52 protein-coding genes (2 of these 52 cut by a window edge) are annotated in these 57,671 nt (G+C 54.0%); 41 read left to right on the top strand and 11 right to left on the bottom strand.

The genetic code is table 11. The annotated features are described in order from the left end of the window. From tkt to ACZ5BW_RS02265, 13 genes are all read left to right on the top strand, one after another. Positions 1-1,613, top strand: partial view of a transketolase gene (tkt, locus tag ACZ5BW_RS02325; RefSeq protein ID WP_464542146.1) — the 3' portion only. Its footprint begins 511 nt before the window's first position; 1,613 of the gene's 2,124 nt are visible here — the last part of the coding sequence; its start codon lies beyond the left edge, outside the window; its stop codon occupies positions 1,611-1,613. A gap of 87 nt (positions 1,614-1,700) precedes the next feature. Further along, the gene (pgm, locus tag ACZ5BW_RS02320) at positions 1,701-3,365 is read left to right on the top strand and encodes a phosphoglucomutase (alpha-D-glucose-1,6-bisphosphate-dependent) (protein ID WP_464542144.1); all 1,665 of its coding nucleotides are present in this window, start codon (positions 1,701-1,703) and stop codon (positions 3,363-3,365) included. Positions 3,366-3,560: 195 nt separating this feature from the next. Further along, the gene (gene zwf, locus ACZ5BW_RS02315) at positions 3,561-4,955 is read left to right on the top strand and encodes a glucose-6-phosphate dehydrogenase (protein WP_464542142.1); all 1,395 of its coding nucleotides are present in this window, start codon (positions 3,561-3,563) and stop codon (positions 4,953-4,955) included. A gap of 484 nt (positions 4,956-5,439) precedes the next feature. Then, positions 5,440-6,291, top strand: coding sequence for a carbonic anhydrase family protein (locus tag ACZ5BW_RS02310; protein ID WP_464542140.1), 852 nt, complete (start codon positions 5,440-5,442; stop codon positions 6,289-6,291). Between the two features lie 232 nt (positions 6,292-6,523). After that, complete coding sequence (locus tag ACZ5BW_RS02305; RefSeq protein WP_464542138.1) at positions 6,524-7,000, top strand: hypothetical protein; 477 nt, start codon at positions 6,524-6,526, stop codon at positions 6,998-7,000. Positions 7,001-7,060: 60 nt separating this feature from the next. Then, positions 7,061-7,462, top strand: a complete 402-nt coding sequence (locus ACZ5BW_RS02300; protein WP_464542136.1) for a hypothetical protein — start codon at positions 7,061-7,063, stop codon at positions 7,460-7,462. Positions 7,463-7,967: 505 nt separating this feature from the next. After that, on the top strand, positions 7,968-9,560 hold the full coding sequence (locus ACZ5BW_RS02295) for a hypothetical protein (protein ID WP_464542134.1): 1,593 nt from the start codon (positions 7,968-7,970) through the stop codon (positions 9,558-9,560). 434 nt (positions 9,561-9,994) lie between these two features. Further along, entirely contained in the window at positions 9,995-10,936 is a 942-nt protein-coding gene (locus tag ACZ5BW_RS02290) for a carbonic anhydrase family protein (protein WP_464542132.1), read from the top strand. A gap of 166 nt (positions 10,937-11,102) precedes the next feature. Then, entirely contained in the window at positions 11,103-12,371 is a 1,269-nt protein-coding gene (locus ACZ5BW_RS02285) for a cytochrome c oxidase subunit II (protein WP_464542130.1), read from the top strand. A gap of 3 nt (positions 12,372-12,374) precedes the next feature. Continuing rightward, the gene (gene ctaD / locus ACZ5BW_RS02280; protein WP_464542128.1) at positions 12,375-14,387 is read left to right on the top strand and encodes a cytochrome c oxidase subunit I; all 2,013 of its coding nucleotides are present in this window, start codon (positions 12,375-12,377) and stop codon (positions 14,385-14,387) included. Next, positions 14,384-14,992 carry a cytochrome c oxidase subunit 3 gene (locus ACZ5BW_RS02275; protein WP_464542126.1) on the top strand — a complete coding sequence of 203 codons (609 nt, stop codon included), beginning with the start codon at positions 14,384-14,386 and terminating at the stop codon, positions 14,990-14,992. The genes ctaD and ACZ5BW_RS02275 overlap by 4 nt, the downstream gene beginning before the upstream one ends. An 8-nt stretch (positions 14,993-15,000) precedes the next feature. Continuing rightward, positions 15,001-15,447 carry a hypothetical protein gene (locus ACZ5BW_RS02270; protein WP_464542124.1) on the top strand — a complete coding sequence of 149 codons (447 nt, stop codon included), beginning with the start codon at positions 15,001-15,003 and terminating at the stop codon, positions 15,445-15,447. Further along, positions 15,429-16,820, top strand: coding sequence for a c-type cytochrome (locus ACZ5BW_RS02265; RefSeq protein WP_464542122.1), 1,392 nt, complete (start codon positions 15,429-15,431; stop codon positions 16,818-16,820). Before ACZ5BW_RS02270 ends, ACZ5BW_RS02265 begins: the two co-directional genes overlap by 19 nt. A gap of 58 nt (positions 16,821-16,878) precedes the next feature. Here the strand turns inward: ACZ5BW_RS02265 and ACZ5BW_RS02260 are convergent, their stop codons facing one another. Together ACZ5BW_RS02260 and ACZ5BW_RS02255 are read right to left on the bottom strand one after the other, a co-directional pair. Further along, a complete protein-coding gene (locus ACZ5BW_RS02260; RefSeq protein ID WP_464542120.1) occupies positions 16,879-17,703 on the bottom strand; it encodes a cytochrome c oxidase assembly protein in 825 nt (274 codons plus the stop codon). A gap of 35 nt (positions 17,704-17,738) precedes the next feature. Next, on the bottom strand, positions 17,739-18,365 hold the full coding sequence (locus tag ACZ5BW_RS02255) for an SCO family protein (protein WP_464542118.1): 627 nt from the start codon (positions 18,363-18,365) through the stop codon (positions 17,739-17,741). Between the two features lie 372 nt (positions 18,366-18,737). On the opposite strand from ACZ5BW_RS02255, the gene ACZ5BW_RS02250 reads away from it, so the two are divergent. From ACZ5BW_RS02250 to ACZ5BW_RS02240, 3 genes are all read left to right on the top strand, one after another. Beyond that, complete coding sequence (locus ACZ5BW_RS02250; RefSeq protein WP_464542116.1) at positions 18,738-20,270, top strand: 2-isopropylmalate synthase; 1,533 nt, start codon at positions 18,738-18,740, stop codon at positions 20,268-20,270. A gap of 107 nt (positions 20,271-20,377) precedes the next feature. Then, positions 20,378-21,625, top strand: a complete 1,248-nt coding sequence (locus tag ACZ5BW_RS02245) for a YihY family inner membrane protein (RefSeq protein ID WP_464542114.1) — start codon at positions 20,378-20,380, stop codon at positions 21,623-21,625. 16 nt (positions 21,626-21,641) lie between these two features. After that, complete coding sequence (locus ACZ5BW_RS02240; RefSeq protein WP_464574181.1) at positions 21,642-22,169, top strand: TlpA family protein disulfide reductase; 528 nt, start codon at positions 21,642-21,644, stop codon at positions 22,167-22,169. Positions 22,170-22,280: 111 nt separating this feature from the next. On the opposite strand, the gene ACZ5BW_RS02235 is transcribed toward ACZ5BW_RS02240, so the two are convergent. Beyond that, on the bottom strand, positions 22,281-23,990 hold the full coding sequence (locus tag ACZ5BW_RS02235; protein WP_464542110.1) for a proline--tRNA ligase: 1,710 nt from the start codon (positions 23,988-23,990) through the stop codon (positions 22,281-22,283). 200 nt (positions 23,991-24,190) lie between these two features. Between ACZ5BW_RS02235 and ACZ5BW_RS02230 the strand changes: the two genes are divergently transcribed. The 10 genes from ACZ5BW_RS02230 to ACZ5BW_RS02185 all read left to right on the top strand — a co-directional run bounded on the left by ACZ5BW_RS02230 (position 24,191) and on the right by ACZ5BW_RS02185 (position 33,479). Next, entirely contained in the window at positions 24,191-24,754 is a 564-nt protein-coding gene (locus ACZ5BW_RS02230; protein WP_464542108.1) for an RNA pyrophosphohydrolase, read from the top strand. A gap of 259 nt (positions 24,755-25,013) precedes the next feature. Beyond that, positions 25,014-26,015 carry a cytochrome-c peroxidase gene (locus ACZ5BW_RS02225; RefSeq protein WP_464542106.1) on the top strand — a complete coding sequence of 334 codons (1,002 nt, stop codon included), beginning with the start codon at positions 25,014-25,016 and terminating at the stop codon, positions 26,013-26,015. Positions 26,016-26,273: 258 nt separating this feature from the next. Further along, a complete protein-coding gene (hfq, locus tag ACZ5BW_RS02220) occupies positions 26,274-26,519 on the top strand; it encodes an RNA chaperone Hfq (RefSeq protein WP_011379809.1) in 246 nt (81 codons plus the stop codon). Then, positions 26,512-27,696, top strand: coding sequence for a GTPase HflX (hflX, locus tag ACZ5BW_RS02215; protein WP_464542104.1), 1,185 nt, complete (start codon positions 26,512-26,514; stop codon positions 27,694-27,696). Before hfq ends, hflX begins: the two co-directional genes overlap by 8 nt. Positions 27,697-27,800: 104 nt before the next feature. After that, the gene (hflK, locus tag ACZ5BW_RS02210) at positions 27,801-29,000 is read left to right on the top strand and encodes an FtsH protease activity modulator HflK (RefSeq protein ID WP_464542102.1); all 1,200 of its coding nucleotides are present in this window, start codon (positions 27,801-27,803) and stop codon (positions 28,998-29,000) included. 18 nt (positions 29,001-29,018) lie between these two features. Further along, complete coding sequence (gene hflC / locus ACZ5BW_RS02205; protein WP_464543752.1) at positions 29,019-29,879, top strand: protease modulator HflC; 861 nt, start codon at positions 29,019-29,021, stop codon at positions 29,877-29,879. 253 nt (positions 29,880-30,132) lie between these two features. Next, positions 30,133-30,318 (top strand): DUF2065 domain-containing protein, encoded by a 186-nt coding sequence (locus ACZ5BW_RS02200; protein ID WP_464542100.1) that lies wholly within the window; start codon positions 30,133-30,135, stop codon positions 30,316-30,318. Between the two features lie 60 nt (positions 30,319-30,378). Then, on the top strand, positions 30,379-31,554 hold the full coding sequence (locus tag ACZ5BW_RS02195) for an ATP phosphoribosyltransferase regulatory subunit (RefSeq protein WP_464543751.1): 1,176 nt from the start codon (positions 30,379-30,381) through the stop codon (positions 31,552-31,554). An 89-nt stretch (positions 31,555-31,643) separates the two neighbouring features. Then, positions 31,644-32,951, top strand: a complete 1,308-nt coding sequence (locus tag ACZ5BW_RS02190; RefSeq protein WP_464542098.1) for an adenylosuccinate synthase — start codon at positions 31,644-31,646, stop codon at positions 32,949-32,951. Positions 32,952-33,044: 93 nt separating this feature from the next. Continuing rightward, the gene (locus tag ACZ5BW_RS02185) at positions 33,045-33,479 is read left to right on the top strand and encodes a GNAT family N-acetyltransferase (protein ID WP_464542096.1); all 435 of its coding nucleotides are present in this window, start codon (positions 33,045-33,047) and stop codon (positions 33,477-33,479) included. Between the two features lie 99 nt (positions 33,480-33,578). Here ACZ5BW_RS02185 and ACZ5BW_RS02180 read toward each other — a convergent pair whose 3' ends face one another. Beyond that, the gene (locus ACZ5BW_RS02180; RefSeq protein WP_464542094.1) at positions 33,579-34,934 is read right to left on the bottom strand and encodes a porin; all 1,356 of its coding nucleotides are present in this window, start codon (positions 34,932-34,934) and stop codon (positions 33,579-33,581) included. Between the two features lie 137 nt (positions 34,935-35,071). On the opposite strand from ACZ5BW_RS02180, the gene ACZ5BW_RS02175 reads away from it, so the two are divergent. Next, positions 35,072-35,230, top strand: coding sequence for a hypothetical protein (locus ACZ5BW_RS02175; protein ID WP_464542092.1), 159 nt, complete (start codon positions 35,072-35,074; stop codon positions 35,228-35,230). Positions 35,231-35,300: 70 nt separating this feature from the next. On the opposite strand, the gene ACZ5BW_RS02170 is transcribed toward ACZ5BW_RS02175, so the two are convergent. Together ACZ5BW_RS02170 and ilvA are read right to left on the bottom strand one after the other, a co-directional pair. After that, positions 35,301-36,629 carry a porin gene (locus ACZ5BW_RS02170; RefSeq protein ID WP_464542090.1) on the bottom strand — a complete coding sequence of 443 codons (1,329 nt, stop codon included), beginning with the start codon at positions 36,627-36,629 and terminating at the stop codon, positions 35,301-35,303. Positions 36,630-36,808: 179 nt separating this feature from the next. Beyond that, on the bottom strand, positions 36,809-38,320 hold the full coding sequence (gene ilvA, locus ACZ5BW_RS02165; protein WP_464542088.1) for a threonine ammonia-lyase, biosynthetic: 1,512 nt from the start codon (positions 38,318-38,320) through the stop codon (positions 36,809-36,811). A 136-nt stretch (positions 38,321-38,456) separates the two neighbouring features. Between ilvA and rpiA the strand changes: the two genes are divergently transcribed. The 4 genes from rpiA (at position 38,457) to corA (ending at position 42,559) form a co-directional block, all read left to right on the top strand. Further along, positions 38,457-39,116 (top strand): ribose-5-phosphate isomerase RpiA, encoded by a 660-nt coding sequence (gene rpiA, locus ACZ5BW_RS02160; RefSeq protein WP_464542086.1) that lies wholly within the window; start codon positions 38,457-38,459, stop codon positions 39,114-39,116. Positions 39,117-39,203: 87 nt separating this feature from the next. After that, positions 39,204-39,911, top strand: a complete 708-nt coding sequence (gene phoU, locus ACZ5BW_RS02155; protein ID WP_011379797.1) for a phosphate signaling complex protein PhoU — start codon at positions 39,204-39,206, stop codon at positions 39,909-39,911. A gap of 36 nt (positions 39,912-39,947) precedes the next feature. Continuing rightward, positions 39,948-41,471, top strand: coding sequence for an exopolyphosphatase (gene ppx, locus ACZ5BW_RS02150; RefSeq protein WP_464542084.1), 1,524 nt, complete (start codon positions 39,948-39,950; stop codon positions 41,469-41,471). 17 nt (positions 41,472-41,488) lie between these two features. Continuing rightward, a complete protein-coding gene (corA, locus tag ACZ5BW_RS02145; protein ID WP_464542082.1) occupies positions 41,489-42,559 on the top strand; it encodes a magnesium/cobalt transporter CorA in 1,071 nt (356 codons plus the stop codon). A gap of 32 nt (positions 42,560-42,591) precedes the next feature. Here corA and ACZ5BW_RS02140 read toward each other — a convergent pair whose 3' ends face one another. The 3 genes from ACZ5BW_RS02140 to ACZ5BW_RS02130 all read right to left on the bottom strand — a co-directional run bounded on the left by ACZ5BW_RS02140 (position 42,592) and on the right by ACZ5BW_RS02130 (position 45,396). Next, positions 42,592-43,638 carry a glycosyltransferase family 2 protein gene (locus ACZ5BW_RS02140; protein ID WP_464542080.1) on the bottom strand — a complete coding sequence of 349 codons (1,047 nt, stop codon included), beginning with the start codon at positions 43,636-43,638 and terminating at the stop codon, positions 42,592-42,594. Positions 43,639-43,684: 46 nt separating this feature from the next. After that, a complete protein-coding gene (locus ACZ5BW_RS02135) occupies positions 43,685-45,007 on the bottom strand; it encodes a hypothetical protein (RefSeq protein ID WP_464542078.1) in 1,323 nt (440 codons plus the stop codon). 167 nt (positions 45,008-45,174) lie between these two features. Further along, positions 45,175-45,396 carry a hypothetical protein gene (locus ACZ5BW_RS02130; protein ID WP_464542076.1) on the bottom strand — a complete coding sequence of 74 codons (222 nt, stop codon included), beginning with the start codon at positions 45,394-45,396 and terminating at the stop codon, positions 45,175-45,177. Between the two features lie 9 nt (positions 45,397-45,405). Here ACZ5BW_RS02130 and ACZ5BW_RS02125 point away from each other — a divergent pair, with 9 nt between their 5' ends. The 7 genes from ACZ5BW_RS02125 to ACZ5BW_RS02095 all read left to right on the top strand — a co-directional run bounded on the left by ACZ5BW_RS02125 (position 45,406) and on the right by ACZ5BW_RS02095 (position 51,872). After that, complete coding sequence (locus tag ACZ5BW_RS02125; RefSeq protein WP_464542074.1) at positions 45,406-46,173, top strand: 3-deoxy-manno-octulosonate cytidylyltransferase; 768 nt, start codon at positions 45,406-45,408, stop codon at positions 46,171-46,173. A 51-nt stretch (positions 46,174-46,224) separates the two neighbouring features. Beyond that, positions 46,225-46,986 carry an HpcH/HpaI aldolase family protein gene (locus ACZ5BW_RS02120; protein ID WP_464542072.1) on the top strand — a complete coding sequence of 254 codons (762 nt, stop codon included), beginning with the start codon at positions 46,225-46,227 and terminating at the stop codon, positions 46,984-46,986. Beyond that, a complete protein-coding gene (locus ACZ5BW_RS02115) occupies positions 46,983-47,930 on the top strand; it encodes a phosphoglycerate dehydrogenase (protein WP_464542070.1) in 948 nt (315 codons plus the stop codon). The genes ACZ5BW_RS02120 and ACZ5BW_RS02115 overlap by 4 nt, the downstream gene beginning before the upstream one ends. Before the next feature lie 8 nt (positions 47,931-47,938). After that, positions 47,939-48,868 (top strand): NAD-dependent epimerase/dehydratase family protein, encoded by a 930-nt coding sequence (locus ACZ5BW_RS02110; RefSeq protein ID WP_464542068.1) that lies wholly within the window; start codon positions 47,939-47,941, stop codon positions 48,866-48,868. After that, a complete protein-coding gene (locus tag ACZ5BW_RS02105) occupies positions 48,865-49,506 on the top strand; it encodes an HAD family hydrolase (protein WP_107760959.1) in 642 nt (213 codons plus the stop codon). The genes ACZ5BW_RS02110 and ACZ5BW_RS02105 overlap by 4 nt, the downstream gene beginning before the upstream one ends. A 131-nt stretch (positions 49,507-49,637) precedes the next feature. Continuing rightward, positions 49,638-50,423, top strand: coding sequence for a phosphocholine cytidylyltransferase family protein (locus tag ACZ5BW_RS02100; protein ID WP_464542066.1), 786 nt, complete (start codon positions 49,638-49,640; stop codon positions 50,421-50,423). A gap of 135 nt (positions 50,424-50,558) precedes the next feature. Continuing rightward, complete coding sequence (locus tag ACZ5BW_RS02095) at positions 50,559-51,872, top strand: IS5 family transposase (RefSeq protein WP_464540822.1); 1,314 nt, start codon at positions 50,559-50,561, stop codon at positions 51,870-51,872. Positions 51,873-51,936: 64 nt separating this feature from the next. On the opposite strand, the gene ACZ5BW_RS02090 is transcribed toward ACZ5BW_RS02095, so the two are convergent. After that, on the bottom strand, positions 51,937-52,182 hold the full coding sequence (locus ACZ5BW_RS02090) for a hypothetical protein (protein ID WP_464542064.1): 246 nt from the start codon (positions 52,180-52,182) through the stop codon (positions 51,937-51,939). A 690-nt stretch (positions 52,183-52,872) separates the two neighbouring features. Here ACZ5BW_RS02090 and ACZ5BW_RS02085 point away from each other — a divergent pair. From ACZ5BW_RS02085 to ACZ5BW_RS02075, 3 genes are all read left to right on the top strand, one after another. Then, complete coding sequence (locus ACZ5BW_RS02085) at positions 52,873-53,334, top strand: HIT family protein (RefSeq protein WP_464542062.1); 462 nt, start codon at positions 52,873-52,875, stop codon at positions 53,332-53,334. Between the two features lie 258 nt (positions 53,335-53,592). Then, positions 53,593-54,306: a 2,3-bisphosphoglycerate-dependent phosphoglycerate mutase gene (locus ACZ5BW_RS02080; RefSeq protein ID WP_464542060.1), complete on the top strand. Its 714-nt coding sequence runs from the start codon at positions 53,593-53,595 to the stop codon at positions 54,304-54,306. Positions 54,307-54,710: 404 nt separating this feature from the next. Continuing rightward, positions 54,711-56,732 carry a glycosyltransferase family 39 protein gene (locus ACZ5BW_RS02075; protein WP_464542058.1) on the top strand — a complete coding sequence of 674 codons (2,022 nt, stop codon included), beginning with the start codon at positions 54,711-54,713 and terminating at the stop codon, positions 56,730-56,732. A gap of 70 nt (positions 56,733-56,802) precedes the next feature. Here the strand turns inward: ACZ5BW_RS02075 and ACZ5BW_RS02070 are convergent, their stop codons facing one another. Beyond that, positions 56,803-57,671, bottom strand: the 3' portion of a protein-coding gene (locus ACZ5BW_RS02070) for an O-antigen ligase family protein (protein WP_464542056.1). 373 nt of this gene lie beyond the right edge of the window; only the last 869 of its 1,242 coding nucleotides appear in the window; its start codon lies beyond the right edge, outside the window; its stop codon occupies positions 56,803-56,805.

Genomic DNA, 57,671 nt, shown 5'->3' with positions numbered 1-57,671 from the left:
GCGATGGCGACATGATGGAAGGCATCAGCAGTGAGGCAGCATCCCTGGCGGGACATCTCAAGCTTGGAAACCTGTGCTGGATATATGATGACAACCACATCACGATCGAAGGATCGACCGATCTCACCTTCACGGAAGACGTAGCCGCGCGGTTTTCCGCATACGGGTGGAATGTCGCTCACGTGAATGATGCAAACGGGCTACCGCTCCTGGCGGAAGCTTACGAGACGTTCCTGCACACCGATGATCGTCCCACGCTGATCATCGTGCACAGCCATATCGGTTATGGGGCGCCGCACAAGCATGACACGCGGGAAGCGCATGGCGAACCGCTGGGGCCTGAAGAAGCTCGCCTCGCCAAGGAATTCTACGGGTGCGACCCCGACAAGCAATTTTATGTACCGGATGGAGTACGGGAATGCTTCCAGGCACAGTTCGGTGAGCGCGGCAGAACTGCGCACGCCGCCTGGCGTGCACTGTTCGATGCTTATCGGAAGCAATATCCGGATCTCGCGGAGCAGATCGACCGCATGCAGCAACGCGGCTTGCCGGCGGGCTGGGATAGCGAATTACCGACCTTCCCCGCGGACGAGAAAGGTATGGCCACCAGGGAATCATCCGGTAAGGCGCTGAACGCCATTGCCGGGAAAATTGCCTGGTTGCTGGGCGGAGCCGCCGATCTCGCGCCTTCCACAAAAACAGAACTGAAAGGGGATTTCTACGGAAACTTTCAGCCGCCCGGACAGTATGAAAACGCCAAGGGCAGCTACCGCGGACGCAATTTTCATTTCGGCTTGCGCGAGCATGCCATGTGCGCCATTGCCAACGGAATGAGTCTATCGAAATTGCGTCCCTATGCGGCAAGCTTCCTCGTATTCAGCGACTACGGGCGAGCCGCACTCCGGCTGAGCGCAATGATGGAGATTCCCATCATCTACATCTGGACCCATGATTCCATTAGCCTGGGAGAGGACGGTCCCACCCACCAGCCCATCGCGCATCTGGCCTCCCTTCGCGCCACCCCCGGTCTGGTTGTTCTGCGGCCAGCGGATGCGAATGAAGTGGTGGAAGCGTGGCGGCTGATCATGCAGCTCACTGACCGACCCGTTTGCCTGATACTGACGCGGCAGGCAGTGCCGACCCTTGATCGGACCCGTTATGCGTCCGCGAGTGGCCTTGCTCGGGGTGCCTACGTGTTGGCCGATGCTGAAGACGGCAAACCCGCGGTGCTGTTGCTAGCCACCGGAAGCGAGGTTGCGCTTTGTGTGGCTGCACACGAACAGCTCAAGAAAGAAGGAATATCATCACGCGTGATCAGCATGCCATCATGGGAAATTTTCGAGCATCAAGGCCAGGAATATCGGGACGAAATCTTGCCTCCGGAGATATTGGCACGCGTGGCGGTTGAGGAGGCGTCGGGCTTCGGATGGGAGCGCTACACGGGGATGAGCGGCTGCACCATCGCCATGCATTGCTTCGGCCTATCCGCGCCGGCAAAAGTTGTTGCGCGACGCTTCGGATTCGAACCCGGACACGTAGTCGCAGCGGCCAAGGAGCAGATTGCACGGCACAATACGAAGAGTACGAAAAGCGAGAGCAAAAAGGCCTGCTGAGCTTCGCATGCTCGCGCTCCCGTCAGAGCTAGTTGCCAGATGCCAGATGCCAGTGGGATAAGAAAAGTCTGCTGCTAAAAAAACAACATGAAAATAAATCCTAACGCCGGAAAACCTGCGCAGCCAGAGATGCTTGTGAATGTGCCACGGCTTGTCACTGCCTATTACACCCGTATCCCCGACCCGAACCAGCCTGCGGAGCGGGTTGTGTTCGGAACTTCCGGACATCGCGGCTCCGCACTGGACGGCAGTTTCAATGAATGGCACATTCTCGCCATTACGCAAGCGATCTGCCAATACCGCAAACAACACGATATCAACGGCCCCCTGTTCCTCGGGATCGATACTCATGCATTGTCGGAACCTGCCTGCGCAAGCGCTCTGGAAGTGCTGGCTGCCAACAACGTGGAAGTCATGCTTGCCAAGAACGACGAGTATACGCCCACTCCGGCAATTTCCCATGCCATACTGACTTACAACAAGGGCCGCGCGCATGGGCTGGCAGACGGCATTGTCATCACACCTTCCCACAATCCCCCTGATAGCGGGGGTTTCAAATACAATCCGCCCCATGGGGGACCGGCTGGAGTCGAGGTCACCTCCTGGATTGAATCCAGATCCAACACCTTCCTTGAAACGAATCTGGCAAATGTAAAGAGAATGTCTTTCGAGAAAGCGTTGCATGCGGACACCACCCACCGGCACGACTTCCTCAACAGTTACGTTGCCGATCTGCAAAACGTTGTAAATACGAAAGCCATATCCGATTCGAAGATCCACATGGGCGTTGACCCGCTCGGCGGCGCGGGTGTCCACTACTGGAATGCAATCGCGGAGCGCTACAAGCTGAACATGACCGTGGTCAACAACCAGATAGATCCGACTTTCCGCTTCATGACGCTGGATTGGGACGGCAAAATCCGCATGGACCCCTCTTCCCCGTATGCGATGTGCGGCATGCTGGATATGAAAGATCGTTTCGACATTGCCTTCGCATGCGATACCGATCATGACCGGCATGGAATCGTTACCCGGAGCAGCGGTTTACTTCCTGCGGATCATTATCTTTCTGTTGCTGTCCACTACCTCTTCCAGTCCCGTCATGGGTGGGCCTCGAATACCGCAGTCGGCAAAACGGTGGTAAGCAGTCAGATGATCGACCGTGTGACTGCCGCGCTCGATCGCAAGCTCTATGAAGTACCGGTCGGCTTCAAGTGGTTTGTGGATGGCCTGGGTAATGGGTCACTTGGTTTTTGCGGAGAAGAAAGTGCCGGGGCCTCGTTCCTGCGCATCGATGGCAAGACCTGGACAACCGACAAGGATGGCATCGTGGCAGCACTGCTCTCGGGTGAAATACTGGCGCGCATGGAGCGCGATCCAGGCGAGATATACAGCAGTTTTGAACGCGAATACGGCCGATCCGAGTTCCAGCGGATTGACGCACCGGCCACCCCCGAGCAGAAGAAAGCTTTGAGCAGGCTGTCGCCGGATCAGATAAGGCAAACTGAAATAGCGGGCGAGGCAATTCGCACTATTCTCACTCGCGCACCCGGCAACAATGCTTCCATCGGTGGTATCAAGGTCATCGCCGATAACGGATGGTTTGCGGCGCGCCCTTCCGGCACGGAAGATATCTACAAAATTTATGCCGAAAGCTTTCTGGGAAAAGACCACCTGCACCGCATCGTGACGGAAGCTCAAACAATCGTCAAGGAGGCATTCGCAGGGATCCGCAAAGGCGGCGCTGAATAAGTCTTGCTTGATGGCTCCGTCTCTTTTGGGCGGTAGAACGATCACCCCATCGAATTTCTGGCGATCAGGGTATCCATACCGACAGTCGTACAGTAAACCACAGTCTTTGTACCGGCCAGTCCCACTGTAGCCGGTCAATCGACAGGCTCCGGAACAGGACTTCGTCTTTTACTGCAGGAAGGGAGGAGTGACGAAATGAGAAAAACCAATGGCTACACCGAACCATCCGATGCATTGGTGCTGTTTGGGATAACGGGTGACCTCGCTTATAAAAAGATCTTCCCGGCACTGTACGCGATGATCAAAAAGGGCATGCTCGATGTGCCGCTGGTCGGTGTCGCCTCGACACCCTGGAGCCTCGATCAACTCAAGGAACGGGCAACCCAATCCATCAGCGACTCCGGAAAGATCGATGACAAACGGGCGCTGGATCACCTCCTTTCCCTGCTGCGATATGTGCACGGGGACTACAACAACCTCGATACGTTCAAGGTACTCAAACAGGCTCTGGGAGATGCACGGCATCCCGTGCATTATCTCGCTATCCCTCCTCTTCTCTTCGAAAATGTCATAAGAGGTCTTGGTGCGCTCGATCTGGCCGCGGGGGCGCGCGTCATTGTAGAAAAACCTTTTGGACGGGATCTTGAGTCAGCACGTGAGCTGAATCGTATTGCACGCTCCGTGTTCCCCGAGGAAGCGATATTTCGCATCGACCATTTTCTCGGGAAAGAGGCGATCATGAATATTCTTTATTTCAGATTCGCCAATTCATTTCTGGAACCGATATGGAATCGTAATTATGTAGCCAGCGTGCAGATTACATTGGCTGAGGAATTCGGAGTTGAAGAACGAGGCGCATTTTACGAATCGGCCGGCTGCCTGCGCGACGTGATCCAGAATCATCTTTTCCAGATTGTTGCGCTGCTGGCCATGGAACCTCCCGCTTATCGGGGTCTCGGAACGGTTCAAAGCGAAAAAATCAACATATTCCATGCCATGCGTCCACTTGTACCCGAGGATCTTGTGCGTGGACAGTATGCGGGTTACCGCCAGGAAGCGGGTGTGGCGGAGAACTCCGATGTCGAGACATTCTGCGCCCTGCGGCTTTTCATCGACTCCTGGCGCTGGGAAGGCGTCCCCTGGTATCTGCGTTCCGGCAAGTGCCTGGCCAAGACCGCTGCGGAGGTCCTTGTCCAGTTGAAGCCGCCGCCGCAAAAGCTTTTTGCTGATTCGGCAAGCGCCGCGTGTGACGCCAATTACCTCAGGTTTCGCCTTTCTCCGGTCTCAGCGGTTGCTATTGCAGCGAGAGTCAAGCATCCTGGAAAAGAGTTCAAAGGCGATCAGCAGGAATTGTGCCTGGTCGAGGAGCACTTCGGGCGTGAATCGCCTTATGAACGCCTCCTGCATGATGCAATGATTGGCGACGACACACTGTTTACCAAGAGGGAAGCGGTAGAGGCGTCCTGGACGGCACTCGATCCTGTACTCAAGACATATCCTCACGTCCTGCCCTACGAGCGCGGCAGTTGGGGTCCTCCCGCAGCCGACGCCCTGATTGAGCCGGATGGCTGCTGGCACAATCCGGGGTAGGAGTCTTCAGGGCCAGAAATACTATGAATCTCGCCATTCCGGGCCTGACCCGGAATCCAGTCAAACCGGAATCCAGCCCAAACCAATAATGGCGTGCTTTAAACGTCATACCGGCTTCCGCCGGTATGACGTTTGTGCTGTCTGCTCGCCGAATTAATAGTTCGGCTGAGACTTCTCCATCTCCCCGTTCACCCGAACCCCTGGTCTCCATTCGTCCTGCGCCTGTTGAAGGGCAGTAAGGAACTTCTGATGTTTTCCCGTCACCCATCCTCATGAGAATGCAGTATGTATATACTGCATTCTCAGGGCGGCTTCCTGCCCTTGTGATGCGAAGATCTCCTGACAAAATTTTGACAATTCAGGAACATTAAATTCACAACTGCTGTGCTAGTTTAACTGCTGTGCTAGTTTAAGGTGGCAACAACATCTTATCCATTTTTCATAACCCGGCGCGCCCAGTGCGCGCCATAATTCTGGAGACTTGATGAATATGTCATTGTTACGTTTATCGCGGCAAACCACGCTCTTTTCAGCCCTTTTGGTGTTTGGACTGTCAACGTATGCGGAGATCGCAACGGCGGCACTGCCTGCGCAAAGTCCCATCGATTTTCGTCCGAATAGCACTTATTTCGGCCATCTGCCGGCGCTCAACTTCAACTTGAGTTCCGACACACCGCTCAATGTCATCAACAATGGTTCCACGGAGTTCAGCACCGCCGCCAGGGCGAGCGTCAATCCCGGTGCAGGATCCCTGACGCTTTCCGGTCATGACTGGGAGCTTGCCCAGTTTCACTTTCATGCCCCTTCCGAGCATTTATTGGATAGCACGAGATTTCCGATGGAGATGCATCTGGTCTTCAGCGACAGCAATAACGACCTTCTCGTGGTCGGCCGGTGGGTTCAGGCTGGCGCATTCAACAGCGACCTCGATCCGATTTTCTCCCATATTCCGCAGAATACTTCCGAGACACTCCATATCGACCACTTCAACCTGAATACGCTCATTCCCGCCAACCTGGAATCCTTCCGCTATTCCGGTTCGCTGACCACGCCTGATTTTGATGAAGGCGTCAGTTGGGTGATGTTATCGCAGCCACTATTCATGTCCTCGGAGCAAATCAATGCGTTCAGCTCGCTGTTTCCGGATGGGGATGCACGCGGAGTCCAGGATCTTAACGGACGCATCGTCCTGACGGATGTGCCTGGATTCGTCACTGCCGTTCCCGAACCTGAAACTTACGCGATGATGCTGGCAGGGTTATGCCTCATGGCATTTGTCACCGGGCGTAAAAACAAGCCGTTAACTCAAGATGTACCAACTGGTTCTGTTGCATGAGTCAGGCTGCATCTGTTTGAATCCCCGTGGCTTTCATTTTTGAAAGTTGCAAAGCAAGCGTGGACGAGTACTCTAAGAGAGGCCTAGATACACGTCCACCTTCCAAACAGTCTTGTTTGCATCGTTCTCCCCGGAGTTTTGAGGATTTCGACAAGTCCGCAAAATCTGTCTTGACCGCGCACCCTCAAGCGCGCACCATTCGCTCTATCCCTCATTTGAACGAAGGTGGATCATGAAACATCCACGGATACTGAAAATCCGGGCAATGCAAGCTGCATTATTTGCCGGCGTCGTCATGTCTGGTGCTGCAGGAATGTCGCACGCGCAATCGGGTCTGTCAGACCGCGCAAACAGATGGGTACAGGATATATTTGTCGATACAGACCAGCGAAATCAATCGCTGGAAAAGGATACGCTGGGCTGGGAGCTTCCCCCAGGGACCAAGGAAGAAAAGGGAAACAGGACTGAAAAGGGAGAAAGCGATAAGGCTTCCGTTGCGCCCCAGCAAACAGATCAGGTGAATGCCGCCGAGGGATGGGAGGCGCCTGCGCAGGGTTCCGAGTCCGGATCGGGTTCGTGCAAATATGCATCGCCTGAGCAGGAGGATTTTCTCTGCAAAATGGTGCGCATCCTGTATGGACCTGATACGCCCCGCGGACCCAATCGTGACATGGACGAGAATATTTCCGCGGGTGGCGCGGGAGGATGATTCCGCTTTAAGCAGCAGATGAGCGACTGCTCCGTAGGCCCCAACCCAGGGTGATTGATCTTGAAAAGCACCTTCCGTTCCTTACTGTTCGGTTGTCTGCTGTTTTTCTCGGCAGCGGTCTTACCCCTTCCGGGCGCTGCCGATACGCCAGGGGATGAACACCTGTCTCCGTCCGCTTCCCCGACACTGATTGCATCCCATCAGAACGATGGGCAGGCCGATTGCCAGGAAGCGGCATCTGGAAATACTGTCTCTCCGAACGGGGAAGCGACCCTCAGGCACGAGAATGCGTCAGAGAAGGGACAGACTGCAGAAAAAAGTACCGCTCCCTGTCTGCAGGATACTGAGCATCGGAAAGACCTCCTGCATAGAATTCTCCGCTTCTTTGTGGCACCTGTCCCCAGCCGCCCCAACCTGGACGTCGACACCAACATTTCAGCAGGGGGTGCGGGCGGCGGTTGAGAGCCGGAATCGGACTCGGAAGGCTGCTTTCTGCTATTATCATGGTGCCACCCGCCCTTTTCTCGCTTTCGAGACGTTCCACACCTCGTTCCCCCGCATCTGATTTTCGTGTCGTCGCGTCCCCTACCGCCCCACGGAATCTGACAGCTCGCTCTTCTACTTTCCTGCCGGAGCCTTCAGCTGTTCGTTCATTTCCAATGAAACGGGATCAGTTTCTTCCGGGACTCGTTGCAACTTTCCGATGCAATTCTTTACCCTCAAGGAACGTGATTATTCCTAAAATGATTTTGTCATATAGATTTTGCATACTGGTTCCCCCGTGCATGCACTGTATTTCATTTTTGTCTTTTCTCCTGCTTTTTCGTCGGAAATTCACTATTTCTTCACTTTTACATGACATTTTCCTGACATATGCCATGTTATTTTCCCTTCCATAAACTCAACATTTCCCACTTTTAAAATATGGGCAATTAAGCATATTGCATAACTGAACGGAATCATCTAAATGAAATATAAAACCTCGCTTGTGTTGTTGTCCGGTTGCCTGCTTGCAGTTCCGCTGCATGCCGAAGAAAAACCAGCGTCTTCAGACTCCGATACCGCATCGTCTTATGTTATCGACCTCTATGTCGATACCAAAACAAAACAGATCTATGCGGAGCCTGGAGAAGGACGTGTGCGCATGGGTTCCTTTGAAAAAGTTTCGGAGAAACCGGCAAAACCTGTTGCCACCTCAAGCCCGGATGGGGCCGTTGCTGACGGCAAGGCAAAGAGCGAGGAAGGCGTGCTTCTGCGTGACGTTCCGAAATCCGTGGAAAAATCCCAGGAAAAACCCCAGGGAGGATTTGGATACGCGAACTGGAAAGAAAAGGACCCATTCAAGTTCAACCTGAATCCGGATGGAAGCCAATACATCAAATTCGGCTTCCTGAATCAGGTATGGGCGCGATATGAACAAACCAACCCTGGCTCCACTGTGTTGGGTGAGTCAGTGGACGATGTCACTGACATCAGCCTGCGACGTACGCGTTTTGTATTACAGGGGCAATTGACCGATCGGGTATATTTTTATACCCAGTATGGGATGAACAATTTTAATTTCCTGAGTCAGAACGCCGATAACAGAAAGCTTCAATCCTTCTTCCATGACGCTTTCGGTGAATTACGGCTGACACAGGGACACCAGATGATCGTAGGGGGCGGCCTTGTCATGGCCAATGGTCTCTCCCGCTTCAGCAGTCCCAGCGTGAGTACTATCATGACAATGGATGTGCCACTGCTGGCTCAGGCGACTGCTGATCGTACCGACCAGTTCAACCGTAGGCTGAGCGTCTACCTGAGAGGTCAGATCGGCCCCCTCAACTATCGCATCACGGCAAGTGATCCCTTCCCCATCAATACTGCCGGACTTCCTCCTGAAATCATTTCCCCGGTAAACGCCCAATTTGCTCGAACCGGCCACAGGAAGCAATACCAGGGGTTTTTCATGTGGAATTTCTGGGATAAGGAGCCGATGACAAATCCTTACATGCAAGGCACCTATCTGGGCAAGAAAAGCATCCTGAACCTGGAAGCAGGTTTCATTACGCAGAAAAATGCGACCTGGACCGGCCTTACGGAAGCCACAGCCCAGTTCCACGATTTGAATTTATGGTCGGTTGCAGCCTATCTGGATGCCCCGGTAGACAAGGTGAAGGAAACAGCGATATCCGCTTATATCGGTTACTTCAATACCAATTATGGCCCCAACTATCTGCGCATGAACGGCAACGGGGTGAACCCGGCCAGTACCGGCGGTAATGCCTTCCCCATGTTTGGCACAGGCAATCAATGGTACGGGCAGATAGGATATCTGCTGCCCAAGGATCTTCTCGGCGGAAACAATGGCCAGTTGATGCCTTACTTCTCTTTCATCAGCGCAGACTTTGACCGTTTGCATGATCAGATGAATGTATTCAATGCAGGGATAAACTGGCTGATCAAGGGGCATAACAGCAAACTGACTTTCGATATCCAGAACCGGCCCATATTCAACTCAGCGGGATACAAAATTTCAAACAGGAATCAATTCGTCCTGCAATATCAGATTGCCTTCTGACAGTCTCGTCTGTTATGAGTTCCCTTCACTTGCGTGGAGGGGACCTGGACGAGTCGAACGCTAGGAATTGAATCAACTCCCATTTCAACAAGAGCCTGCAATAGAAGGCTGACAAAGCCCGACAAAGCGGCCATTCGCCCTGTGCAGTTCTTAACATCACCGACTGCATAAAAAGGGCCATTCCGTCACCACCCGGTGTCGTTCTTTCGCAAGGTTTCAAGCCTCCAGCAGGTTTCATGCGTGGAGCGGCCGCCGACTTCGGTGGTGACTCATGACAACAGCGGCTGGCCAAGCACCAGCTCATTTCCCCCGTCTGTTCCAACCGGCTGCTCTTCGAGCAGAGGAGCGCTGGAACCGATCATTCGGGATTCTCAAGCTTTTAGAACTTTCATCCTATAAACCCTATGAACATCTATTTTTCGTGAGGTCGTCTTATGAATGAAACATCTCGATCCCTGAGAGTAGCCGCACTTGCTGCGGCCCTTTTCCTGCCGGGCTTCAATACCGCGTATGCGGGTACGCTGGCGAGCAATCTGGAGCTGATGGAAGCACAAAGTCCGATCAATATTCGCTCGGATAGCACCTATTACGGAAACCTCCCTAAGCTGAACTTCAACCTCAGTTCCGATACCGCGCTTACCGTGATCAATAACGGCTCTCCTGATCACGAAAAAACCATCCGGGCCAATGTCAGTCCTGGTGAAGGAACGCTGATGCTTTCGGGACACCAATGGAACCTGGCTCAATTCCACTTCCACACTCCCTCGGAACATTTGATAAATGGTCGAGCCAGTCCCATGGAGATGCACCTCGTCTTCAGCGATGCCGCGGACAATCTACTCGTAGTCGGTCGGGATATCGAGCAAGGTCTCTTCAAGAATCGGCCACTCGCTCCCATTTTCTCCGATTTGCCGCAAACCACTGAGGAAACACTTCATATCGAGCACTTCAACCTGAACAGCCTGGTGCCGAATTATCTCGGTTCTTTCCGCTACTCCGGTTCTTTGACAACACCGCCTTTTACAGAAGGAGTAAGCTGGGTTGAACTGGCTTCTCCGCTATATCTATCCGGGAGTCAGATCGATGCCTTCAAGTCACTGTTCCCCGCGGGCAATACCCGCGAGGTTCAGGATTTGAACGGTCGGATCGTGCTTACCGACGTACCCGGCTTCGTCAGAACCGATGATGGCGAGTCTGATCCAAATCTCCTGGGCACGCTGATCCCTGGCCTGGAGGCAAGCGTTGCTGTCACAGCCGACGTATCCAAACTTGCGACAAGCGTTCCCGAACCATCAACCCACGCCATGCTCCTGGCCGGGCTCGCGGTAATCAGTTTTATTGGCATCAGGCGTCGACCAAGCGCAACCCGAGCTTGAATCACGTTTCAGACTCATGTCTCCGGTCGGTTCCAGCAATGTAGCGTCTGTTTCGGGCTTGCTTCCAAGCTGAAAGAGCCGTTGGGAACAACCCCTGAACAGGAGTGCTGACCTGTTCAGGGGTTTTTTCGGAATTCCTGCGTACGCTAGCGCACAGAAGCACGGAATGAGCAGCGTAGAATTTTTGAAAACACTGCGACATTATCGGCCTCTGGGTTCTGGAAAGTGCATCCTTCGCACGTCAGCACAAGCCGGCTGGCCGGGGTTGGGACCTCGATATTCCCTTGCAGTCCGCTCCGCCTTTGGTCACTCCGTCGCGGTCAGGATCGCGCTTATCGCTGCATCTCTTCGTACACTGGAGTTGGTCAAGCCCATGAAAGCTTCCAAGTCAGGTTTCGATTCCAGGTCGGCAATAAAACACCTGCGTTTCCGGATAACGTTTCTGGCGCTACCCACGGTCGCCGCAAGACCATCGGAAGCAGCAGACACGCTGGATACCCCTTTAAACTATTTCCTGTACAGCTACGGACCTGCCGCCACACCCGTAATGCATCTGGGGTGGCTGATGACGGCTTTGCTCTCCGCCATTACCCTTATCGTCATACTGCTACTGGTAATTGCCCTGGTTCGCAAGCGCGGCCCTGCCGACCCCGGCATGATTGGCGCCGAGAGCGGGGGACTCAGATGGGTTTATATCGGTACAGGGATTTCTACCTTCATATTGGCCGGGCTCACCGTTTATTTCCTGACCGTGCTCAATGCGGTTGCCAAACCCACCGAGACTCCAGCTCTCACCCTGACTGTAACCAGTTACGACTGGTGGTGGAGCGTTGAATACGAGCATGCCGATCCGGCGAAACGTTTTGTTACCGCCAATGAAATCCATATACCTGCAGGCAGGCCTGTACTGCTCAAGTTGAAAAGCGCAGACGTCATTCACGCATTCTGGGTACCTGTACTCGCCGGAAAAACTCAAATGATTCCGGGCCTGGTCAATCAGAAGTGGATTCAGGCAGACGTTCCGGGCATTTATGTCGGTCAATGCGCGCAATTCTGTGGGGTGGCGCATGCTCATATGAATCTGGAAGTGGTTGCGGAAAGCGATCGGGATTTCGAGAAATGGCAAGAGGCGCAACGCCGCACGGCTTTCCCGGTGTCGGGACACAATGAGCATGGATACAAGCTTTTCATGGATCGCTGCGGGGGATGTCATGCGGTGCGCGGAACAGAAGCGAAAGGCCTGCACGGGCCTGATCTCACGCATCTGAACTCGCGCGGTCGCATCGCTGCCGGACTGCTGACCAATACACCCGATCACCTGATGGAGTGGATTACCCGCGCACAATACTACAAACCAGGAGCACGCATGCCAAGCATCGCATTATCGGACAGTGAAGCTTCAGCACTGGCCTCCTATCTTTCGACACTGAACTAGAGTATGGCCGCTATCGACGTCACCCAGCATCGCGAAGTTCCCCACGAACGGATCCCGGAAGTGGGACGTATTCCCGAGGGATCTGCCATCGAAGCACGGCTGGAGAAGATCTGGGAGACGGCGCCGGGTTGGCGTGGATGGCTCTCCACAGTGGATCACAAAACGATCGGGGTGCGGTACCTCGTTACGGCCTTTCTTTTCCTCGTGATCGGCGGAATCGAGGCGCTGTTCCTGCGCATCCAGCTTGCCGGGCCGGATATGGCGTTTCTGACGCCGGAGCAATACAACCAGCTTTTCACGATGCATGGCGTGACCATGATTTTCCTCTACGCATTGCCCGTTCTGTCCGGCTTCTCCAACTACCTCTGGCCGCTTCTGCTCGGTTCCAGGGATATGGCCTTTCCGCGCCTCAATGCACTTTCCTACTGGATTTTTCTGTTCGCCGGCCTCTTCATGTACATCAGCTTCCCTCTTGGGCAGGCGCCGAATGCGGGCTGGTTCAATTATGTGCCCTTCTCGGGCCCGGTATACAACACCGGACCCAATATCGATGTCTTTGCGCTCGGCATGGTGCTGCTCGGAATTTCTACAACGGTGGGATCGATTAATTTCGTGGTTACCCTGTTCAGGATGCGGGCCCCGGGCATGACCATAAACCGCGTCCCCATCCTGGTGTGGGGAACGCTCACCGCCTCCGTGGCCAACCTGTTCGCAATCCCCGCCGTCAGTCTGGCGTTCTTCCTGTTGTGGCTCGACCGCCAGATAGGCGCACATTTTTTTGATGTGGCAAATAATGGTCAGCCCCTGCTTTGGCAGCACTTGTTCTGGATTTTCGGCCACCCCTGGGTCTATGTCGTCGTGCTTCCGGCAATGGGCATCGTTTCCGATGCTCTGCCCACATTCTGCCGCCGCCCGCTCGTGGGTTACACGGCAGTGGCGCTTGCCACCATGGCAACCATGCTGCTCGGTTTCGGAGTGTGGGTCCATCATATGTTCGCCACGGGTCTGCCGACAGTGGCTCTGTCGATTTTCGGCGCCGCCAGCATGGTCATCTCCATTCCCAGCGCGGTTGCCGTCTTCGCCTGGATTGCAACTATCTGGCTGGGAAAGCCCGTATTCAAGACCCCTTTTCTGTTTTTTGCCGGTTTCGTCGTGCTGTTCGTCATCGGGGGCATGTCGGGAGTGATGACAGCCGCAGTGCCGCTCGACTGGCAACTTAATGAAACCTACTTCATCGTTGCGCACCTGCACTATGTCCTGCTTGGGATCAATGTGTTTCCGGTGGTAGGAGCGATCTACTACTGGTTTCCCAAATTCACCGGGCGCATGATGAGTGAAAAACTGGGCAAGTGGAGTTTCTGGACCATGTTTATCGGATTCAACGCTGGATTCTTTCCAATGCATATCGCTGGCCTGCTGGGGATGCCGCGCCGCATTTATACCTATCCCTCCCGCATGGGGTGGGACGAAGTCAATCTGGTTACGACTGTCGGATCCTTCATATTCGCCGCTGGCGTGCTGATCTTTCTCGTCAATGTCGTCCTCAGCCTGAAACGCGGGGTGCGGGCAGGCGCCAATCCGTGGGATGCGCCGACCCTGGAATGGGCAGTACCTTCCCCGCCGCCCGCTTATAACTTTGCGACCATTCCTACGATTGCCAGCCGGCACCCGTTATGGGAGGGGCGGATCGAAGGAGAAAGAGAACATAGCCGAACCAGACTGGAAGAAGGTTACCTGCTGATGCGGGGTCGGGAAACTCTCGGCACCTCGCCCATCGATGCAAAGCCGGTTGTCATCCTCAAAATGCCGGAGGATTCCTATACGCCTTTCCTTGTCGGTTTGTTCGTCTCGTTGCTATTCGTCGGCCTGTTGCTGCATTCATGGACATTCACCGCATTAATGGCGGCCTCAAGCTGTGCCGCGTTGAGCGTCTGGATGTGGCCCCGCAGAAAACTTGGTCAGCGCACTACGGGGCGCAGGTCAGCCTCCGCCGAAAGAGGGGGAGAAAGCCCATGAGTGAAACTGTCCGCGTCGTCAGTCAGCCTTTGCCAGTGGGAAGCGCCGGCAAGCTCTCCGGCGGGTGGTGGGGGGTGATCGCGCTCATCGTAACCGAGGCTTCCCTGTTCGGGTATCTGCTGTTCACCTACTTCTACCTCGCAGCACAAACCGGGCAGGACTGGCCCCCGACCGGATTGCCGGGCCTGCTCATTCCGGGCATCAATACCATCATCCTGCTTGCCAGTAGTGCTGCTTTCTGGGCAGGAGAACGGCGCCTCCGGCAAGGCGGGACACAATCCAGCATTTTCGGGTTTATCGCCGCGATTGCCTTGGGTAGCGCCTTTGTCGCAGTTCAGCTTCTGGAGTGGAAAAACAAGACATTCAGCATCAACTCCGACCTGTACGGATCACTCTACTTTACGATCACCGGCTTTCACTTGTGCCATGTCATTATCGGACTGGGAGTGCTTTTGCTCCTGCTTGCCTGGACCATGATGGGTTATTTTGACCACAAGCGTCATGTTGCAATCACCATCGGCGGAGTTTACTGGCATTTTGTCGATGTCGTCTGGCTGTTCGTTTTCTCCGCCTTGTATTTGTCTCCTTATCTCCAGCGCGGATGACCTTCAAAATGGATGCAAGACAAACTGTTTCCACAGAACATCGCTTCCTTCATTCCCCGCCAAGGGTCAGGACATTGTTTGCGCTCTTCGGCGCGCCCGGAGCATGGGTAACGCAAATGGCATTAACCCAGCCGATCGCCGCCTATGCCTGCTATCCACATCAGTTTCCGCTCCCCGCCCCGCTTTGGCCCGGGTTGACGGCGATACTGGCAACAATAGGCTTTGTCTGCCTGGCTGGCGCTCTTTTTTCCGGGTATATCGCTCTGACCTCCTGGCGGAGCCTCGGCCGCTACTCGAAAGACACATTGAATGAACAGTCTTCCATTCAGAAAGATGAAGGGCAGAGGCGATTTCTGGCGATGCTGGGGATGATGTCGAGCTTTGTGTTCATCGTTGCGATCCTGTTTAACACTTTTGCCGTGCTTTTGATCCGATCATGCAGCGCCTGGATCTGAAGCACATGAAGCTGCGCATGGCGGTTTTCGATTGGATGATCCGGATGGGCAAAAAAACTGGAATTCTTCTGAGTGTTGTCCTGCTTGCCATGGGCGCAATCGTAGTGGGCACTCCGGTTTCCGTTGCGACTGCCACTGCCGATCATGCCGCAGATGCTGCCGGGGAGGGTGAGAGCGCACTCAATGCGCTGGTTACACGCGGTGCCTATCTCGCCACTATCGCAGACTGCACCGGGTGTCACACGGCAGGATCCGCTCATCCGGCTTTTGGGGGCGGGTTGGCGATCAATTCACCCTTCGGTACCATTTATTCGACCAATATTACGCCTGATCCGGAAACTGGCATCGGCCGTTACAGCTACGAGGATTTCAGCCGGGCCGTGCGCGGCGGCATCAGGAAGGACGGCAAATGGTTGTACCCGGCCATGCCTTACCCGTCGTTCACGGCAATGTCGGACAACGATGTGCGCGCGTTATACGCCTACTTCATGCACGGGGTGAAACCGGTCCGGCACACGCCCTCGCAAACCCGCCTGCCATTCCCCTTCAATCAGCGCTGGACCCTCAAGTTCTGGGATCTTGCCTTTGTGGAACACAAACGGTTCGAACCCCGTGCTGATCGGGGCGAAAAGTGGAACCGCGGTGCATACCTGGTGCAGGCGCTCGGTCACTGCGGCGCCTGCCATACTCCGCGCGGTTTGGCCTATCAGGAAAAGGCCTATTCGGAAACCTCGTCCGACTATTTGACCGGTGCGATGATAGATAACTGGTTTGCTCCGGAACTGACCGGAAACACCGCATCGGGTCTGGGCAGATGGTCGGAAGAGGAGATTGCCGCGTTTCTCAAGACAGGCCATAGTGGCCATACCGTTGCATTTGGCAGCATGATCACTGTCATTGAAAACAGCACCCAGCACTTCCGCCGGGAGGACCTCGATGCGGTCACCCATTACCTCAAATCGCTTCCTGCCAGCGGAGAAAAGTCATCGTATAACCCTCGTAGAACGCCGGCTGTCGTTCCCGTCGGAATGATCCGGTTCGAGAAACCAGGCGCGGGAATATATAGTGGCTTCTGCGCCAAATGTCACCGGGACGAGGGAAGGGGCAAGCCGCCAAAGTTTCCTCCTCTATCTGGAAGTTCGATCGTGCTTTCGGAGAATGCTTCTTCCCTGATCCGGCTCATGCTGGAAGGAGGAAAAGGCCCGTGGACAAAGACGGGGCCGAAACCGGAGAAAATGCCAGGCTATGCCGAAAGATTTACCGACCGCGAAATCGCTGAAGTGCTCACATTCATCCGTAACAGCTGGGGTAACAAGGCACCGCCGGTGACCACTCGCGATGTATATCTGATGCGCGAGGTCCTGAACGAATAATTGCAAAGGATTTTGTTTCTACCCGTCCGGAAATAGGAAAGAAAAGGAAAGCAAACGTTTATGCCACCTTCTGTCCGTTCTTCGGATATTCTGCAAGCATCAATTCCCTCAGGATGACAACCAGAATCCCGATCGCACTCATCATCGCACCGTGTATCCACAGAATGATGCCCCCGATCTGCTGATCCGCTAGGGCGTCGATACCGCCAATAGCACGTCCGCAAATGGTGTAGATCGGATACAACTCGTGAGAAGTAAAGAAAATGATGGCGCCGATGACGATTTGAGGCGGAATTATGGCAAGCATCATGCCAATGCGAGAGCCGGGCGACAATCTGACGGTGAATACCGGACCGGGAGTTAAGACCAGTCCCCAGAAAATCAATCCGCTGAGAAACATGCTCCAGTTCATCACACGGTAGAGACGCCAATCGATCATCGCCGTAAAATGAATCGAGGGCAACAGCCAGAAACCGATGAGCATGCTGAACAGTGTGACGGCGACGACAGGATTGCACAAGGTCTGGGCGAGATATTGAACTGGCTTCCATCCCGCCATCGGATGAAATGCCTGCCTCATCCTTGACGGCATGCCCGCAAGAAGAACCGGGCATGGCCTGCTCAATACAATCAGAAAAGGCCCGAGATGATGCAATGCAAGATGCTGAAGCCGGTGAATGAAAAATTGGTGCTCGGAGTAATAATCGAGCTGGGTGTGAGAAACGAGATATACCAGACTTAATCCACCCCAGAAGCAGAATCTGCGATGAAGCGGGGGGCGAACTACGGCGCAGCCTCTCAGAAAAAAAAGAACTGCACTACCGGTGGCGGCAACCACCAGAATAGACTCTTCCCAAGGCACCAGCCAGTAAAACCATTCCATTACAATTGATGTCCGTTACTGACCTGGAGAAATTTTCAGGCAGGAAGCAAATTCCGCAGGTCTTCCGCCAGAGTCTCTTCTGGATCGGCGGAGGTTGCCAGCAGGCGGGCACGGCCTTGTGCGTCAAATATATAGACCGCATCGCCATGCATGATGTCGCCGTCGCCGCCGGGGGGGAAATGTGGCCGGAACGCGTTGCGGTATCGTTTTGCAAGCCGTCCGATTTCATCCGGATTGCCGGTCAATCCTGTCGCATGCTCGATATCGAATTGCGTCAGATAATGGCGCAATTCCCCAGGGACGTCCCGCTCCGGATCCACGGTTACAAAGAGGATGTGCGCCCGATCTGCGTCTCCCCTAAGGAGATGCATTACCCGCGTGAGACGCGCCATGGAAATCGGACACTCTTCCCGGCAATGTGTAAATCCAAAATACATCAGCAATACTTTTCCCTCATATGTCTTGGCTGTAACCGGCTGTCCCTTGTCGGAGGTGAGGGAAAAACTCAAATCCGGCAAGTGGCCGGTTACCTCCTTTACATGCCCCTGTTCTGTCGAACCGCACGCGCTCATGGCGAGCACAATCACAAGACCCGCAGTCACAAGACCCGCAGCGAGGCGGCGGCGGCTGAAATTTCGTCTTCCCCTAAAGTTCTTATTCACAAAGAGTTCTTATTCACAAAGCTCTTATTCATTGAGAAGCATCGAAAATTCCTGAGGACCATTCCTGGAGAGTTCAATCGGTCAGTTTCAATGTCGGTCAGTTTCAATGTCGGTCAGTTTCAATATAGCATTCAATTTCTCTATTGCACGCGTTCCGGAAACCCTTTATATTTGGGACATGCACATTGCAAACTTCGTTCAGTCCATTCCATTCTGCCTTCAGCCCCGCCTGCAGCTTCTTGCAAGACCGCTGCTGCGCCTCGCGCGCTAATTACCGACCTCCCTCAAGCCTTTACCAGTTTTTATCGATGGAATCCGTTCCTGGATTCCCTATCAGAGTTCGAGTATTCTTTCTGAAAAACGGAGAAACAATTGAAAGACCATCTCATCATTTTTGATACCACCTTGCGTGATGGCGAGCAAAGCCCGGGCGCCTCCATGACGAGGGAGGAAAAAGTGCGCATCGCTCGACAACTCGAACGAATGCGGGTTGATGTCATTGAAGCGGGTTTTCCAGCTGCCTCAAATGGCGATTTCGAAGCGGTAAAAGCCGTAGCGGATGCAATCAAGGGCAGCACCATATGCGGCCTTGCGCGCGCAACCGAAGGCGATGTCAGGCGTGCAGGCGAAGCATTGCAGGGCGCCAATTCGGCCCGTATCCATACCTTTATCGCCACTTCACCGATACACATGGAAAAGAAACTGCGCATGTCCCCCGAGCAGGTGGTGGAACAGGCGGTGAAAGCGGTGAAATGGGCGCGCCAATACACCGATGACGTCGAATTCTCCCCTGAGGATGCCGGGCGCTCTGACATCGCCTTTCTTTGCCGTGTGCTCGAAGCGGTCATCGATGCCGGAGCGGGGACTGTGAATATTCCCGATACGGTCGGCTATACCATGCCCCAGCAATTCGGGGAACTCATCCGTACCCTCCGCGAGAGGATTCCCAATTCGGATAAGGTCATATTCTCGGTGCACTGCCACAACGATCTTGGACTGGCGGTGGCCAATTCGTTATCGGCAGTGATGAACGGAGCGCGCCAGGTCGAATGCACGGTAAACGGACTGGGCGAGCGCGCCGGCAATGCCTCCCTGGAGGAGATCGTCATGGCCGTGCGCACCCGCCAGGATTTCTTTCCTTGTGATACCCGCATCGATACTGTCCATATCGTCCCCGCAAGCAAGCTGGTTTCGGGCATTACCGGGTTTCCGGTACAGCCGAACAAGGCAATTGTGGGCGCAAACGCATTCGCACACGAATCCGGGATACACCAGGACGGCGTATTGAAACACCGCGAAACATACGAAATCATGCGAGCGGAGGATGTCGGCTGGGGGGCAAACAAATTGCTGCTGGGCAAGCATTCGGGACGCAACGCCTTCCGCAGCCGGCTGGCAGAGCTCGGGATCGAGCTGGAATCGGAAGAAGTCCTTAATGCCACCTTCATGCGCTTCAAGGAGCTGGCGGACAAGAAGCATGATATTTTCGATGAAGACCTGCATGCCCTGGTTTCCGATGACGCCACCGCCCTGCAGGAGCATTACAAGCTCCTCTCACTGACGGCGCACAGCGAAACCGGTGAAACTCCCCATGCAAGTATAGTAATCGGTGAAGAAGGCAGGGAATCCCGTGCGGAGTCGGATGGAAGCGGACCGGTGGACGCCACTTTCCGCGCCATCGAAAAGATACTGAACAGCGGCGTGGAGTTGCAGCTCTACTCCGTCAATGCGATCACCAGCGGTACCGATTCCCAGGGCGAGGTCACAGTCCGGCTGCAGAAGTCAGGCCGTATCGTCAACGGCAACGGCGCCGACACGGACATTGTCGTCGCCTCCGCCAAGGCGTATCTCAGCGCTCTGAACAAGCTGCACAGCAAGCTGGAGCGGGCGCACCCGCAAGTTTAGAAACCTTGAAGAACGCGGCAGGACAAACCGGAACCGTCTGTCCTGCCTCCAAAGTGGGGCTGCGCGTGGAGCTTTTCTCTCAATCCTCACGACCTGTCACGAAAGTAATGAAATCCGTACGTCCCGTCGATTTCATGCACTATGTCCTTGTGCGCTTTTTCCAGCACAACTGCATCCAGATTGCGGGCAGTCTTACCTTCACCACCTTGCTTTCGCTGGTGCCGATACTCGCGATCGGGTTATCGATGGTGGCTGCATTTCCCGCATTCGCCGAATTTTCAGACCGGATAAAGGAATTCATTCTCACCACTATGGTGCCGGAAGCGGCAAACAAGGTCATCTCGGTGTACATGCAGCAATTTGCCGATAATGCGGCCAAGCTGACCGCGATCGGCATCGCCTTCCTGGGCGTAACCGCGCTTGCACTCATGCTCACGATAGACGAAGCGCTCAACAGCATCTGGCGAGTATCCCGCCTGCGTCCGCTCCTGCACCGCCTCCTGATATATTGGTCCGTTCTGACGATCGGCCCCTTATTGATCGGCGCGAGCCTGTCGCTTACGTCCTGGCTGATGACCGCCTCCATGGGATTTACCCGTGATATTCCGGGCGGGGACATCATGCTTTTGCGGTTGGGTCAGCTCGTGCTGACGAGTATTGCCTTTTCGACTTCCTATCTCATCGTGCCGAATCGCCAGGTAGCATGGCAGCACGCGATAGCGGGCGGCGTGGCGGCGGCGATAGGATTCGAGATAATGAAGGCAGGCTTCGCGTTCTACATCACCCGATTCCCGACTTATCAGGCAGTATATGGCACCTTTGCGACTATTCCCATTTTCCTGCTATGGCTTTATCTTTCGTGGTTGATGGTGCTGCTCGGAGCGGTTATTGCCGCATCCCTTTCAAGCTGGCGTTTCCGCGAGTGGCGCGATGACCCGAAGGCCAGGGGTAAGCAGTTTTTTGATGCATTGCGTTTATTAGGGGTACTTGGAAAGGCGCTGAAGGCAGGCAAGGTTGAAACAGCCTCCAGCCTGCAGCAGCAGCTGATGCTAAGTCCCGAAGAAGTAGAACGGATACTGGAGCTCATGATGAAAGCCAATTTCGTGCGGCAGGTTCAGGGGGGAGGATGGGTTCAAATACTCGATCCCGCCGAGATCCGGATTGCCGATGTCTATCGCCTGTTTGCGTTTCGTCCCGAAGCACTGCGGAGTGCAGCAGGAGGCGATACCAGACTGGAGCAGCTGCTCGATGATATTGCTGTGGGGATCGATGAGAAAATGAGCCTTCCGCTGTCGCAATTTTTTGCCTCCACGGAACCGAACCACCCGCAGAAATGTCAGCTTAGCAAAGGTTAGGGGAGTTGTGGGAAAAATGAAACGATGCCATTTGAGTATTCTGCTTTACCGGTTCTGTTTATGCTTCATGCTTTCAGCAGTGCCGGTCACACAGACCTATGGCTTTACCTTTACCGATCATACCGGAAAGAAACTGTCTCTTTCCGACTTCAAGGGGAAATGGGTGCTGGTAAATTTCTGGGCCACATGGTGTCCTCCATGCCTGAAGGAAATTCCTGATCTCGTCTCCCTCTATGAAAGCCGGAAAAAAGACGTAATGGTGATCGGCGTGGCCATGGATTATCGTAACCCGGACGTTGTGCTCAAACATGCGAAACGGCTTTCAGTGACCTACCCGATCGTGCTCGGGGATCAGGAACTGGCACGCCAGATCGGCCCGGTATCCATGCTGCCGACTACCTATGTTTTCGATCCCGAAGGAAAGCCGGCAGTTTATAAGATCGGAATTGTGTCCCGCGAAGCGTTGGAAGAATTCATGCGTGAGAATTCGAAGATCCCCGGTTCCCAGCCTGCTGGAAAAGCGCAGCAAAAAGGAGAACGCTAGTCGCTAAGTCCCGGCGGACAATGACTGCCCGGCTTTGCCGTACTGGAATCAGCCCAGAATCGGGCTGTCGAGCGCCCAGTTCCAGAACGGCAAGCCGGGAAGATTCAGCCATCAACCGCCAGCCAGTTTTGATTTAATAAAATCTTCAATCTCAGGAAGCGGGATGACCACCGATTTTTCGTCGCGCCGCCCCCGGTACTCGGCGTTTCCTTCCTTCAAGCCTCGCTCGCCGACGACAACCCGGTGAGGAATACCGATCAGTTCCATATCGGCGAACATTACGCCGGGACGGTCATCCCGGTCGTCGAGCAGAACTTCGATGCTGGCGCTGGAAAGCGCCGCGTATAGTTTCTCCGCTTCAGCCCTCACCTCTGCATTCTTCTTCAACCCGATCGGAATGATGACTACCTGGAATGGCGCCATTGCCGCGGGAAATATAATGCCGCGCTCGTCATGGTTCTGCTCGATGGCGGCCGCCACGATGCGTGAAACCCCGATCCCGTAGCAGCCCATTTCCATGGGGCGCGATTGCCCGGATTCATCGAGATAACTGGCTTTCATCGCTTCCGAATACTTTGTGAGCAATTGGAAAATATGGCCGACTTCTATGCCGCGGCAGATTTCCAGCTTACCTTTTCCGTCCGGCGACAAGTCGCCGGAAACCACGTTGCGAATATCGAAAACATGATCCGGCTCTTTCAAATCACGCCCGAAATTGACGCTAACGAGGTGGTAATCCTCTTCATTGGCGCCACACACGAAATTACTCATGACCGCTACGGTACGGTCCGCGATAACGGGAAGAGACAATCCGGTTGGGCCGATAAATCCGGGAATACAGCCGGTTTCTGCGCGAATTTCTTCTTCGCTGGCAAGCCGGAAATCGGAAAGAAAAGGAATTTTTCGAACCTTTGTCTCGTTGAGATGGTGATCGCCACGCAGCAGCAGAAGATACATCCGGCCATTGGCCACGACCGCCAGCGTTTTTACCGTCTGTTCGATGGAAACATCAAGACAGGCGGCAACCTCTTCGCAGGTCTTTTTGGCGATGGTTCGCACTTTCCGCATCTCGCCCACGGCAGGTCCCCGCGGTGCTGCCGGTGGCAACGACTCGGCCATTTCAACATTCGCTGCGTAATCGGAATCAGGACAAAAAGCGATGGCGTCTTCGCCGGAATCGGCCAGGACATGAAATTCGTGCGAACTGCTGCCACCAATCGCACCCGTATCGGCCTTGACCGGACGAAACCTCAGCCCCAGGCGATCGAATATCCGGCAATAGGCCACATGCATCGCCTGATAGGTTTCTTCCAGGCTATGGATATCGGCGTGGAACGAATACGCATCTTTCATCACGAATTCGCGCGCGCGCATGACGCCGAAGCGGGGGCGAACCTCGTCGCGAAATTTGGTTTGTATCTGATAAAAATTGAGGGGTAACTGCCGGTAACTCTTGATTTCACGCCGTGCAATATCCGTGATGACCTCCTCATGGGTTGGACCAAAACAGAAATCGCGCTCGTGTCTATCCCTGATTTTCAACATCTGGGGGCCAAAGACATCCCATCGCCCTGTCTCCCGCCATAGCTCCGCAGGCTGCACGGCCGGCATCAGCAGTTCCAGTGCCCCCGCCGCATCCATTTCCTCCCGCACGATGTCTTCGACTTTGCGCAGAACCTTCAAGCCGAGCGGCATCCATGTGTAGAGACCGCTTCCCAGGCGCCGGATGAGACCTGCCCTCAGCATCAGCTTGTGACTGATCAATTCCGCTTCGGCGGGTGCTTCCTTGAGTGTCGAAATAAAAAAACCTGATGCTCGCATATCCTGTCCATAACAAGTCCAATCTCCGATTTTACTCTGAAAAGCAGCGCAGGTTGACCATGAGGAATCTGAAAAGCAAAGTGTTCAAACAATAATGCAGTTGCCACTCCTCCAGTGCGTCCAATCAGCGACAGCTTTCAATCCGACACGAAATGTGGAAAAATCTAACCCTATCGTGAAGGATCAAATGGGTGAATCATATGATCGACCGTAATGGATATCGCTCAAATGTAGGAATCATTCTACTCAATTCGAAGAACGAGGTATTTTGGGGCAAGCGCATCAGACAGGATTCCTGGCAATTTCCTCAGGGAGGTATAAAGCCCGGCGAAACTCCGGAACAGGCAATGTATCGTGAATTGACTGAGGAAGTAGGCTTGCGCCCCTGGCACGTGCAAATCCTCGGCCGCACCCGCGACTGGCTCCGATACGATGTACCTGCTCAATGGATAAAGCGCGACTGGCGGGGAAATTACCGGGGGCAGAAACAGATCTGGTATCTGCTGCGCATGTTGGGGAGTGATTGCGACGTTTCGCTCCACACCAGCGGGCGCCCTGAATTTGACGCGTGGCGGTGGAATCAGTACTGGGTAGAGCTGGAGTCGGTAGTCGAGTTTAAACGCCAGGTTTACTGCCAGGCACTGACGGAACTGGCACGCCTGCTGAATCGTCCGCCTGTTCCCTTCGGGTGCAGTGGATATGAAAAATACGACTATTCCGCCAGCGGGCAGCTCGCAGGCAGCACCGCCAAGCAGTCCGAATAAGCAACCGCATTGCAGCAGCGCGTTGCAGTACCACCGCCAGAGGTGCCACTGCCGCCGCAACGGGAACTGATGCGTATCAGGCAGCTGACAGCAAAGCTGTTAGCTGTTTACACACTGCCTTTAATATTGATATTGCGGCTATCGGATATACTCGCGAACAGTTGTGCCCATACTCAGCTGGCTGATAGCCCTGCCCTCAGTTTTCCGATGTAGGCGTAACCGGCTGCGCCACTACAGCCGAGTTTTTTAGGAGATTACGATGATATTGCGGGCATTAATAACGTCGCTGCTAGCTGTTGGAACGATTGCCGCTCCGCCTGCCCTGGCCGCTGCCGCCGACGAACCCATACAACCGATCGAGGCAGCCAAGCCCAAGAATGAAAACAAGGTGGAACTGGGCAAAATGCTTTTTTTTGATCCCCGTCTTTCCAAGTCCGGCTTCATCTCGTGCAACTCCTGCCATAACCTGAGCATGGGTGGATCCGACAATCTCCCATCATCCATTGGCCATAAGTGGCATCAGGGTCCGATCAATTCGCCCACGGTATTGAACTCCAGTCTGAATCTGGCCCAATTCTGGGACGGCCGCGCCAAGGACCTGAAAGATCAGGCGGGCGGTCCTATTGCCAATCCGGGGGAAATGGGATTCAGTCATGAATTGGCAGTAGGCGTGCTGCAATCCATTCCCCAGTACAGGGCGCGCTTCAAGCAGATATACAGTTCGGACAAGCTCGATATAGGCATGGTAACGGACGCTATAGCTGCTTTCGAAGAAACGCTGGTAACGCCCGGCTCCCGCTTCGACAAATGGCTCAAGGGCGACAAGAACGCCATCAACAAGACGGAACTCGAAGGGTATAAGCTGTTCAAGGACGCGGGGTGCACCGGTTGCCACAATGGACCTGCCGTAGGCGGCGCGTCGTTCCAGAAAATGGGCGTACGTGAAGCCTATAAAACTCAGAGCAAGGCTGAAGGCCGTTTTGCCGTGACCGGCAAGGAGGAGGACCGCCTGTTCTTCAAGGTGCCTACATTGCGAAATGTGGAACTGACCTATCCCTATTTCCATGACGGCGCCGCTGCAACTCTGGAAGATGCGGTGAATACCATGGGCCGGATACAATTGGGACGCAATTTCACCAAGGAAGAGAATGCCAAAATCGTGTCATTTCTGAAGACGTTGACCGGCAAGCAACCGCATCTCACTTTGCCTATTCTTCCCCCCTCGACCAAGGATACACCCAAACCTCATCCCTTCGATTGATCGGCGAGAGGCCTCTGCTCATCGGCAGAGAAAACAGGACTCGAACCTTATCCGGGCTGCTATATAGTCCGGATAAGGTTCGGCAATGGCGTACCTGATAGCTGGCGGAATATTTATATTGGAAATAGGCGCAAACTGGCCTATAACTCTCTTTATACCTGCCCGATTCGACCTTCAGCCGCTCTCAGCAGGAATATGGATTTACGCTTCAAAATCAAGTAGAGTTATTTTTTGAATAATTAAAACACGGAGTCACGTATGAGCGCTAAAGGGCAATTGTTACAAGACCCGTTTCTGAATACCTTGCGGAAGGAACATATTCCGGTTTCGATTTATCTGGTAAATGGAATCAAATTGCAGGGACACATCGATTCATTCGATCAGTATGTAGTGCTGTTGAAGAATACCGTCACCCAGATGGTCTACAAGCACGCAATTTCTACGGTAGTCCCCGCAAGAGCTGTCAACATTCCATTTGAGGCGCCCCCTATATCTGATGCTTGATTCCTCTAGTGGGAACGCGCCCGACACTAACGCCCCTGTTGATTCTGCTGTTCTGGTAAGTCTTGATCTAAACGACAGCGACTCCGCAGAAAACCTCGAAGAATTACGGCAACTGGCCGCCAGTGATCGCCTTGCAATTTCCGCTGTAGTGCTGGGGAAACGGCTTCGCCCGGATCCTGCGACTTTCGCAGGTAGCGGGAAAGTTGACGAAATAATGGGCGCAGTGGAGCAGACCGGCGCTTCGCTGGTTATTTTCAATCATGATCTTTCGCCTGCCCAGCAGCGTAATCTGGAGCAGCGGTTCAGGCGGCGGGTCATCGATCGTACGAGCCTTATCCTGGACATTTTCGCGCAGCGCGCAAAGAGTCACGAAGGCAAGTTGCAGGTGGAACTTGCCCAGCTCGAACATCTGGCCACCCGGCTGGTGCGGGGCTGGACGCACCTCGAGCGGCAGAAGGGCGGTATCGGTCTGCGCGGCCCTGGTGAAACACAGTTGGAAACCGATCGCCGCCTGCTCGGAAAACGTGTCAAGGTGCTGAAAGAAAAGCTCGCTAAATTCGAACGCCAAAGAGCTCTGCAACGGCGCGCCAGACAGCGTGCGCAAGTGATGTCGGTTTCTTTGGTCGGTTATACCAATGCCGGCAAGTCCACTCTTTTCAATAGACTCACTCGCGCTCACACCTATGTTGCTGATCAGTTGTTTGCAACCCTCGATGCCACCACCCGCAAGCTGTTTATCGCGGGTCGCGGTCCGCTCGTACTTTCCGACACGGTGGGCTTCATCCGGGATCTGCCGCACACGCTGGTGGCAGCATTCCGGGCGACACTGGAAGAAACGGTGCAAGCAGATCTGTTGCTCCACGTCGTGGATGCCAGCAGCTCCAATCGCAGCGAACAGATTGATGAAGTCAACAAGGTGCTGAAGGAAATCGGCGCTGACCGCATTCCACAAATACTGGTGCTGAACAAGGCAGACCTGATCGATTTGCCGGGAAGCTCTGCGGGTTACCAGCGGGACGAGTATGGTAGAATCGTACAAGTTCGATTGAGCGCCAAAACCGGTGAAGGGCTGGAATTTATTAATCTGGCATTGTCCGAAGAACTCGGGGAGCGCGCGGCTTTACGAGAGCCCGATAATCAGTCGGAAGCCCGGGATATAACGAGCGGGTATCACTGAATGTCAAATAATGCAGGAATTTTTGCTTTCCACAAATCTGGTTCGGGGTTTTTCACGGTAGAGTTTGATGGGCTGCTCCATTAAACAAAAAAATAGGAATCATCATGGGATTAAATGATCCTCAGTGGGGAAGAAAAAAAGGCAATTCCGGTCCACCCGATCTGGATCAGTTGTGGCGAAATTTTAACAAGAAGCTCAACAACCTGTTGAAGCGCAAGGGTGGAGGAAGGCGCGACAGTTCAGGAGGCGATGAAGGCGGTCCTCCGGTCGGTCCCAAAAAATACAGCGGGGGCGTCGGACTGCTTGCCGGATTGCTTCTGCTGTTGTGGATAGGAAGCGGATTTTATATCGTCAACGAGGGCCAGCGCGGTATCGTGTTGCGATTCGGAAAATATGTGGAGAGTACGCAGGCAGGCTTGCGCTGGCATCTGCCCTACCCTATCGAGGTCGTTGAACCCGTTAACGTAAGCCAGGTGCGGACTGTTGAAATCGGCTATCGTAACAATGTCCGGAGCAAGGTACTGAAGGAGTCGCTCATGTTGACCGACGACGAGAACATCATCGATATCCAGTTCGCCGTGCAATACATCCTGAAAAACCCGGAGGACTTCCTGTTCACCAATCGTGACCCCGAAAACGCCGTGCTACAAGCAGCGGAAACCGCGATACGGGAAATCATCGGAAAGAGCAAGATGGACTTCGTGCTCTATGAAGGGCGTGAACAGGTGGCGGCAAAAGCCACCGAGCTGATGCAGGACATCCTTGACCGCTACAAGATCGGCATCGCCATCAGCAAGGTGACGATGCAGAATGCCCAACCGCCCGAACAGGTACAGGCGGCGTTCGATGACGCAGTCAAAGCCGGACAGGATAGGGAACGGCAGAAAAACGAAGGCCAGGCCTATGCGAATGATGTGATTCCGAAGGCCAAAGGTAATGCGGCCCGCCTCCTCGAAGAGGCTGAGGGGTACAAGCAACGGGTGATTGCGAGTTCCGAAGGTGAGGCGAGCCGCTTCAAGCAGGTTCTCGTTGAATACAGCAAGGCGCCGGGCGTGACACGTGACCGGCTTTATCTGGATATGATGGAACAGGTGCTTTCCAACACCAGCAAAATTATCGTGGACCAGAAAAATGGCAATAATCTGCTTTATCTGCCGTTGGACAAGCTGATTCATATGAGCGGACCTTCTTCCTCGTCTGGCACAGTACCGGAGACACAGCCTGCGTCGCCGCCGGAACCTGCCGCAGACGCAGCTACCCGCACCCGGGAAGCATTTCGTGGCCGCGAACGGGAGACAAGATAAGTGAAAAACTATACCCCAATGTTATTGGCTGTCCTTATCGTCCTGTTTCTTGTGGCAAGCTCGTCACTGTATATAGTCGACCAGCGGCAGCAAGCAATCCTGTTCCAGCTGGGTGAAGTGGTGGATGTAAAGACATCTCCGGGTCTTTATTTCAAAATCCCGCTGGCGCAGAACGTGCGTTACTTTGACTCGCGCATTCTGACTATGGATACCGCCGAGCCGGAACGCTTCATAACGTCCGAAAAAAAGAACGTTCTGGTGGATCTGTTCGTGAAGTGGCGTATCGTGGACGTCAAGCAGTACTATGTCAGCGTGCGCGGGGACGAGATGCTCGCCCAGACGCGCCTGTCGCAAACAGTCAACTCAAGCTTGCGCGATGAATTCGGTAATCGGACGGTACATGACGTCGTGTCCGGCGAGCGCGACAAAATCATGGAAATCATGCGGCAAAAGGCCGATGCGGATGCGCGTAAAATCGGAGTGGAAGTCGTAGACGTTCGTTTGAAGAGAGTAGACCTGCCGCAGGAAGTAAGTGAATCGGTCTACCGTAGAATGGAGGCCGAGCGGAAACGTGTGGCGAATGAACTGCGTTCGACCGGCGCTGCGGAATCCGAGAAGATTCGCGCGGATGCGGATCGTCAGCGCGAGGTCATTCTTGCCGAAGCCTACCGGAAAGCCCAGGAAACAAAGGGTGAAGGCGATGCGAAAGCGTCGGGTATCTATGCCAGCGCCTTCGAGTCGAATCCGGAATTCTATTCTTTTTATCGCAGCCTCGACGCCTACAAACAAAGCTTTAAAAACAAGAGTGATATCATGGTACTGGAACCGAACTCCGAGTTTTTCAAGTATATGAGGAACTCGGGGCGAGGAGGGAAATAGATGTGCCGGTAAATAGCTCATTCGGATGAAGCAGCTGTCCGGGAGTATGGCTGGCTGCTTCAGGGCTATCGACACAGTAATTCCATGGCCGGGTCGAATATCGCTCCTCGCTTCTCCAGTCTTTTTCCCACGCTGTAAATGATCCCACATAGAGTGGTAATTCCTGACGATTTCTCCAGCGAATTCCCGGGCAGACACCCGCTTCGGTGTCGCCTGACACAGTAAGCGTCCGATCTGCTTGGGTTATTTCAATATGTGGGACACTCTGTTAATGGCCTTTGCCCTGATGCTGGTGCTTGAGGGACTGCTTCCCTTTCTGATGCCCGGTGCATGGCGCGAGGCTTTCAGAAAACTGACGGAAGTCGGCGACAACCAGATACGTTTTATCGGCCTGACCTCCATGCTGATCGGATTGCTCCTGCTCTATCTTGTGAAATAGTTCTTTCCATACCCTCCATACCCTCCTTTATCCTGTCTTGATTACGACCCCGACATGAATATGAGTGCATGGGCTCTTCCCGAATATATTGAGGACATTCTGCCCGCCGAGGCGTTGAAGATAGAAATGATGCGCCGGCGGGTATTGGACTGGTTGTTCGTGAACGGCTACGAACTCGTGGGGCCACCGTTGCTGGAATATGTGGAATCGCTTCTCACTGGTAGCGGGAGGCAAATGAATTTGCGCGTGCTTAAGGTGGTTGATCAACTGAGCGGCCGCATGATGGGCTTGCGCGCGGACATGACGCCACAGGTGGCTCGCATCGATGCACACCTTCTGAACCGGAGGGGCATCACCCGGCTTTGTTATGCGGGCAGCGTGCTGCACGCACGGCCGTCGGGCCTGACCCGGACCCGGGAACCGTTGCAGATCGGCGCGGAACTTTACGGTCATCAGGGACTTGAAAGCGATCTGGAAATCCAGCGTCTGATGCTGCAATCTCTCGCAATCGCCGGTGTGGGAAACATACACCTCGATCTCGGCCATGTCGCGGTATTTCGCGGCTTGATCAGAAGTACAGATATCTCACCTGCCTTGGAAATGGAATTGTCCGGAGCCTTGCAGGGGAAAGATAAGGCAACATTGAAGGAGCTCTGTGCCGGGCTGAAAAAACAGGTGGATGCTTCGGTGCGGGAGGCGCTCCTGCTGTTACCCGAGCTCTACGGAGACGAGAATGTGTTGACATTGGCGCGCAGCGCCCTCCCGCCCTACCCCGAAATCATGGGGGCGCTGGACGAGCTCGAAATGGTAGCGGGCGAACTGGGCCCGCTTGTGGATACATTGGCATTCGATCTCGCCGACTTGCGCGGATATCACTACCACAGTGGCATGGTCTTTGCCGCATATACCGACAACTGTCCCAATGCAATCGCAGTGGGTGGACGCTACGACGAGGTTGGAAAAGCATTCGGGAGAGCGCGGCCCGCAACAGGTTTCAGCATGGACCTGCGGGAGTTATCCGGTTTGATGCCCTCGGACTCTTATCCCAGAGGAATTCTGGCCCCGTTCATAAAGGAGGACAGAACGCTGGAAAAGAAAATCGAACAGCTTCGTAACGAAGGCCAGATCGTTATAATTGCCCTGCCGGGTCATGAAAATGACGCCAGCTCCTTCAATTGCGATAAAAAACTCGTATCGGAAAACGGGGTGTGGTCGATAGTGAATGCACCGACCTGAATGCCAGTCATTGGCCAGCTTTAGGAAGAAAAGTTCTTCCTCTCTTTACCTTTCAAACATTACAGAGGTTTAAACGTTAAAGAAGCGATATGAGCAAAAATGTAGTTGTCATAGGAACACAGTGGGGCGATGAAGGCAAGGGCAAGATCGTGGACTGGCTTACGGATCAGGCACAGGGTGTGGTGCGCTTCCAGGGAGGACACAACGCAGGTCATACACTTGTCATTGGTGGCACGCAAACCGTGCTGCACCTGATTCCTTCCGGAATTCTCCGTAAGAACGTCGCCTGCTATATCGGTAATGGCGTGGTTGTGTCGCCGCAGGCGCTCCTGGATGAAGTCGGTATGCTGGAGCGCGCAGGCGTCGACGTGCTTAACCGGCTTCGTATCAGCGAGGCTTGTCCTCTCATTCTACCTTGTCACGTTGCCCTGGATAACGCGCGGGAGATCGCCAGAGGATTGGGTAAAATCGGCACGACCGGACGAGGTATTGGGCCGGCATACGAGGACAAGGTGGCGCGACGCGCCGTCCGTCTGCAGGATCTGTTTCATCGTGACCGCTTCGCGGCGAAGCTGGGCGAGATACTGGATTATCACAATTTCGTGTTGAAGAACTATTTTCAATCGCCAGTCGTCGATTTTCAGCAAACCATGGACGAGACGCTCTCATTGGTGGAACGCATCCGCCCCATGGTTGCCGATGTGCCGCGGCTTTTATTCGAAGCCAACAGGGCAGGCGCGAATCTTCTGTTTGAGGGCGCACAGGGAGCGCTGCTCGATATCGATCATGGCACTTACCCATTTGTTACGTCCAGCAATTGCATTGCCGGTGCCGCGACAACAGGAAGCGGAATCGGCCCCCAGATGTTGCACTATGTGCTGGGAATCACCAAGGCATATACCACGCGCGTGGGAGCGGGACCCTTTCCAACCGAACTGGATAATGAGGTCGGCAGGCATCTCGCCAAGCGCGGTAATGAATTCGGTGCAACCACGGGACGTCCGCGGCGCTGTGGCTGGTTCGATGCCGCTGCCCTGAAACGTTCCATCCAGATCAATGGCGTCTCCGGGTTGTGCGTCACCAAGCTTGACGTGATGGATGGTGTTGAAACCCTGCGGCTGGGCGTGGGCTATAAACTGACGGGAAATGGAGAGGAAGAAAAATTCAGTGGCATCATGCCGGTAGGTGCAGAGGAACTTGCCTCCTGCGAACCGGTTTACGAGGAAATGCCGGGGTGGAGCGGGAGCACGGTCGGTATCCGCGATTTCGAACAACTGCCAATGGCCGCACGCAACTATCTCAAGCGTATGGAAGAAGTGTGTGAGGTATCGATAGACATGATATCGACCGGACCGGATCGGGAAGAAACGATTGTATTGCGCCACCCTTTCGAATAGCTGGAAAGCCTATCTCCCGATAGGCAGCGGCAGACAGTGCAGGAGCAGAAGCTTCCGTCATACTGGCGGATTACCAGGACCAGTCGAACCAATATGAATCTCTGCATAGTACGCGCGGCAAGCTGGCAGGAAGATGGTCCGGCACTACGAGCAGTACGAGAAGCGGTTTTTATCAGGGAACAAGGAGTACCTGCGGAACTTGAATGGGACGAGTTCGACGTCGTTTGCGTACATCTGCTGGCGATGACTCCTTCGGGAAATCCGATAGGTACGGCAAGATTGCTACCGGATGCTTCGATCGGACGCATGGCCGTATTGAGGAATTGGCGATGCAAAGGAGTGGGTAGCGCACTCATGGATCGGTTGCTGAAGGAAGTGGAAAACCGGCAGCTTCCTACAGTTACCTTGAACGCGCAGACACACGCAACCGGGTTTTATAGCAGGTTTGGTTTCCTGCAGTCAGGACCGGAATTCCTGGATGCCGGAATTCCTCACGTGAAAATGATGTTGCAATTTCGGCCGCGCTAACGATAGAAGCGCTCTGAAACGCGAACCTGTCCCGTTCTCCCCCGTTTCGGCGTTACAGATTAGACCCTGTAGCGGGCGGAGAAAGTGGAAATCAGGAAATCAAAACGGAACCATAAAATCAAGGGATAAAACCACCTGATCTTTATGCCCACCAAAAGGCCGATAATCAATGCCATGCAGTCCGTCCGCAGCGTCGTAGCGAACGTTTGGACGAATATTGAACTGCTGCAATGGCTTCCAGTCGAGCTTCAGCCTCTTCGCCGCCCTCCAGTTCATGCCTACCGTGACTGCATAATAATCAGCCGGACTGCTGGTGCTATTGCCAAGCTGATTGCGTCCAAGCGCGTAACTGAACCCCCGATTGTCGGTGGCGGCAGCCACCCGTCCCGGTGAAAATACACGAAACCCATCCCGGTCGCGGAACCACTCGGCTCGCACCCCAATCGTCAATTCCGGCATGAGGTCGTAATACAGATGCGTGTTGATGCCGTACCATTCGGCATCCTTGATCACGTTACTATAAAAGACATTATTCAGGAGAACATTCCCCGCAAAACCGTGGTCGTGTTGCAGCACAAAATGGGTCTTGTCGGTGAATTTATGCTTCAGCACCATGCTGTACAACATCCATGGCTCATTGCTGCGTGTCGAGGTTGCGCCGTAGGTTCCGCTGATATTGGCCGACGTTCCCATATCCTCGCTGGTCCAGGTAATGCCCGCAATCCCCCCCCAATTGCCCAACTGCTTGTCGAACCCGCCATCCCAGCCGCCGGTGGCGCTACCTGTGGTAACGCCCCCCATGAAGGTCAAGTTTTGCGTGATCTTATAGTTGCCCAGCACGCCGGTATGCGTGAACGGCTCCCCATACTGCATGGTATAGGCATGAGTGTAGAAGAAATTGTCCGGCGCCGGTACCGACTCGTAGCCGATGGGGGTGTAAAAATGGCCCACCTTGACGTTCAATCCGTTCCCCACGGGAACATAGGCTTCGGCAAAAGCCTGCGGAAACGCAATCCCATAATATCGGGTTGAAGCGCAGCACACATCAAGATCCCAATTGCTCCTGTTTAAAGGCTGGCCTGTATTCGCGTCGAACGCGGGAACGCCATAAGCCTGGGTAAAAATGGCATCCGTTCCGAACATGAAATCGATACGCCCGCCGAAGTCCCAGGTGCTACCCTCGGCTACCACGGGACGTTGCACATAAATATTGAACTGGTTTAACTGAAATCGGTTGGAGCGGTCGGCAAATGTTACCGTACCGTTGAAACCGGTGAGCTGGCTAGGATTGAAAGTCGCGCCGCCGTTGATCCAGCCGCCGAGCCTGATGCCATTGTCCTTGAACCATTCCAATGCGGTATTGGCGTAAGCGCTGTCGGGATTCTCGAGAGTTGTAAACAGGCTGACCGCAGAAGCAAAGATCATTCCACTTCTGCGTTTCGGTAGGCGTTTCATGATTGGCTCCCCTTGGCAAAACACTACCACGAAAATTGTTATTCTGTTTGAAACGTAACATGAGATAAATAAAGAAAGTGTTATATTTTTGTCAAGAATTTGTGAAGTCATCCTCCTCGCTCACAAAGAGATGGAGAATGAGCGAAAGCGATGGAAGCGGCAGACAGGAGCAGGTACTTATAACATTGGGCGCCGAGGAAGAGAGGAGGTTGCTGGAACACTACGAGGAAAAAAGCTATCTATACGGGAGGATGGCCAGGACAGCGGCGGCGGGGAATGACAGGCTGAGAAGCTGACAGTCTGATAGACTATTTTCCCATCTTACTTCCCTCTTCGATAGACAGTTTTCCCCGCGCCCTTCCAGCTTCAGAAGGGAATAATCGCATCGAGGGAAAATATGATCTGATCCTTCTTGTTGTTGAAAGGCCGGAGCGAGTGGTCAATGCCGTCGGCACGGTCGTAGCGGATATTTGGACGAATGTTCAGCTTTTGCATTGGCTTCCAGTCCAGCCGCAACCTTTTCGAGGGCTTCCAGTTCATTCCGAAGGTGATTTCATAGTAGTCCGCAGGCGCCGCGATCACAGCTGATGGATCGCCTGCAAAACTGGCGCCGGTATGGTTGAGCGCAGCTACCACGCGAAAAGGCGAAGAGACGCGAAAACCGTCCCGGTCGCGGAACCATTCACCGCGAATACCCACCGAAAGGTCTTCCAACAGGTCATAATAGAGGTGAGTATTGATGCCATACCATTCGGCATTCTTTGGCACCCCTCCCAGCAAAACGCCGCCGGCATAGCCGTGAACGTGGTGTAGAACCAGGTGGGTTTTCGGTGTGAGCCTGTGTTGCAGCACAATGTTGTACATTCCCCATGGTCTGTTGCTGCGGGTGGACGTCGCACTGTAGCTCCCCGTGATGTTGGCCGAAGTCCTTTTGTCGTCGCTGACCCAGGTAATACCACCCAGCCCTCCCCAGTTTCCCAGCTCTCTGTCAAATCCGCCATCCCAGCCACCGGTTGCGCTCCCGGTGATGACGCCCCCCATTACCGACCAATTCCCGTTGACGGTATAGTTCCCTACGGCACCCGTGTGGGTGAACGGTTCCCCATTGTTAAAGGTATAGGCGTGAGTGTAAAAAAAATTGTCAGGTGCAGGAACGGTTTCATACCCTGTCGGTGAATAAAAATGGCCTGCCTTGATGTTCAAGCCATTACCCAACGGTATATAGGCTTCGAGATACGCTTGCGGTAGCGCGATGCCGTACGTTCGTGTCGATGAGCAGCATATATTCAGATCCCAGTGGCCCCTATTCAAGGCTTGACCTGTATTCACGTCGAATGGCGGAACACCGAAAGCCTGGGTATAGATCGCGTCGGTGCCGAACATGAAATCGACACGCCCGCCGAGATCAAAAGCCTTGCCTTCCGTGACCACCGTGCGCTGGAGATAAAGATTGAACTGATTCAACTGAAACCGGTTGGCGCGGTCTGCAAAGGTAACGGTGCCGTTGTATCCGTTGACGGGATTGCTGGGGTTATAGGTTGCCCCTGCATTGATCCATCCTCCCGCCCTTACACCGCTCTCCCTCAACAACTCTGCTATATCAATCGCCTGAACAGCGCTGTTGCTCATGAAGATCAATAAAAAACAACCTACTCCGTACGGAATCCGGTTGCTGCGCTTTCGCATGCATTTCATTCTGAATTTTTCCTTAGCTCCCGGACACACGACTGTGAAACCTTCAAAACCGTCTGTTTTACACGACTGTATTCATCTGATTTGGACTATTGAAGGTTTAAGCACTGCAACCCACGCAATATTCGATTTCGAGGGCGCACAAAACTTGTCGGGAGATAAATAGTCAGCGCTATCTGTTCCTATCCCAGGAATAATTTGTAGGCTGGATTCTGGGTTTCATCCCAATAACGATTGTCGAGTTGAGCGAGAAATGCCTGGAAATCCGCTTTCTCCTCCGGCGGCACCTCCATGCCGACCAACACCCGTCCATAGTCTGCCCCGTGGTTACGGTAATGAAACAGGCTGATATTCCAATGATGGCTCATGCTGTTCAGAAATTGCATGAGCGCTCCTGGACGATCGGGGAATTCAAAACGATAGACGATTTCATTTTTAACATCACGTGCATGCCCGCCCACGAGATGGCGGATATGCAATTTCGCCATTTCATTGTCGCTCAAATCCTCGGTGCGCAAGCCGTTGCTCTCCAGGTCCTTGATCAGTTTCGCCGCTTCCTCCCGGTTTTTTACCGACACTCCTACAAACACATGAGCCTCCTTTTGGCCGGCAAAACGATAGTTGAACTCGGTAATGCTTCTCGGTCCCAGCATTGCGCAGAACTTCTTGAAACTGCCGGGCTCCTCGGGAATCGTCACCGCCATGACCGCTTCCCGCTGCTCACCCAGTTCCGCCCGTTCGGACACATGACGGAGCCGGTCGAAATTCATATTCGCACCTGAGGCGATCGCAATCAGGTTCTTACCGCGGATACCTTCCCGCTTTGCATAAGCCTTGGCACCTGCAATCGAGAGCGCTCCCGAAGGTTCAAGTATGGCGCGCGTATCCTCGAACACATCCTTGATTGCCGCACAGATGGCGTCAGTGTCTACAAGCAGGATCTCATCGACCAGTTCGCGGCATAAATGAAAAGTTTCCACTCCCACCTGCTTGACAGCGACCCCGTCTGCAAACAATCCCACTCGCGGCAACCGGACACGGCGGTTCTTTTTCAGCGACTGATACATGGAATCGGCGTCGACAGGTTCCACACCGATAATCCTGATTTCCGGATAGAGCCTTTTTACATAAGCCGCAATACCCGAAATCAACCCACCTCCACCGATGGGCGCGAATATCGCATGAATTTCACCCGGATGCTGGCGCAGTATTTCCATTCCGATCGTTCCCTGCCCGGCAATGACGTCGGGATCGTCATAGGGGTGTACAAAGGTTACCTGATTCTTTTCGGCGAATTCGTGCGCGTGCGCATAGGCTTCGTCATAGGAATCACCGAAGGAAACCACTGTCGCCCCGCGTGCCTCGACTGCCTGCAACTTGATCTGGGGCGTGGTGACAGGCATCACGATGGTTGCCCGGCAGTTCAGTCGCTGCGCAGCGAGGGCTACACCTTGCGCATGATTGCCGGCAGAGGCCGTCACCACTCCGCGTTCGAGTGCCGCGGGAGAAAGCTTGACCATTTTGTTGTAAGCTCCCCGCACCTTGAACGAGAAAACATCCTGCACATCTTCCCGTTTCAGGAATAATTGATTATTTATACGTGTGGACAGATTCGGCGCAAGCTCCAGGGGACTCTCTACCGCGACGTCATAAACCCGCGCGGTAAGGATTCTTTCGAGGTAACTGTTTTTCATCGAAATGGGTTGCGATTTTAAAGGTTGAGCATTTTAGCATGCCGGGAAACCCTAAATGTCCAGCTTCATTGTTAAAATGGACTGATAGTATTATGCTCATAAACAGTCAATATTTTCAGGCATAAAAAATAACATCATGAACCAGGACGAGCAGAAACGTGCGGCCGCGCGCGCCGCTATTCAACATATTCCCGCAGGCTGCATCGTGGGAGTCGGCACCGGCTCTACCGCCAACTACTTCATAGACGAACTGGCTGACATCAGAAGCAGAATCGATGGAACGGTAGCAAGTTCAGAAGCAACCGCCCGGCGCCTCAGGGGGCATGGAATCGAGGTCATGGACCTGAACAATGTCGACGAGCTTCCGTTATATGTGGATGGCGCCGACGAGATAACGCCGTACCTGCATATGATAAAAGGGGGCGGCGGAGCACTGACCCGGGAAAAAGTCGTGGCCGCCGTGGCGAAAAAATTCATCTGCATTGCGGACCAAAGCAAGCTCGTGAACGTGCTCGGCAAGTTTCCTCTGCCCGTGGAGGTCATTCCGATGGCGCGCAGTTATGTGGCGCGCGAGATAATACGCCTGGGGGGACAGCCCGTGCTCAGGGAGGGATTTACTACCGATAACGGTAACCTGATTCTTGATGTGCATGGCTTGCAGATCCTGAATCCCGTTGAACTGGAGACCGAACTCAATCAGATCACCGGCGTCGTAACCAATGGCCTGTTTGCAAGACGCCCTGCGGATTTGCTGTTGCTGGGTGGCGAAGGAGGCGTTCGCACCATTGCTGTCTGAGGGCAGGTCAAAGATCGGTAGAATTGGGACAACAGACCGGTATTATCCTTTGTTATTTTTTGCTTTCAATCGATCCAAAGGTGAGAAATGGGAAGCCACGAACATATATCCAAGCAATTTGACGCGGATCTCGAAGCGGTGCGCACACGTGTGTTGCATATGGGCGGATTCGTGGAAGAGCAGATCGAAAAAGCGATTGAAGCGCTGATCACCGGCAACGAGAGTCTGATCGAAAATATCATCGCCGATGACCACCGGGTCAATGCGATGGAGGTATCGATAGACGAGATCTGCAATCAGATCATCGCGCGCCGGCAGCCAGCTGCGGGTGATTTACGCATGATCATGACGGTCATCAAAACCATTACCGACCTCGAGCGCATCGGGGATGAAGCGGAAAAGATCGCGCGCATGGCCAAACTGATCTATGCCGCGGACCGCATGCACATGCCTCGTTTCGTCGAGATACGACATGTGGCCAACGTTGCGCTGGAGATGCTGCGCAAATCGCTGGACGCTTTTGCGCGCCTGGACCTCACCGCCGCCGCTCAGGTAGTGCGCCAGGACGAGCTTGTGGATGAGGAATTCCGCTCCATCATGCGCCAACTTATCACTTTCATGATGGAAGATCCGCGCAAGATATCGACTGCCCTGGAAATCCTGTTTATTGCAAAAGCGATCGAGCGCATCGGCGATCATGCCAAGAACATGTCCGAATATGTGGTATACATGGTAAAGGGCAGAGATGTGCGTCACGTCACGGTTGAAGAAATCGAGCGCGAAATACGGGAGTAGGTCCTCCCGCCGCCCGGACGCCTGCCAATAGACCCCATGCCCGGATACTCCACACTTGCGGCGGTAGATCTCGGCTCCAACAGCTTTCGTTTGCAAGTCGCGCGAGTGGAAGGCAGACAGCTTTATCCGCTGGACAATCTGCGCGAAATGGTCCGTCTTGCCGCCGGTCTTACTCCCGACAAGCGCCTGGATGAGGATTCCCAGGCACGCGCCCTGGCCTGTCTCAAGCGCTTCAGTGAACGCCTGCGCGGCTTCCCCCCCCATGCCGTACGTGCGGTTGCGACTAACACTCTCAGGGTGGCGAAAAATGCGGCCGTATTTCTCAAAAAAGCCGAGGCAGCGATCGGTTTTCCCATTGAAGTCATCTCGGGTCACGAAGAGGCGCGCCTCATCTATCTGGGCGTTGCGCACGGCCTCCCTGCTTCTCCTGATGCTCGCCTGGTGATGGACATCGGGGGCGGTTCTACTGAATTTATCATTGGCCGCAGACTGAAACCCGTCAAGCTGGAAAGCCTCTATATGGGTTGCGTCAGCTATAGCCTGCGCTTTTTTCCGGGCGGCAGGATCAGCAGGGATGCAATGAACCGTGCCGAACTTTCGGCCCGCAGCGATATTCAGGCGATCGCAAGGGAATTTTCCAGTGAACACTGGCAACTCGCATACGGATCATCCGGCACAGCACGCGCCTTAGGCGATATCATCCGGTTGAACCAGCTCGACAGTGGAAGCAGCAACGGAGAGATCACCCGAGAAGGGTTGGAAAATTTTCGCAATCATCTGCTCAAGGTGGACGACATCAAAAAACTCGACCTCGCGGGCATCCGGAGCGATCGGGCGCCTGTCATAGCCGGCGGTTTCGCCATCATGTCCGCCGCGTTCGCAGAGCTGGGAATTTCCCAAATGGCGCAAGGCATGGGCGCCTTGCGCCAGGGCGTGCTGTACGATCTGCTGGGGCGTTTTCATAAGCATGACATGCGCGAAGTAACGGTCAGGCAGTTCATGCGCCGGTACCATGTGGATGGCGCGCAGGCAAGGCGGGTGGAATCGACTGCGCTTCTGCTTGGAAGGCAACTGCTGGCAGCCTTCCTTGATGATGGAGAAGAACATCTGCAAGCTCTCTCATGGGCTGCCCGCCTGCATGAAGTAGGTATTTCGGTCGCGCACTCCGGTTATCACAAGCATTCTGCATATATCCTGGGCAACGCCGACATGCCAGGTTTTTCCCAGAGGGAGCAGGAGCACTTAAGCATGCTTGCGCTCGGCCATCGGGGCGATATCGGCAAAGCGCGTGGACGCATCATGGAGCAGCCTGATTTCGCCCTGCTGTTTGCGCTTCGCCTCGCGGCATTGTTTCATCGCAGCCGCGGTGAGACGAGACTTCCAAGACTGGAGGTCAGCCTTCGGGACAAGGAATTCAGTTTATGTCTTGAAAGAAAGTGGCTGGAACGTAATCCCCTGACACATAATGCACTGTTGGCCGAAATTGAACAGTGGGATGCCCTTGGCTTTCGTTTTGGTATAACCGAAGCCGACGGAAGCAAGCTGTCTGCATCTGCATAGAACCATCATCCGACCCGATGACATCCCATTCCAAAAAGAGATCCACGAAAGCAGGCCTGCCACCGGGCTCGCCTTCACATATCCGGGCAAAGAAAGGCGTAGCACCCGGCATAACCTTGCTGGATTACGACCCGGAAAGTGTGCGTGAATCCGAGGTGGCTCCCGCGGAACTCGCCGAAAAGATCAAACACGCTTCCGGGGTCAAGTGGATCAACCTGCAGGGACTCGGCGACATCCGCATGATCGAGCAAATCGGCGCGTGTTTTAACCTTCACCCTCTGGTACTGGAAGACATATTCAACACAGAGCAGCGCTCCAAGGTGGAGGATTACGGAGATTACCTGTACGTGGTGCTCAAAACCTTCGGGTATGAAACCACAGGAGCAGAAGAGAGAATATATTCCGAGCAGATCAGCCTCGTGCTCGGCAAGGATTTCGTGCTGTCGTTTCTGGAAGCGAATGGTGTTCAGTTCCAGTCGGTCCGCGACCGCCTGCGGTCCGGCAAAGGTCAAAGCACAAAGCTTGGCGCCGATTTCCTGATGTACAGCCTGGTTGATGCAGTAGTCGACACCTACTTCAGCATTCTTGAACGCCTCGATGAAAAAACCGAGACGCTGGAAACAGAACTGGTCGCCCGTCCTCAGCCGAGGACCTTGCAATCTATTCAAAGACTCAAACGTGAAGGCGTTTTTTTACGCAGGGCGCTGTGGCCCCTCCGCGAGGTGATCAGTTCGCTGCAGCGTGGAGATTCACCCCTGTTTACACGCAATACCCTGCTCTACCTGCGGGATGTGTATGATCATACTGTCCACGTTATCGAATCGATTGAATCGCTGCGCGATGTCACGGCAGGTATGCTCGATATTTATTTATCAAGCGTAAGCTTTCGCATCAGTACCGTCATGAAAGTTCTTACTGTCATCACTACGATATTCATGCCATTGACGCTGATAACAGGCATTTACGGGATGAACTTCACATACATGCCGGGGCTGGAATGGCACACGGGATTTTTTGTTGTACTGGGCGCAATGGCAACCATCAGTATTGCGATGCTGCTACTGTTCCGCTGGAAAAAATGGTTGTAGCGGCTGAAATCAACATTCTCTCCGCAGATCATTCAAAGTAGCCTGGGAGTGCAATTCTCCTCGTGCGGCATCCGCTCCCAGGTCAGTATGCGCAAGCCGCAAATGCGCCCCCATAAAGTCAGGGCTTCATATCGCAGACGTGGAACATCGGGCAATATCCAGATTTCCGAAATGCGCTTGTCCTCACGCCAGCTGCATAAGAATAGCCGGACGGCAGCTTCCATGCCTGACGAGAGGGTTCTCATCTGCAAACAGAGAAGCATGCCTGCTGCTTCGGGCGAAAGCCAGTAAACGTATCCTCCTCCGAAAAATACGTCATCGAGCGCCTCCAGCAGGTTCAATGGAAAACACGACAGCGGGCAGTTCCCGGAGAGAAGGAGAATATTACGCTTTGCGCTGGGGTGGAGCGAAAAAAAAAGCTTACGATTACGCCTGACCAGTTTCTTGAAAGAGCGACCTCGGCCGAACGACCCGCCGCCCTCGTGTTGTATGTGAGCGTCCGGATGCACGCCCACCCGCCAACCCCGCTTGTTGAGCCGGCGCCCAAGATCGACATCTTCATAGTAGCCGCGGCCGAATACCAGATCGAAACCGCCCGCATCCCGGAATATCTCCCGGCGGATGAGAAACGCGTGACCCCGAAGGCGGTGTGTCTGAATATAGCCGCCCGGCTGCCGCACATACCGGTTCAAATCATATCCGGCAAAATCATTCCCCGCGGGGATGATGACTGCCAAGCGGGAATCAGCGACAAATGCTGCGTATAAGAGCGGTAAAAAATCTTCGCTTACTACGGTATCGGAGTTCAGGACCAGCACGTAGCACGCGTCGGATCGACCGATTGCTTCGTTTACCGAAGCACCGAAACCCTGGTTCTCCCGGGCGTGATGCACGCGTATGCGCTCGCACGGCAATTGATCCAGCATGGCTCGGGTTTCCATTCCCGAGGCGTCGTCCTGAATGAAAATAAAGCGTATGGATTGGCTCAGGCAGGCAACGACCGAATCGATGCAGCGCCGTGTCAGGACCGGTGCATTATAGACGGGGATCACCACATCGACGGACGGCATCGCCGGCATACGGCTCAGTAACCTCCTTGAGAACACTACCAGCGAAGCCGGCTGATCAGGCAAAAGCGAAATCTTTGGTGCTGCTTTGCGGCTCAGGCTGACTCTGGTTTGCCTTTGGCTGCACTTGTTCCTCCAGCAGCGCAACATAACGCGATAGCACGGCCGGATCCCCCACGTCGATCATTTCCTTGAGGAAACGTTGACGATGCTCTTCTATATAAAAAGAACCGCAACCCTGGGTAAGGAATTTTTCCATGTGCTTATACACATCATCGCGGCAACGCAATTCTGCTTCCGGCAGGTACTCAGCCAGGGCCGAGCGACCAGCATGCAGGTAATCCGCCGCCAGCACGGGCTTCCCGACCTTTACCGCCTCGAATACCACAGAGGTGGCAAGATCGATGATGACATCTGCCCAGTTCATTAGATGGATGGAATGAAGGCTGCCGCCTGCCACTTGCACATTGGGCAGACGCCGGAGCGAAACATCTTTTGTCAGGGATTGCTGCCAGCCGCCCCGGGTATGCGGCTTTATTATAAGTTCCACTCCCGGAAAGCCTGCCACTATACGCACTACCTCTCCCACTTCTTCCCAGAAAGTGGAAAAGTTACTTTTTCTCAGAAACATTGCCACCTTGAGGTTGCTATCGGAGCGCGTCAGCGGTGAGGGCGGCATTAACGTTGCCAGTTTGGCGAGCCACTCGTCGCAGTAGCGTGGAGAACCCAGTACCGCAAGTTTCTGGTTATCCATGAAAGGACGAAAGCGTACTGAGCATAACTCGTTCGGCACCACAACCTTCTCGAAAATACCGGCGTTGGCAAATGTGGTATCCGGCTCCAGCCGCAACTCGCGTCGCCGGATCAACTGACTGGCGTGGGGGCTGTCTCCATGCGGCAGCGATACCGTACCCAGGCCCATTCCGCGCGCCGTCGACAATACCACCTTGACCCATTCCACACAGATGGAGGAATTGCGTTCTATCCAGTCAAACACCACCACGCCTTCCTCATTCTCTGCAAAACTCCGGGTCAGCAGGCGCTCCGCGGTGCGCTGCCAGACCGGGTGGCGCCGCCTGGCGTCATAGACCTCCTCCAGCTTCTTCATGATCGGCCCGATGAAAGGGCGGCGCAGGCTGCGGATCAGTATCAGCGTCTGGAAAAACCATCTGATAAAGTCGAGCGGCGGCAATACATTCGCAATATAGGCCATCCGCACGCCCTTGAGGCCTTCCAGGAACCTGATGCGATAATCCGTGCGGAACCGCGAGTTGCCGATCAGAACGATGTCGCAGGTATGACCCTTGTCGGTCCATTTGTAAATGACCGGTGTAATGTGATCGATGTCATTATAATGACGGAGGAAAAATAAAGCTTTCATACCAGCATACCTATTCCTTGGACGCAAGCAATACGCTGCATCTCCTCATTTTTTGAGGCACTTCAGACATTCTCCGGAAAAATCTTGTAATTTTACACGGGCTGATACCTATTTTACTAGCATTGCAGATGTTTTTACTTCCCTGGCCTTCTGTTAAAATGGAGTCATCACTGAGCCATTAACCCGATTTTCGCAGCATCCCTGTTGCGGCCACCAGGATATAGCCCCACAAACCACTTATAGCCCCACAAACCACTGACCACCACTGTATAACCCCCTGATGCCTGATGCGCACCTTTCGCACCTTTAAAGGACAACCTATCCTGATAAATAAAGGCGGTCATCAGTTCAAAGTGAAAAGCTTCGGTTTCATCGCCTTCAATTAACATAAATCCCACATGAAAACAATCGCTGTCATACCGGCCCGCATGGGTTCGTCCCGTTTTCCAGGAAAACCAATTGCAAACCTGCTGGGCCGAACCATGCTCGAACATGTGTATAAACGTGTCGCCCTGAGCAAGGCGCTTGATGCAACCTATATAGCTACCTGCGATGACGAAATACGACGCGCCGCGGAGAATTTCGGTGCGCCGGTGATTATGACCGCGGATACCCACGAACGTGCGAGCGACCGGGTGGCCGAGGCGGTGGCAGAAATCGAGGCTGAACTTATCGTCATGGTACAGGGCGATGAACCGATGACCCACCCGGAGATGATCGATGCAGCGGTGGAACCGTTCCTGCATGATCCGGAACTGGGGTGTGTGAATCTCATGCGGAGCATCGATAATAAAGCGGATTTCTACGACTTCAATACAATCAAGGTTGTCACCGACCAGTGTGGCGATGCACTCTTCATGTCGCGTCAGCCGATCCCGACTGTGCCCGCGTCCGCCCTATCTGCCGGCTCTGATTTTCCGCATATTCTGGCCTTCAAACAGGTGTGCATCATTCCTTTCCGTCGCAAAACGTTGCTCGAATTCTCCAGGCTGCCATCCACGCCGCTCGAGAAGCTTGAATCGGTGGACATGCTGCGGCTATTGGAGCACGGTTATCGTGTAAAAATGGTGGAAACCCGGTTCAACACCCAGGCTGTCGACACTCAAGCCGACCTGGAGCGTGTATCCAGACTGATGGAGAAAGACCCGTTACTCGCATCATACTGATGCGGACTCTATAATTCTCTCGGACGCAACTTCATTTCTCAAGGTTCATACGTGCAATTAAAAGCAAAGCTGGCCCGCAACGCCTTGACCATCGGCTCCTGGATCACTTTGGGGCATCCTTCCATCGCCGATATCATGGCTGCGGCGGGATTTGACTGGCTGGTGCTGGATACGGAACACAGCGTTCTGGAGCTGGGCGAAGTTCAGATGCTGATCCAGGTGCTGGACAGCCGTGCATGCCCTGCCATCGTGCGGCTGACGTCGAATCATCCTGACCAGATCAAGCGGATCATGGATGCAGGGGCAACAGGCATAATGGTGCCCATGATCAAAACGGCGGCGGATGCCGAAGCGGCCGTAAACGCAGTATATTATCCTCCACGTGGACAGCGAGGGGTCGGCCTCGCGCGTGCCCAAGGGTATGGTGCCCGGTTTCAGCAGTATCGCTACTGGCTGGAAGAAAATGCGGTCATTATTGCCATGATCGAGCATGTCGACGCGGTCGATGCCATCGATTCGATTCTTTCCGTTCCGGGAATCGACGCTTATATCATAGGTCCCTACGATCTTTCGGGATCACTCGGCCGTCCCGGAGAACTCGATGATCCGGAAGTCCAGGCTGCGATAGAACGGGTAAAAGATGCCGGGCGACGCGCAGGCAAGGCAGGCGGGATTCATGTAGTTGAACCCAATCCGGAACAGTTGCGCCGCAATATCGAGGCGGGCTTCAGTTTTCTTGGCTATGGCCTGGATATCCGCATTCTCGATACCGTCTGCCGCAGTCATTTGCAAAACATCAGGGAAGCCCTATGAACAAACTTGCGATCTCCACCTCGTCATTCGATGTCAGTCATAATACTGCTCTCCGGCATTTACAGGAGAAAGGCATACACATTGCCGAAAACAGTCATAAGCGGAAACTTACCGAGGATGAGGTTATCGCTCTGCTGGGCGAAGATACAGTGGGGATGATCGCAGGCGTGGAACCTCTCACAGAGCGGGTTTTCTCCTGTGCCAGGAGCCTGAAAGTCGTATCGCGCTGCGGAAGCGGTCTCGACAGCGTCGATCTTGGCGCAGCAAAGCGGCACGGAATCAAAGTGTTGAATACACCGGAAGCCCCCGCCCAGGCGGTTGCCGAACTCTCGCTAGCCCTTATAATGGCAGCACTGAGGAAGGTATGCCAGACAGATAAACTGGTTCACGCAGGGCAGTGGCCCAGAGCCCAGGGAGGCCTGCTGGCTGCCCAAAAGGTGGGAATTGTGGGACTCGGGCGGGTGGGATCACGTGTAGCCCGGCTGTGCCGTGCGTTTGAAGCGCAGGTGGTGGCGCACGATACTTATGTAAAGGAAGTACCTTCGGGAATAGAAGGCGTGAAACTGGCACCCTTTGAAACCTTGATAGCCGAAGCGGATATTATCAGCCTGCACCTGACCTACGACGCGGACACTCATCATCTGTTGAATGAAAAAACATTTGCACGGATGAAGCCTGGCGCGATCGTCATCAATACGGCCCGGGGTGGTCTGATAGATGAAGCAGCGCTGGCCGACGCCCTGAACAGCGGGCGGCTTGGGGGAGCGGCAATGGACGTTTTCGAACAGGAACCATATCATGGCCCGTTACTGCAATGCGATAACGCAATTCTGACGTCCCATATCGGCTCTCTTGCAAAAGAATCGCGTCAGCGCATGGAACTGGAAGCCGCGGAAAATCTGGTGCGCGGATTGATCGAAGCGGGTGTAGTGGAAAAAGGTTAAAACAGCAGATGTCCAGCGAGATTGCCATTGTCTATGGTGCCAGTGGTTTTCTGGGCAGCCATGTCGCCGACGCGCTCTCTGCCTCGGGCTATCGGGTGCGCCTGTTCGACCGTTCTCCATCGCGCTATCTACGCGCGGATCAGGAGATGATCGTTGGCGATATCATGGATCTTGAGCAGGTGAAGGAAGCAGCTCACGGCGCCGACGTGGTCTACAATTTTGCCGCCATCGCAGATATCGACGAAGCGCAGGAAAAACCCATCGCTACCGCGACCATCAATGTGCTGGGTAACATGCATACGCTGGAGGCAGCGCGTCTTGCCGGCGCCCGGCGCTTCGTCTTCGCAAGCACGATTTATGTCTATTCCGAATCAGGTTCCTTTTACCGCGCCAGCAAGCAGGCAGCGGAACGTTTCATCGAAACCTACCACGAACGTTATGGCCTGGAGTATAGTATTTTGCGCTATGGATCGCTTTATGGCCGCCGCGCCGATGCGAGAAACGGCATCTACCGGATGCTGTACGAAGCGCTGGAACGACACTCGATCACTTATCACGGCAGCGGAGAAGCGATTCGGGAATACATCCATGTGGAAGATGCGGCACGCATGAGCGTGCAGGTGCTGGCGCCGGAGTTTGCGAATCGCCATCTGATCCTGACCGGGCAGGAGCGATTACACATCAAGGATGTAATGACGATGATCTCGGAAATCATGCCCTGGAAAATCGACCTGCGTTTTGACGAAGCGCACGCCGGACATCATTACGAAGTAACGCCTTATGCATATCAGCCGCGCATCGGCCGCAAGCTGGTGCTGAACGAGCACGTCGATCTGGGTCAGGGATTGCTGGATTGTCTTCAGGATATTCACCAGAGCATGCATCGTTCGGATGAAGATGAGGAAGTCATACCGTTGGCATCGGATAATAACGCATGAAGACTACTGCGTGGCAAGCGATCATCTTCGATTTCGACGGAGTCGTGGTCGAATCAGGGGAAATCAAGACACAGGCGTTTGCCAATCTCTACCGGGAATATGGCGAAGTGGTAATGGCCGAAGTTGCGAAGTATCATGTCCTGAACGGCGGCATGTCGCGTTATCAGAAATTTCGTTACTTTCAGGAAGCGCTGCTGGAAAAATCTCCGCTTACCACGGAGGAGGAGCGGCAACTCGATCAGCGCTTCTCCGAACTGGTGGTCGAAGCTGTGATTGCCAGCGCCCCGGTCCCAGGCGCAGCGGAACTGATCCAGCGGGAAGCTGGACGGATTCCCTTGTTTGTTGCATCCGGTACGCCGGAAACTGAACTGAATACGATCGTTGTTCGCCGCGGCCTGGGATCTTATTTTACTGCTGTGCGCGGTTCACCCACTCCCAAGCAGAAGCTGATCGCGGATATCCTGACCACCCATCGCCTTCTGCCGGAGCGCGTGCTGATGATCGGAGACGCCTTGATCGATTATCAGAGCGCCATGGTCAACAATGTCGCGTTTATAGGTCGCGTACGTCCTGGCGATCAAAATCCTTTTCCCGCCCATGTAGATGTACTACCCGACCTGAGCCCGTTACTCCTTTGAATACAGCCTCATGGACAGCGCCCTGCCGCATGCTCCACTCACTCCACGTCAAACGGCCAGATAACAAAGCCGAGCATGCTTTAAAGATATAACCTTCAAGCGCTTGTTCCATTTCGGGAGCTGATTGCAATATGGCGGGTAGCGAAGAAAAAACTCCTGTTAGGGCGATTATTCTGAGCGCCGGCCAGGGACGCCGGCTGGGCCCGCTGACAATCGGTATTCCCAAATGCCTGTTGCCAATTTCAGGCAAGCCGATCATCGAATGGCAGATCGATGCCCTGCTGTCAACGGGGATCAATCAGGTGACAGTGGTCACCGGTTTCCAATCCTGCCTGATTGAAACTTTGCTGCAACAGCGTTATGGAGACAATGGAAGGATCGAGACCGTTTTCAACCCCTTTTTCAGTATTACGGATAACCTAGTAAGTTGCTGGATCGCACGTGCGGCCATGGACCGCGACTTTCTGCTTCTGAATGGGGATACGCTGTTTGAGGAGGTTTTGCTGGCGAGAGTGCTGAGCTCTGATCCAGCGCCTGTTACGCTCAGTGTAGATCAAAAGCCTGTCTATGATGCGGATGACATGAAAGTCCAACTGGATGAAAACGGATGGGTCAGACATGTCAGCAAGACCCTGCCGGCAGGTCAGATCGATGCCGAATCTGTCGGCCTTGTTCTTTTCAGGGAACGCGGGCCGCTGCTTTTTCGCGACACCCTGGGGGAAGCGCTGCGACACCAGAGCGGACTCAAAGCCTGGTACCTCTCCATAATAGAGAACCTCGCCAGCAGACAACTGGTAAAAGCGTGTTTTGTACCGGAAAATTCCTGGTGTGAAATTGATTTTCCCGCTGATCTGATAAAGGCAGAAGAACTCTTCGGCGAGAAGAGGTTGAGCAGAAGCGTAACCATGCAGCGCTAGGCGGCAGGCCTGTTGTTGTATTTAGTCGCTCCTGAAATACGGCCTAATCCTTATAGATATTAGCATTGAGGGGTATACAACGGCTGATGGAATTGCCAGAATTGGGAATATTTTCCCTGGATTTCTGGTGAATTCATGAAGCCGAAGAAGCAAGAGAGGCCTGCGTGTGATGACATGTTTCGCCTGCGTTTGCAACACATACTCGATCAACGGCATGCGTTGTATCGGCTGGCGGAGAAGATTGACTGGAATGCAGCAGAAGCGCGCTTTGGCAGGCTGTATGCCGAGGAAGGGCGTCCTGGTATTGCGATCCGGCTCATGGTGGGATTGCACTACCTCAAACACGCCTTTAACGAATCGGATGAAAGCGTAGTGGCACGCTGGGTAGAAAATCCTTATTGGCAATACTTCTGCGGGGAAGAATACTTCCGTCACACCTTGCCGATTGATCCGAGCCAGATGACGCGGTTTCGGCAGCGGATCGGCAAGCAGGGTTGTGAATTCATGCTTGCTCTTACGGTTAAGGCCGGACTTGAAACCAGGACCGTATCCAGAGCCTCGCTGGCCGTGGTAAATGTGGACACCACAGTGCAAGACAAAGCCATTGCATTTCCGACCGATGCCAGGCTCTACCACAAAGCCAGAGGCGCGTTGGTGAGAATGGCCAAAGGTATGGGCATTGGGCTTCGTCAGAGCTATGAGCGCTTATCCAAAGTAGCGCTAGCCAAACATGGGCGCTATGCTCATGCCCGGCAGATGCAGCGCGCCAAACGTGAACAGAAGCGGCTCAAGACCTATCTTGGACGAGTGATCCGTGACATCGAACGCAAAGTGGCGGCTGGGCAAATACCAGGGGAACAGGAACAGTCCAAGCTCAAGCGATTGCTGGAGGTTAGCCAGCGTATCCAGGCACAACAACGCCACGACAAAGGCAAGGTGTACAGCGTGCATGCACCCGAAGTCGAATGCATTGCCAAAGGCAAAGCCCACAAGCCTTATGAATTCGGCGTCAAGGTAGGAGTGGTCACCACCAGCAAGGAGAGCTTCGTCATCGGCATGCAAGCCTTACCCGGCAATCCCTATGACGGACACACGCTTAAAGCATCTTTGGCGCAGGCACGGCGGCTGACTGGACGGGTGCCCAGGCAAGTGTACGTGGATCGGGGTTATCGCGGTCATGGCATTGCTTCAGATCGGATAAAGGTATGGGTTGCCGGCGCCAAACGAGGTGTCACGGTACCCATCAGGAAGAAGCTAAAGCGCCGTAATGCCGTGGAGCCCGTAATTGGGCATATGAAAGCCGATGGGCGCCTGGCAAGAAACTTCCTCAAAGGTACAGCAGGTGATGCCATGAATGCTCTCTTGTGCGGTGCTGGGCACAATCTGCGTAAGATTCTGCGCCGAGTGGCCGCTTTTGTACGCCTACATTCTGCAATGCCTGGAACATAAACAAAGTGAACACACCCATCAGTTCCTGATGCTTGTCCGCTAAAAACAGGTTTTTCAGGGACGACTATTTAGTCTCGACAGTTCGTCTGAGATTGAATGCCAGAAGTTTTCCCAGTCGCTGCTCGCCAACCGGACCACCTCCCACTCTCTGAATGATATCCAGGTCAGGCGCCTTATTGGCCTCCATTATGCACGGTCCACGGTTGAGCAGGGCAACATCCCATCCGATTATCACCTGATCGGAAAAGGCGCTGGCATTTTTCAGAAATGCAGGGCGTGCTTCGTTCGGCCGGAAGAGGGAGACCGCCATTGTAATCACACAGGAAGCGATAAAGTCCGGCCTTCGCTTCGAGGCGATTCAGGTACTCTCCGGCGTGCCGCCTCTTGTCATCGTCATGCAATTCGAAGATGTAGTACCAGGGAAACAGGATTGCAAAGCGGAGCGCAAGCTCGATCTGCTCGCGAATCTGCCGGATGATACCCTTTCCTGTGCGCCTTTTTATGGCAGACCCTGGAAGCGAGTCGGCAGATCAGATGGATCCTCGAAAGCCATACCTGAGGGTAACCAGACTTCAAATCGATAGATTAACAGCGTTTTGTCATATCGAGGCGAATTTTTTCACTGGGTAGCAGAAGCGTATGTACGCCATCGCACATAATCGAAACTGTTTTTCCATGACCATCCATGACCATGAGTGCCAATTGTCGGAATATGACCAGTGCGACAGAAAGAGTCCGCAAAGACAGCAAGAAATATGAGCCTGCCGTCTTGAAGATATCGCCTTGCTCTCAATGTCTCAGTGTCTTAACGTCTGTCGCCGCAGTTCATGCATCTCATCCTACAAAAGGCACACTGGCGGCTGCAGGGACTTATTCATGACTTCATGGTATTCTGAAAACTTTACCGGAGCCGCCGTTGGGGTTGATCCTCATAAGTCGGTCGATTACGCATATCCACATATCGGGCCTCGTCAGCAAAATATCCTTTAAAAGCTTCTAAATGATCAGCGTTCCACCCTCCGGTACGGCAATCCTGAATCCCACGATGCGGAAATTCGGCGCACCGGAGACAATCATTCATCAATTTCAGTATTGGAGCGTCATGCTGCGCCCGATCCAGCTGACATTGGGTTCTCTCGTTCTTGCTGCACATGAGCCAGCCCGCTCCTTCTCCCAGCTTGGTCAGGAAAGCTTTATCGAGCTTCACAAAGTAACGGGTCAGTTGGAATCGGCTTTGGCTAAGGCATTCAACTACGACAAGCTCAACTACCTGATGCTGATGATGGTCGATCCGGATGTGCATTTTCATGTCGTTCCGCGATATGTGGAAAGCCGCTATTTCAACGACCTGGAATTCATCGATTCCGGTTGGCCGGGTCTGCCCGACTTCAACAAGGCTACAAAGACGGACGCCGACACCAATCGGCTGATAAGGGAGCACCTCATCTCCTGTTGGCCGTGATAATGTACGCCTCTTCAGAAAGCCCTGGGAAATTCGGCTATCGCCGCATTCTCCCGCTCCCGATCAGATGTCCGTTTCGACACCGGTTATTGGCACTTGCCCTCGTCGTGAACTCGGGTAGTTTTTTTCCGGTATTTTGTCTATGTTGTACATATCATCGACATTTCAAAGCAAATGACACGTCCATGCAAAAGAGATGCTCTCCCCGCGGAGCCTGCCCGTGTCGAACCCATTCCCTAATCGAGAAGCAAACCCTATATGACACAACTCGTTCTGCTGCGACATGGAGAAAGCGTCTCGAACCGCGACGGATGCTTTACCGGGTGGGGTGATGCCCCATTGACGCCCCGAGGCGAGCGGGAGGCAGAGCAGGCGGGCAGTCTTTTGAAAAAAGCAGGGCACAAGTTCGATATCTGCTTCACCTCCGAACTCAGCCGTGCGAATGACACGCTCCGCATCGTGCTATCGGTCATGGAGCAAGATGAACCGGTGGTGCAACGGAGCTGGCGCTTGAATGAACGTCACTATGGGGCTCTGGAAGGAATCAATCGCTGGGAGGCAATCAGAAAATACGGCTTTTGCCCTATTCTCAGTTCGCAATGCCGTTTTGATGCGCCCCCACCTCCACTCGATCCCGCCGATATCCGCTTTCCCGGAAACCAGCCGTGCTATGCAACCATCGATCCTGGGGAACTGCCGCTTGGCGAGAGCATGCAGCAAGCCCTCACTCGAATGCTGCCTTACTGGCAGCAAACAATCGTGCCGGAAATCCAGCGCGGCAAGCGCGTTCTCATCGTCGCTCACAAGCATATCCTGCGGGCGCTGATGATGCAGTTGGATGGCCTATCCATTATTCAGCTTATAAAGTTGTCAGTTGCCACTGGCCGCCCACTGATCTATGAGCTTGACGATAACCTGCATCCCATCCGGCACTACTACGCAGACACCGGATTGACCGGTCATACAGGTTGAGTGTTGAACAGAAGACGCAGCCGATATGCCGATGCCGAAATCATAACCGGACCAGAGTCTGCAAGGCTCCTCCATCTGCGGAAATACCTGCCTATTGATCCGGCCAGAAAACACTATGAATCCCGTCATTCCGGGCCTGACTCGAATCCAGCAAACCGGAATCCAGCCCAAACCAATATAATGGCGTGCCTTGAACATCACTGGATACCGGCTTCCGCCGGTATGACGCTTGTACTGTTTGCTCGCCGAATTAATAGTAATCCCGGGCTTGGGAATAACCGCCATGTAATGAACGTGTGCTACAAGATGCGGGAGACGAAAGTAAATTCCAGGAGTTATCTTTTATCTTATCTGAGAGCAGGATAGATAAAATCGGCACAAGCGGGAAAAGCAGGATAGAGAACTTGATATGGTTTCCACAGGAGCAGGAAAAAATGCTTGAGCTGGCTGGAGTTGCCCGACGCCCCCTATTTCCGGATCGCAGTCGTTTTGCAGTCACAGGATTATTAGCCGCGTTCCTCGATGGACTGCTGTTCGAGGTGCTGATGAGCTATGGAGCGAGCCTTGCCCTGTCGCATATTGCGGGCTTCTTCGCGGCTGCTACCCTGCACTATTGGCTTATTTCGAGACCGCGGCTTTTATACGACCTCGCGGGTTATTCCAGATGGACTGAATTCGGCCGCTTCCTGGTTGTCTGTATGCTGGCGCTTTCCGTGCGCGGCGGCATATTAGCGGTGCTGATCCAGGCTTGGCATATACCGCCGGTTGCGGCCATACTTCCGGCAATCGCGGCAACAGCCGTAATACTGTACCTGGGATCTGTTTTCTACGTAGTTCCCACCGGGAACCCCACACCCTCGCTTGAAGCAGGCTGGCGTACCGCCTCGTTTGGGATCATCGCATTTGTCATCCTGTTGCGCCTCATCTACATTGGCGTGGCGCAACTGATTCCCGATGAAGCGTATTACTGGAATTACGCCCAGCACATGGAGCTGAGTTTTTACGATCATCCACCCATGGTTGCCTGGCTGATATGGCTTGGTACGTCCATCTTCGGCAACAGCGAATTCGGTGTCCGGGTCGGTGCATTCCTGTGCGGCTTGATAACGATGGGTTATTTATTTGCGCTCACCCGCAATCTATACGATAGCGCAACGGGGATTCGCGCTGTGCTGCTGCTCGCGATTCTTCCCTTTTTCTTTGCCACTGGCGCATTGATGACGACAGACGCGCCGCTCGTGGCCGCGTGGGCGGCAACCCTGTACTATCTCGAGAGGGCCTTGATCGCCAATCAGGAGCGGGCCTGGCTTGGGGTGGGCATTGCCTTCGGCCTGGGCATTCTCTCCAAGTACACGCTGGGTTTAGTGGGGATTGCCGCATTGGCTTTTGTGATCATCGACCCGGTTGCACGCCGTTGGTTGCGCCATCCTTATCCATACCTCGCCATACTGCTTGCGCTGCTATTGTTCTCCCCCGTAATCATCTGGAACATGGAGCACGGCTGGATGTCGATATTGTTCCAGTCCGGCCGTGCCAGGGGCATAGGAGATAACGAGTTCGGACTATTCGAGTTGATTCTTCACTTTGCCGTACTGCTTACGCCGACCGGTTTGCTTGCTGCCGCAATAGCATTGCTGCCCCATACTGATCACAATAATACCTCCCCCGCCAGCAGGCGCCGTCTGTTCATTACGGTATTCACCGGCGTGCCGCTGGCCATTTTCCTGATTCTCAGCATTTTCGATACCCAGCGGTTCCATTGGACCGGTCCATTGTGGCTCATGGTGCTGCCTGCCATAGCCTCGATGATGGGAGAAATGCGGAGTTTCTCCAGTAGTCCGACGATTTCCGATCGTGTAACGGCTGCCTGGAAGCCCACTATCCTGGCATGCCTGGTTTCTTATGCGATTGCGCTGCACTACCTCGTTCTCGGCTTCCCGGGCATTCCCTACCAGGGTATATATAAAGGCTTCCCCGAGCACTACTTCTGGCGCCAGGCAACGACGGGCATCGAGCAAATTGTAGAGGATACGTGGCGACAGACCGGCCAGGAACCCATTGTCGTGGGCATGAGCAAGTGGTCTGTAGCAAGCATCCTCACCTTTTATAATCGGGGCAAGCCCATGGAAATACGCTCGCGCAACATGTTCGGCGACAGCGGGGCCATGTACGAGCTCTGGTATCCATCGGAATCCCCTACAACCCGACCTGTCATTCTCGTCGGCATGTGGCAGGATAATCTTGAATGCACCCGAAATAGCATCGAGATCGGGAGCATGCTTGTCGACCCTGATCCGGTTCGGGAGCTTGCAATCGTCGAGGATGGAAAACCATTGCGTGGTGTGTATTATCGCGTTGCACATGGATACCTGGGCAAGCAATATCAGCAAACTTCGCCCAAGTGCGCAGAGGGAAAACACACATAGCCGACGCTATGTCATATATTCCCTGGCCGCTCAAGCCCGAGCGGCCAGGGAATTACGGAACGGAGCTTCCTTATTTTCCCGTCAATTCCCTTCCCCCTTCTCTTTCCTTCTGCCAGACTATGACTATGGCGGTGATGACCACGAGAAAGGTAGGAATTTTGCTGTAAAGGGCGAAAGTATCCGTCAAGCCGGATAAAAAGATGAAGAATACCAAGGCTGCCCCCAGGACCGGGAGACGGTGCGATCTCAGCGTTTGAAACCAGCCCCACAGGAAAAAACCATAAGCCAGAATTCCCAGCGCACCAGTATGCATTCCAATCTCGATCCAGTCGTTATGGTAATGAGACGTTCCTAAGTACCGGGGTAGGTCCTTGTAAATGCCGCCTTTATATGTAGGCACGGTTTTCTCGAAATAGCTTTCCGGCACTCCAGTGCCGTGGCCAAAGAATGGATGCTCCAGAATTCCATGCAGACCGACATCCCACATCGCCAGCCGATATCCCAGGCTGGTATCGTACTTTCCCTGCTGGGATAGCTTCATTTCGGCCTGTAACTGCTCAAGTCTGGTCTGGAAGCCATTGCTGCCATATACAAAAGCTGCAATGACAATAGCCAGTAATGCGATGATACCCAGGAGCGCTTTCTTTTCCGTTTTATAGGTCAGGAAAATCAACAGAAAAACAGCAAGAAGCGTGGCCAGCAAGGGACCCCGCCCATATTGCCCAAACTGGATCAACAATAAAAACAGGCTTCCGAGCGCCAGGCCGCATTTCCACTTTATCTGGTCGATGGTCGTCGCAAGATAGAGTAAAAGAATAATACCGATCCCCAGCATGGAGGAAAACACGAGATAGCTTATGTTAAGGGGCGGAATCCCTTGCACCCCGGCAACAGCCCATTGATAAATACCTGACAGCAGGACAATGATGTAACCCGCAA

It is taken from the genome of Nitrosospira sp. TNL300 (assembly GCF_055385915.1).
This window is presented reverse-complemented; position numbering and strand designations above follow the sequence as displayed.

Coding starts and splice junctions, on each gene's coding strand:
- pgm (WP_464542144.1), top strand. CDS start 1,701: ATGAAAATAAATCCTAACGCCGGAAAACCTGCGCAGCCAGAGATGCTT.
- zwf (WP_464542142.1), top strand. CDS start 3,561: ATGAGAAAAACCAATGGCTACACCGAACCATCCGATGCATTGGTGCTG.
- ACZ5BW_RS02310 (WP_464542140.1), top strand. CDS start 5,440: ATGAATATGTCATTGTTACGTTTATCGCGGCAAACCACGCTCTTTTCA.
- ACZ5BW_RS02305 (WP_464542138.1), top strand. CDS start 6,524: ATGAAACATCCACGGATACTGAAAATCCGGGCAATGCAAGCTGCATTA.
- ACZ5BW_RS02295 (WP_464542134.1), top strand. CDS start 7,968: ATGAAATATAAAACCTCGCTTGTGTTGTTGTCCGGTTGCCTGCTTGCA.
- ACZ5BW_RS02290 (WP_464542132.1), top strand. CDS start 9,995: ATGAATGAAACATCTCGATCCCTGAGAGTAGCCGCACTTGCTGCGGCC.
- ACZ5BW_RS02285 (WP_464542130.1), top strand. CDS start 11,103: ATGAGCAGCGTAGAATTTTTGAAAACACTGCGACATTATCGGCCTCTG.
- ctaD (WP_464542128.1), top strand. CDS start 12,375: ATGGCCGCTATCGACGTCACCCAGCATCGCGAAGTTCCCCACGAACGG.
- ACZ5BW_RS02275 (WP_464542126.1), top strand. CDS start 14,384: ATGAGTGAAACTGTCCGCGTCGTCAGTCAGCCTTTGCCAGTGGGAAGC.
- ACZ5BW_RS02270 (WP_464542124.1), top strand. CDS start 15,001: ATGGATGCAAGACAAACTGTTTCCACAGAACATCGCTTCCTTCATTCC.
- ACZ5BW_RS02265 (WP_464542122.1), top strand. CDS start 15,429: ATGCAGCGCCTGGATCTGAAGCACATGAAGCTGCGCATGGCGGTTTTC.
- ACZ5BW_RS02260 (WP_464542120.1), bottom strand. CDS start 17,703: ATGGAATGGTTTTACTGGCTGGTGCCTTGGGAAGAGTCTATTCTGGTG.
- ACZ5BW_RS02245 (WP_464542114.1), top strand. CDS start 20,378: ATGAAATCCGTACGTCCCGTCGATTTCATGCACTATGTCCTTGTGCGC.
- ACZ5BW_RS02240 (WP_464574181.1), top strand. CDS start 21,642: ATGAAACGATGCCATTTGAGTATTCTGCTTTACCGGTTCTGTTTATGC.
- ACZ5BW_RS02235 (WP_464542110.1), bottom strand. CDS start 23,990: ATGCGAGCATCAGGTTTTTTTATTTCGACACTCAAGGAAGCACCCGCC.
- ACZ5BW_RS02230 (WP_464542108.1), top strand. CDS start 24,191: ATGATCGACCGTAATGGATATCGCTCAAATGTAGGAATCATTCTACTC.
- ACZ5BW_RS02225 (WP_464542106.1), top strand. CDS start 25,014: ATGATATTGCGGGCATTAATAACGTCGCTGCTAGCTGTTGGAACGATT.
- hfq (WP_011379809.1), top strand. CDS start 26,274: ATGAGCGCTAAAGGGCAATTGTTACAAGACCCGTTTCTGAATACCTTG.
- hflX (WP_464542104.1), top strand. CDS start 26,512: ATGCTTGATTCCTCTAGTGGGAACGCGCCCGACACTAACGCCCCTGTT.
- hflK (WP_464542102.1), top strand. CDS start 27,801: ATGGGATTAAATGATCCTCAGTGGGGAAGAAAAAAAGGCAATTCCGGT.
- hflC (WP_464543752.1), top strand. CDS start 29,019: ATGTTATTGGCTGTCCTTATCGTCCTGTTTCTTGTGGCAAGCTCGTCA.
- ACZ5BW_RS02200 (WP_464542100.1), top strand. CDS start 30,133: ATGTGGGACACTCTGTTAATGGCCTTTGCCCTGATGCTGGTGCTTGAG.
- ACZ5BW_RS02195 (WP_464543751.1), top strand. CDS start 30,379: ATGAGTGCATGGGCTCTTCCCGAATATATTGAGGACATTCTGCCCGCC.
- ACZ5BW_RS02190 (WP_464542098.1), top strand. CDS start 31,644: ATGAGCAAAAATGTAGTTGTCATAGGAACACAGTGGGGCGATGAAGGC.
- ACZ5BW_RS02185 (WP_464542096.1), top strand. CDS start 33,045: ATGAATCTCTGCATAGTACGCGCGGCAAGCTGGCAGGAAGATGGTCCG.
- ACZ5BW_RS02180 (WP_464542094.1), bottom strand. CDS start 34,934: ATGAAACGCCTACCGAAACGCAGAAGTGGAATGATCTTTGCTTCTGCG.
- ACZ5BW_RS02175 (WP_464542092.1), top strand. CDS start 35,072: ATGAGCGAAAGCGATGGAAGCGGCAGACAGGAGCAGGTACTTATAACA.
- ACZ5BW_RS02170 (WP_464542090.1), bottom strand. CDS start 36,629: ATGAAATGCATGCGAAAGCGCAGCAACCGGATTCCGTACGGAGTAGGT.
- ilvA (WP_464542088.1), bottom strand. CDS start 38,320: ATGAAAAACAGTTACCTCGAAAGAATCCTTACCGCGCGGGTTTATGAC.
- rpiA (WP_464542086.1), top strand. CDS start 38,457: ATGAACCAGGACGAGCAGAAACGTGCGGCCGCGCGCGCCGCTATTCAA.
- phoU (WP_011379797.1), top strand. CDS start 39,204: ATGGGAAGCCACGAACATATATCCAAGCAATTTGACGCGGATCTCGAA.
- ppx (WP_464542084.1), top strand. CDS start 39,948: ATGCCCGGATACTCCACACTTGCGGCGGTAGATCTCGGCTCCAACAGC.
- corA (WP_464542082.1), top strand. CDS start 41,489: ATGACATCCCATTCCAAAAAGAGATCCACGAAAGCAGGCCTGCCACCG.
- ACZ5BW_RS02140 (WP_464542080.1), bottom strand. CDS start 43,638: ATGCCGGCGATGCCGTCCGTCGATGTGGTGATCCCCGTCTATAATGCA.
- ACZ5BW_RS02135 (WP_464542078.1), bottom strand. CDS start 45,007: ATGAAAGCTTTATTTTTCCTCCGTCATTATAATGACATCGATCACATT.
- ACZ5BW_RS02130 (WP_464542076.1), bottom strand. CDS start 45,396: ATGTTAATTGAAGGCGATGAAACCGAAGCTTTTCACTTTGAACTGATG.
- ACZ5BW_RS02125 (WP_464542074.1), top strand. CDS start 45,406: ATGAAAACAATCGCTGTCATACCGGCCCGCATGGGTTCGTCCCGTTTT.
- ACZ5BW_RS02115 (WP_464542070.1), top strand. CDS start 46,983: ATGAACAAACTTGCGATCTCCACCTCGTCATTCGATGTCAGTCATAAT.
- ACZ5BW_RS02110 (WP_464542068.1), top strand. CDS start 47,939: ATGTCCAGCGAGATTGCCATTGTCTATGGTGCCAGTGGTTTTCTGGGC.
- ACZ5BW_RS02105 (WP_107760959.1), top strand. CDS start 48,865: ATGAAGACTACTGCGTGGCAAGCGATCATCTTCGATTTCGACGGAGTC.
- ACZ5BW_RS02100 (WP_464542066.1), top strand. CDS start 49,638: ATGGCGGGTAGCGAAGAAAAAACTCCTGTTAGGGCGATTATTCTGAGC.
- ACZ5BW_RS02095 (WP_464540822.1), top strand. CDS start 50,559: ATGAAGCCGAAGAAGCAAGAGAGGCCTGCGTGTGATGACATGTTTCGC.
- ACZ5BW_RS02090 (WP_464542064.1), bottom strand. CDS start 52,182: ATGGCGGTCTCCCTCTTCCGGCCGAACGAAGCACGCCCTGCATTTCTG.
- ACZ5BW_RS02085 (WP_464542062.1), top strand. CDS start 52,873: ATGATCAGCGTTCCACCCTCCGGTACGGCAATCCTGAATCCCACGATG.
- ACZ5BW_RS02080 (WP_464542060.1), top strand. CDS start 53,593: ATGACACAACTCGTTCTGCTGCGACATGGAGAAAGCGTCTCGAACCGC.